Here is a 56,737-nt window from a genome sequence, read left to right as displayed (position 1 = left end):
GCGCGAAGGCGGTCGGCATCCGCCAGGTCATGGCCGTCATCGCCGACAAGGGAGCGGAGGCGTCGCTCACGATGCACGCGAAGTACGGCTTCGTCGAGGTCGGCCGGATGGGCCGCGTGGGCTTCAAGTTCGAGCGCTGGCTGAGCACCGTGCTGATGCAGAAGACGCTGAAGTAGCGCCCGGCCGCCTCTCTGCGAATGCGCCGGACTGCCGAGGACGGCGCGGAGTCCTTCCCTACACTTGTCGGCATGGAATGGCTCGTCCCGCTCATCGTCGTCGTCGTGCTCGTGGTGATCCTCGGGATCTACCTCTGGGCGACCTACAACTCCCTCGTCACGCTGAACGTCCGCGTGGACGAGGCCTGGAGCGACATCACCGTCCAGCTGAAGCGGCGGGCGGATCTGATCCCGAACGTCATCGACTCGGTGAAGGGCTACGCCTCGCACGAGCGGCAGGTCTTCGACTCGGTGACCCGCGCCCGCGCCGAGACGCTCTCCGCGCAGGGGCCCGCCGAGGCGTCCGCTGCCGAGGACCACATGCAGAAGGCGCTGAAGTCGATCTTCGCCGTCGCCGAGGCGTATCCGCAGCTGCAGGCCAGCCAGAACTTCCTGCAGCTGCAGGGCGAGCTGGTCGACTCGGAGGACAAGATCCAGTCGGCCCGGCGCTTCTACAACGGCGGCGTCCGCGAGATGAACACCAAGGTCACCGTCTTCCCCAACACGCTCTTCTCCCGCCGCCTCGGCTTCTCCGAGCGCGAGTTCTTCGAGGTCGGCGACCTCGCCGCCATCTCGGAGCCGCCCCGCGTCCAGTTCTGACGCGACCGACCGCCGGTCGAGCAGCCCCGGAGGGGCGCCCCCTCATGCTGGTCGAGTAGCCGTGCAGAGGCGTATCGAGAGCTGCCGTCAGCGCGCCGCCGGGGCTCCGGCCGCGAGCGGGCCGCCGTCGAGCGTCGTGAGGTAGTCGTCGAACACCGGTGCCGGGTCCGTGCCGGTCGCGACGGCGTCCACCAGCGCCCGCCGCACCAGCGCCAGCACGACCGTCGCGAGCACGGCCGCGCGCGGCTCGTCCGCCGCCGGGAGGCCCATCCGCTGCGCGATGCTCGGCGTGAGCGCGGCCTCGCCGTCGTGCAGCGACTGCGCCCAGACCGCGCGCATGCCCGGCGTCTCGGTGAGCAGCGGCATCAGCCGCAGCGTGCGCTCCAGCTGCGGACCGGAGGCGGCCGCGGCGAACGCGGCACCCAGCGCGGTGTTCAGCGACTCCGACTCCGGCCGCGCCACGAGCTCGCGCCCCATGGCCGCGATCGCCGCGTAGAGCACGGGCCGCACGCAGTCCTCCTTGCCGCCGAGGTAGCGGTGGAAGGTGCGCAGCGAGATGCCGGCGGCGTGCGCCAGGTCGATCGAGCTGACGCCCTTCGTGGTCCCGCGCTCCAGCAGCAGGGCGACGCACTTCTCCGAGAGCGCCAGCGCGATCGGACCCTGCCGCTCCTGGGGGACGCTCATGCGAGGACCTCGCGGTGCCCTGCGGTGAGCGCGACGAGGAGCTCGGGCGCGAGGGTGCCCCGCCCGACGACGTCGACCGACTCGAGCCCCTGCCAGTGCGCGGCAGCGACGAGCAGCGCGGCGAGGCGCTCGGCGGTGTCCGGCGGCGCCCCGGGCTCGCGCCAGGCCGCCTGCACGCGCAGCACGCCGTTCTGGCGATCGCTCTTGAGGTCGACCCGCGCCGCCAGGACGTCGTCGAGCAGCACGGGCAGCACGTAGTAGCCGTGCACGCGCTGCGCCGCCGGCGTGTAGATCTCGATCCGGTAGTGGAAGTCGAAGAAGAGCTCGGCGCGCGGGCGGTGCCAGACCACGGGATCGAAGGGGGAGAGCAGCGCGTCGGCGCGGAGCTCCCGCGGCCGCCGCGCCGCGGTGTGCCGCCAGAGCGGCAGCGGGCGACCCGAGCGCTCCCAGCCGCGGACCTCGACGGGCACCAGCTCGCCGGCGTCGACCAGGTCGTGCACGGCCGCGAGCGTCGGCGCCTTCAGCAGCCGGTGATAGTCGGCGAGATCGCCGAGGGTGCCGACGCCGAGGGCGAGCGCGGAGCGGCGCACCAGCTCGCGGACCGCGTCCTCCGCGGAGACCTCGGCCGCCAGCACCTCGCGGGGCAGCACCTGCTCGGCGAGTGCGTAGGAGCGCTCGAAGCGCGTGCGCCCGGCGGAGACGACCTCGCCCCAGCGGAAGAGCACCTCGAGCCCGCGCTTCATGTCGGACCAGCCCCACCACGGACCGGTGCGGGTGTTGGCCTCGTGCTCGATCTCCGAGGCGCGCAGCGGGCCGTCCGCGAGAACCGCGCGCAGCCAGTCCAGCGTGGAGCGGTTCTCGGCCGCCCAGCCCTCGTGCTCGGGCAGGCGCACGCGGCGGTAGTGCTCCATCCGCCAGCGGTAGAGCGGCAGGTCCGCGCGGCGGATCAGAGCCGCCTCGTGCGCCCAGTACTCCAGGTAGTGCCCCTTCGGCGAGAACGCGACGGCGTCGAGGAGGCCGCGGTCGTAGGGGCCGAGGCGGGCGAGGACGGGGAGGTAGTGGCTGCGCTCGAAGACGTTGACCGAGTCGAGCTGCAGCGGCCGGATCCGGTCGATCACGCCGAGGATCTGCCGCGTGCCGACGCTCGGCGGCGGCGCGGCGCCGAAGCCCTGGGCGGCCAGGGCGATGCGGCGCGCGAGCGCGGGGCTGAGCTGCTCGGTCATGGTGCCCCCACGCTAGCGAAGGCCGCCGACATCGGCCGATCCTGTCCCGCCGCCGAGTGTTCCCGTCCGGTTCATCGCAGCGGCCCCGGGACGTCGGGAGCAGCCCCTACGTTTCCCGAGGCGCCCGCAGGGGCCCACCCACCCGACTCCTGGAGGACTCTTGACGACCCAGCGCTTCCCCCGCGCCGGCGTGCTCGCCGCCGCGACCGCCGCTCTCGCGCTCACCCTGACCGCCTGCTCCGGCGACGCCGGCGCCTCGTCGGGGGACGCGTCCGTCGACGCCTCGACCGCGACCTCCGCCGCCGACCTCGGCGGGCTCGACGCCCTGATCGAGGCCGCGAAGGCCGAAGGCGAGCTCAACGTGATCGCGCTGCCCGACAACTGGGCCAACTACGGCGAGCTCATCTCGGGCTTCGAGGACGAGTACGGCATCACCGTCAACTCGGCCGACCCCGACGTCTCCTCCGCCGAGGAGATCAGCACCGCGCAGAACCTGGCCGGCCAGGACACCGCTCCGGACGTCTTCGACCTCGGTGCCGCCGTGGCCCTCGCCAACACCGACCTCTTCGCGCCGTACAAGGTCGAGACCTGGGACGACATCCCCGAGGGCAACCGCGAGGAGACCGGCCTCTGGGTGAACGACTACACCGGCCTGATGTCGATCGGCTACGACGCCGACGCCGTGCCCGCGCCCGAGGCGCTCGACGACCTGCTCGGCGCCGACTACCGCGGCTCCGTCGCGATCAACGGCGACCCGACCCAGGCCGGAGCCGCGGCCGCCGCCGTGCAGCTCGCCGCCCTGCAGTCGGGCGGCTCGGCCGACGACGTCCAGCCGGGCGTCGACTTCTTCGAGAAGCTGAACGACGCGGGCAACTTCCTGCCGCTGGACCCGACCGACGCGACCATCGCCTCGGGCGAGACCCCGGTCGTCTTCGACTGGAGCTACAACAACCTCGCCGCCGCGACGGCGAACGAGGGCACCCGCGAGTGGACGACGACGGTGCTGCCCGGCACCGCGGTCGGCAGCTACTACAACCAGGCGATCAACGCCGACGCGCCGCACCCGGCCGCCGCGCGCCTCTGGCAGGAGTACCTCTACTCCGACGCCGCGCAGAACCTCTACCTCGCGGCCGGCGCCTACCCCGTGCGCCTGGCGGCCATGATCGACGCGGGCACGGTCGACCAGCAGGCCCTCGACGCGGTCGGCGCCGCCCCCGAGGACCTCGTCCAGTTCACCTCCGAGCAGACCGAGGCCGCCTCGGCCCTGCTGGCCGAGAAGTGGGCCGCGGCGATCCAGTGACGACCGCCGCCGTCCGCGCCGTCCCCGGGGCCCGCGCGCCCCGGGGGCGGCGCGGTCTCCCCGCGTCGCTGGGCGTCGCTCCGTTCGCGGTGTACGTCCTGCTCTTCCTCGCCGTGCCGACCGTCCTCGCGGTCGGCACGGGCTTCGTGGACGGCGACGGCCGGCCGACGCTCGCGAACGTCGCGGCGCTGGGCGATCCCGTCGTCCTGTCGGCCTTCGGCGCCTCGCTCGGGCTGTCGGCGCTCACCGCCGTCGTCGGCGCGATCCTCGGCGGGATCGTCTGCCTGGCCCTGCTCGGCGCCGATCCGCGCGGTCCGCTGCGCACGATCGTCGACGCCGCCGCGAGCGTGCTCGCCCAGTTCGGCGGCGTGATGCTGGCGTTCGCGTTCATCGCGACGATCGGCGTGCAGGGCCTCGTCACGACCCTCCTGGCCGGCGCGGGTGTCGACCTCTACGCCGACGGGGTCTGGCTCTACCAGCTGCCCGGCCTGATCCTGCCCTACCTCTACTTCCAGGTCCCGCTGATGGTGCTCACCTTCCTGCCCGCCCTCGAGGGCCTGCGCCCCGAGTGGGCCGAGGCGAACGCCGTGCTCGGCGGGGGAGGGGTGAGCTACTGGTGGCGGGTCGCGGTCCCCGTCCTCGCGCCCTCCTTCCTCGGCTCGGTGCTGCTGCTGTTCGCCAACGCGTTCTCCTCGTTCGCCACGGCCGCGGCGCTGATCAGCCAGGGCGCGCAGATCGTGCCGCTGCAGATCCGCGCCGCCCTCGTCAGCGAGACGGTCCTCGGCCGGGAGAACCTGGCCGGCGCGCTCGCGCTCGGGATGCTCCTGGTGATGATCGTGCTGATGTCCGGCTACGCGCTGCTGCAGCGCCGAGCCCGGCGGTGGCAGCGATGACCCGCGCCCTCTCGCGCATCGTCCTGGTCGTCACCGGCCTCGCCTTCGCGGTGCCGCTGATCGCGATGGCGGAGTTCACCCTCCGCGGCGCCGGCGGCTACGACCTCTCGCACTGGACCGCGATCCTCGACCCGGAGAACGAGCGCGGCTACCGCGCGCTCTTCCAGGGCATCGGCAACTCGCTGATCCTCGCGGTCGTCACCGCCCTGATCGTGCTCGTGCTGCTCGTGCCGACGATGCTCCTCGTCGAGATCCGCCTGCCGCGCCTGCGCCGGGCGCTCGAGCTGGTCTGCCTGCTGCCGCTGACCGTCCCCGCGATCGTCCTGGTCGTCGGGCTGGCCCCGGTCTACTCGGTGATCACCCGCCTCGTCGGCTCGGCGCCCTGGACGCTCGCGCTCGCCTACGGCGTGCTCGTGCTGCCCTACGCCTACCGCGCGATCGCTGCCGACCTCGCGGGCCTGGATGCCATCACGCTCTCGGAGGCCGCCCGCTCGCTGGGCGCCGGCCCCGTCGGCGTGCTCACCCGGGTGCTGCTGCCGAATCTGCGCCGCGGCCTCGTCGCCGCGGCGCTGATCACGGTCGCGGTGGTCCTCGGCGAGTACACCATCGCCTCGCTGCTCAGCCGGACCACCCTGCAGACCGGTCTCGTGCAGGTGTCGAAGCAGGACGCCTACGTCGCCGTGATCTTCTCGCTCCTCTCCCTCCTGTTCGCCTTCGCCCTGCTGCTCGGGATCGGCCGCCTCGCGCGGATCGGACTCGTCGCCACCGGGCGCCGCGCTTCGAAAGGCACGCCGTGACCGCTCCTCTCTCGCCGGGCGCTCGCGTCCGCTTCCTCGACGTCGCGCGGCACTACGGCGCCGCCCGCGCCCTCGACGGCGTCAGCTTCGACGTGGCGCCGGGGGAGTTCATCGCCCTGCTCGGCCCCTCCGGCTGCGGCAAGACCACTGCTCTCCGCGCCCTCAGCGGGCTCGAGCGGATCGACTCCGGCCGCATCCTGGTCGACGAGCGCGACGTCGCCGATCTGCCGGTCGCCCGCCGCGACATGGGCATGGTCTTCCAGTCGTACTCGCTCTTCCCGCACCTGCGCGCCCGCGAGAACGTCGAGTTCGGCCTGCGCACCCGCGGTGTCGCGGCGAAGGAGCGGCGGACGGCCGCGCAGGACGCGCTCGACCTGGTCGGCCTCGGCGCTCTGGGCGACCGCTACGCGCATCAGCTCTCCGGCGGGCAGCAGCAGCGGGTGGCGCTCGCCCGGGCGCTCGTGACCCGTCCGCGGGTCCTGCTCCTGGACGAGCCGCTCTCCGCGCTGGACGCGAAGGTCCGCGTGCAGCTGCGCGACGAGATCAAGCGGCTCCAGTCCGAGATCGGCATCACCACGTTCTTCGTCACCCACGACCAGGAGGAGGCGCTCGCCGTCGCCGACCGGGTCGCCGTGATGAGCGCCGGGCGCATCGAGCAGCTCGGGGCACCGGAGGACCTCTACGCGCGGCCCTCGACGCCGTTCGTCGCGCACTTCGTCGGCCTCTCGAACGTCGTGCCGGGAGTCGTGTCCGCGGGCGGCGTCTCCGTGCTCGGGGCACGCCTGCCACTGGTGGATCCGGCGACGGGGGACGGCGCGGTGTCGGCGTTCCTCCGGCCGGAGGACATCGAGATCGTGCCGGGCGGTGCCCCCGGCGCCCTGGCCGCGGTCGTCGTCGCGACCAGCTTCCTCGGCCCGGTGCGCCGCTCGACGGTCCGGACCGAGCAGGGCGACGAGCTCGTCGTGCAGCACGCCGCCGGGATCCGGCTCGCACCGGGGGAGCGCGTCGGTCTCGCACTGGCGCTGCGGCCGGTGGCGGTCCGCGCCGCCGCGTGAGTCGTCGCGGATTCCGCCCGCGGAATGCGGCGGGGATTAGTCTGGGCGGATGAGACTCGGCCGGTCCCGCCGCACGTCCGGCGCCCGCGACGCCGCCCGCATCACCGCGGCTCCCGAGCGTCCGCCGCAACCCCGCCCGCTCGACCCGGACGCGGCCTTCGTCAGCACCGGGATGCGCATCGCCGGGGCGTGGGCCTGGCGGATCCTCGTGGTCGCCGGCGCTCTCGCCGTGATCGGCCTGCTCGTGATCGAGCTGCGGCTGATCGTCATCCCCCTGCTGCTCGCGATCGTCATCGCGGCGCTGCTCGTGCCGTTCTCGACGTTCCTGCAGCGCCACCACTGGCCCAAGTGGCTCGCGATCGTGGTGGCCGAGCTCGGCATCGTCCTGGTGATCGGCGGGCTGCTCTTCCTCGTCGTCACCCAGGTCTACTCCGGCTTCGACGATCTCAGCCGCCAGACGGTGGAGTCCTACGACGACCTCAAGACCTGGCTGCTCGAGGGCCCGCTGCACCTGACCGAGACCGACATCAACCAGTACGCGCAGCAGGCGCTCGCGGCGGTGCAGCAGGACTCGGGGATGCTGGTCAGCGGCGTCCTCAGCGTCGGCTCGACGGTCGGGCACGTGCTCACCGGTGTGCTGCTGACGCTGTTCTCGACGCTCTTCATCCTGATCGACGGCCCGAACATCTGGCGCTGGGTGGTGCGGCTGTTCCCGCACCGCGCGCGCGGCGCCGTCGACGGCGCCGGCCGGGCGGGCTGGGTCACGCTGACCAACTTCGTGAAGGTGCAGATCCTGGTCGCCTTCGTCGACGCGGTGGGCATCGGTCTCGGCTCGTTCTTCCTCGGCGTCCCGCTCGCGATCCCGATCGGCGTGCTGGTCTTCCTCGGCTCCTTCGTGCCGGTCATCGGAGCCGTCGTCACCGGAGCGCTCGCCGTCTTCATCGCCCTGGTCTACAACGGCCCGGTCATCGCGCTGATCCTGCTCATCGTCGTCCTCGGCGTGCAGCAGCTGGAGGGGCACATCCTCCAGCCGCTGATCATGGGCTCCGCCGTCAAGGTGCACCCGCTCGCCGTCGTCCTCGCGGTCGCCGGCGGTTCGATCGTCGCGGGCATCGCGGGCGCCTTCTTCGCGGTCCCCGTGGTCGCGACCCTCAACGTCATGGTCAACTACGTCGCGAGCGGAGCCTGGCGCTCGCCGACCCGAACCCCCGAGAGAGTTGCCGAAGAGCATGCAGACTAGCCGCGTCGTCGGACCGACCCTGAGCGAGTTCGAGGCGGCCCGAACCGTCCTCGCCCCCGTGATCGCCAACACCCCGATGGAGACGAGCAGCTTCCTCGCCGAGGTGCTCGGCTCGCCCGTCTTCCTCAAGTGCGAGAATCTGCAGCGCACCGGCTCCTACAAGATCCGCGGCGCTGTGTTCCGGCTCTCGCACCTCTCGGCGGAGGAGCGCGAGCGCGGCGTCGTCGCCGCCTCGGCCGGCAACCACGCGCAGGGCGTCGCCTTCGCCGCGCGCGAGCTCGGCATCAAGGCGACCATCTTCATGCCCATCGGCGTCGCCCTGCCCAAGCTCGCGGCGACCCGCGACTACGGCGCGGAGGTGGTGCTGAGCGGGCACATCTTCAACGAGGCCCTCGCCGCGGCGGCCGAGTTCGCCGAGCGCACCGGCGCGGTCTTCGTGCCGCCCTACGACCATCCGGACGTCATCACGGGCCAGGGCACGATCGGCCTCGAGATCCTCGAGCAGGCGCCGGGAGTCGAGACCCTCGTGGTCCCGATCGGCGGCGGAGGGCTCATCGCCGGCGTCGCCTCCGCGGCGAAGCAGAAGGCGGCCCAGGAGGGGCGCACGCTGCGGGTCATCGGCGTCCAGGCGGCGAACGCGGCGCCGTACCCGCTCTCGCTCGCGGCGGGGGAGCCGATCGCGATCACGATCTCGCCCACCATCGCCGACGGCATCGCGGTCGCGAAGCCCGGGCAGCTCAACTTCGAGATCATCCGGGAGGTCGTCGACGAGGTCGTCACCGTCGAGGACGACGACACCGCGCGGGCGCTGCTCGTGCTGCTCGAGCGCGCGAAGCTCGTCGTCGAGCCGGCCGGCGCGGTCGGCATCGCCGCGATCCTCACCGGCAAGATCCGGAACGCGGGCCGCACCGCGGTCATCCTCTCCGGCGGCAACATCGACCCGCTGATGATGGAGCGCGTGATCAGCCGGGGGCTCGCCGCCTCCGAGCGCTACCTCAAGATGAGCATCGGGCTGCCCGACCGGCCGGGTCAGCTCGCGCGGATCGCGGACCTGATCTCGGAGGCGAACGCCAACGTCGTCGAGGTGCTGCACACCCGGCACGGCCGAGGCCTGCAGATCAGCGAGGTCGAGCTCGAGATCAGCGTCGAGACCCGCGGCCCCGAGCACGCCGACCGCGTCCTCCAGGTCCTCCGCGACGCGGGCTACTCCCCGCGCCTCTCGAACGGCTAGCCCGCCTGTCAACGCGAGATGCCACTTGTGACGGCCCGACACGGCGTGTCGGGCGCACAAGTGGCATCTCGCGGAGTGCGTGAGCGCTGAGGGTCAGTGGCCGTTCCAGGTCTCGACGTTCGTGACCTTGACCGTGATGTTCCGGCCGTTGGGGGCCTCGAACGTGGTGGAGTCGCCGACCTTCAGGCCCATGATGGCGCCGCCGAGCGGGCTCTGCGGGCTGTAGACGTCGAGGTCGCTCTCGCCCGCCATCTCGCGGTTACCGAGGAGGAAGCGCGACTCGTCGCCGGCGATCTCGGCGGTGATGATCGTGCCCGCCTCGACGACGCCGTGGCTCTCGGGCGGCGTGCCGATCTCGGCCTCGCGCAGCAGCGCGGTCAGCTGGCGGATGCGCGCCTCGATCTTGCCCTGCTCGTCCTTCGCGGCGTGGTAGCCGCCGTTCTCCTTGAGGTCGCCCTCCTCGCGCGCGACCTCGATGCGCTTGGCGATCTCGAGGCGCCCGTTGGTGGACAGCTCGGTGTGCTCCGCCTGGAGGCGGTCGTACGACTCCTGGGTCATCCAGGTGACCTGAGGCTGGTCGGCCATGGTGGGCTCCTCACATGACGGCCGCGCGCGACCGACGGTGCTGTCGGACGCCTGCGCCCGGCGACCGGATCGACCGAGGGCGTGCGGCGGGGGAAAAGACAAGGCCCCGACGAGTCCGTCAGGGCACCCCGACACCCTACGGGAGCCAGCAGGAGGAGATCAAACCTGTCGTGGCGAGCTCCGTGGTCCGCACCGTCTCGGTGTAGGAGCGGAAGCGCTCGGTCGACGCGGGGTACTCGACGACGAGCCAGCCGACGACGGCGGACTGCTCGTTGAGCGCCTGGACAGCACAGGCGGCGTCGCGGCCGGTCGGGACGGTCAGATCGAACGACACCTCGACGGTGCGGTCGTCGACCACCTGGTGCGCGGTGTCCTGCACGTCGACGCCGTCGCGGGCGCCGTCGAGGCCGGCCCAGATCACCCAGGCGGCGAAGACGGCGACGAAGGCGACGGCGACGAGGGCGAAGAGCCGGCGGTCGCCGCGGCGGCTGCGGGGCGTCCTCCCGTAGCGGGAGGCGAGCGGGCCGGCGGCGCGGACGGCGTCCGGATCGAGGGCGGGGTCGCTCGCGCGCTCGTCGCTCTCGGACGTTCGGGCGGCCACGGAACTCCCTGGGTGAAGCGACTATTCTGGCGGGTGACGTGCGCCGGAGAGAACCCGGCGACATCCCCCATTAAACCCCGAGGAATCGAGAGATCGTGTCCCAGGCCGTCCAGGTCTCCGCAGATTCAGAGGCGCACGCCGACGCTGCGCCGCGCGAGGTCCCGCGCCTGCTCGCCGTGCACGCCCACCCGGACGACGAGTCCAGCAAGGGCGCCGCGACCCTCGCCTCCTACGCCGACCGCGGCGCCGAGGTCATGGTCGTCTCCTGCACGGGCGGCGAGGCCGGCTCGATCCTGAACGAGGCGCTCTCGGCCCGGGCTCACGCCGAGCGCGACATGGGCGGCCTCCGCCGCTACGAGATGGCCGCCGCTCAGCGGGCGCTCGGCGTCGAGCACGCCTGGCTCGGCTTCGTCGACTCCGGGATGCCCGAGGACGGCGCCGTCGCCGCGGACTCCTTCGCCGGCCTGCCGCTGCCGACCGCGGCCGCGCCGCTGGTGCGGCTCGTCCGCCGCTTCCGCCCGCACGTGATCATCAGCTACGACGAGAACGGCGGCTACCCGCACCCGGACCACATCCGGGCGCACCAGGTCGCGGTCGAGGCCTTCCGCGCCGCGGGCGAGGCCGACGAGTACCCCGGCACCGGCGCCGCCTGGTCCGTCTCGAAGCTCTACTACGACCGCGTCTTCAGCTCGCAGAAGCTGCGCGCGATCGCCGAGCACATCCGCTCGATCGACCCGGAGGACCCGCTGCTCGCCTCGTTCGAGGAGATGAAGCGCTGGAACGAGGAGATGCCCTACCTCGCCACCACGAAGATCGTCGTCTCCGGCTTCCACGACCGCCGCGACGCGGCCCTGCTCGCGCACGCGAGCCAGGTCGCTCCCGACAACAAGTTCTTCTTCCTCCCGCACTCGGCGATCGACGCCGCGTGGCCGACCGACGACTTCCAGCTCGTGCAGAGCCGGGTCGACGCGCCGACGCCCGAGACCGACCTCTTCGCCGGGATCGACGTCGCGCTGCCGGCCGACTCCGCCGCCGCTGAAGACGCCGCCCCCGTCCCCGAGGAGCAGACCGCATGATCGCCGCGACCGTGCTCGAGGCCGCTCACTTCGCGCTGATCCGCGCCGCCGAGGCGACGCCCGTGCCGACGACCGCGCCGGAGTTCAACGAGGACACGGTGACGCCCGGCCTGTTCGGCTTCATCACCATGTTCGTGATCGCGCTCGCCGCGGTCCTCCTGGCGCTCGACATGGTGCGCCGGGTGCGCCGGACGACCTACCGCGCCCAGGTGAACGAGCAGCTCGACGCCGAGGAGCGCGAGAGCGCGGACGGCGCCGCGGGGCGCTGAGCCCGCCGCGCTCAGCCGACGTTGTAGGTCGGGTGCAGGCAGACGATCAGCGCCGCCGTCCAGTGGCAGAGGAAGGCCACCGCAGTCAGCGCGTGGAAGATCTCGTGGAAGCCGAAGACTCCGGGCAGCGGATTGGGCCGCTTGATCCCGTAGATCACCGCGCCGACGGAGTAGCAGAGGCCGCCGACCAGGACGAGCACCATCATCGCCGCGCTCGCCTCGAACAGCGGTCCGAGATACATCACGGCCGCCCAGCCCAGCAGCAGGTAGAGCGGCACGTAGAGCCAGCGCGGCGCGGAGATCCAGAACACCCGGAAGCCGATCCCGAGCAGCGCCCCCGCCCAGACCAGCACGAGCAGCAGCGACCCCTGCGCGGGCGGCAGGGCGAGCGCGGCGAGCGGCGTGTAGGTGCCGGCGATCAGCAGGAAGATGTTCGCGTGGTCGATCCGCTTGAGGATCATCTTGGTCCGCGGCGACCAGTCGAAGCGGTGGTAGAGCGCGGAGTTGCCGAAGAGCAGCAGCGACGAGACGGCGAACACGGTGGCCGCCCACTTCGCCGGAGCGCCGTCGGCGACGCTGACCAGGACGATGCCCGCCGCGATCGCCAGGGGGAACAGGCCGGCGTGGATCCAGCCGCGCCAGGTCGGTCGCGCCTCCGTCGCCGGGCCGTGCTCGATCTCGTCCTCGACGAGCGGCAGGGCGGGCAGCGGCGGATGCGCCGCGTCGTCCTGGGCCAGGGCGCGCGCGTCCGGATCGGGCGTGGGGGAGGTCGGCCGCTGGCTCATACGGACGAGGATACGACCCGCCGCCCCGCACGGACCCGGAGACGACGCTCGGACGGGTGAGCGGCCGAGGTCCGCTGACCGGTCCCGTCTTCGACTACCGTGGCAGGGTGCCGAAGCCGAGACTGCCTGTGGGAAGGGACCTCCTCTACGGCGTCTACAAGAAGCGCCTGCGCTCGAGTCTCGAGGGCGCCGCGCTGCCGAACCACGTCGCGATGATCATCGACGGCAACCGCCGCTGGGCCCGCCAGCGCGCGCTGGAGACGGCCGCGCACGGTCACCGGGCGGGCGCTGCGAAGGTGCACGAGTTCCTGCAGTGGTGCGACGAGCTCGGCGTCCGGCACGTCACCCTCTACCTGCTCTCGCAGGACAACCTGGTCGGCCGGGACAGCTCCGAGCTGACCGAGCTGATCGCGATCATCGCCGACCTCGCCGAGGAGGTCTCGCAGCAGCCCGAGTGGCGGGTGCAGCACGTGGGCTCCGACGACGGGCTGCCGGAGTCGCTCGTGACGGCGCTCGACCGCGCGGAGGAGCGCACCGCCGCGCACACCGGCCTGCACGTGAACCTCGCGGTCGGCTACGGCGGACGGCACGAGATCGCGCAGGCGGTCCGCAGCATCCTGGACGAGCACGGCAAGCGCGGCTCGTCGATCGAGGACGTCGCGGGGCTGCTCACTCCCGAGCTGATCGGCGAGCACCTCTACACCAGCGGGCAGCCCGACCCGGATCTCGTGATCCGCACCTCGGGCGAGCAGCGGCTCTCCGACTTCATGCTCTGGCAGAGCGCGCACAGCGAGTTCTACTTCATGGAGGCGCTCGGGCCCGACATCCGCGAGGTCGACTTCCTCCGGGCGCTGCGCGACTACGCCGGCCGGCACCGCCGCTTCGGCAGCTGAGCTGCCCTCCCGCGCGCGCTGTTCACATAGCCGTTACACGTTCGTCTCGGCAAGAACCACACGGCTGTCATTTCCGGGATTAGGTTCGGATCATCAGGTGACGCACCTGGTCGAGTCGGCCACAGAAGTACGGCTCGAAGACCTGCCAGTGAAGGAACTGAGCGGTGCTGACACGCACCACCGGCCGACTCGCAATCCTCTGAAGTGAGTCGGGGGCTCCGGCCCCCGGAATGTGGAGAGTCGACGTGACAGTTCCCCAGGGTACGGATCCGCAGAACGGCACGCAGGGCGCGGTCCACCGCCGCGCGCAGCACGGCGCCTCGGATCGCACCGAGCAGCTCCAGCGCACCTACGTCCTCGACACCTCGGTGCTGCTGTCGGATCCCTCCTCGATGTTCCGCTTCGCGGAGCACGCCGTCGTCCTGCCGATCGTCGTGATCAGCGAGCTCGAGGGCAAGCGCAACGACCCCGAGATCGGCTACTTCGCCCGCCAGGCGCTGCGGCACCTCGACGAGCTGCGGGTCAAGCACGAGCGGCTCGACTTCCCGATCCGGGTCGGCCGGGGCGGGACCCTCCGCGTCGAGCTGAACCACTCGAACATGTCGGTGCTCCCCAGCGGGCTGCAGCTCGGCGACAACGACTCGCGGATCCTCGCCGTGGCGATGAACCTGCAGAGCGAGGGCGCCCTCGTCACCGTCGTGTCGAAGGACATGCCGATGCGCGTGAAGGCCGCCTCGATCGGCCTCGCCGCCGAGGAGTACCTCGCCGAGCTGGCCCCCGAGTCGGGCTGGACGGGCATGGACGACGTCACCCTCCGGGGCGACCAGATGAGCGAGCTGTACGACCGCGAGCGGCTCTTCACCGACGAGGTCGCCGACATCCCGATCAACACCGGGCTGGTCGTGCACTCGGACCGCGGCTCCGCGCTCGCCCGGGTGACCGGCAAGCGCCAGATCACGCTCGTGCGCGGCGACAAGGACGTCTTCGGGCTGCACGGCCGCTCGGCGGAGCAGCGGCTCGCGATCGATCTGCTGCTCGACCAGGAGGTGGGCATCGTCTCGCTCGGCGGCCGGGCCGGCACCGGCAAGTCGGCGCTCGCCCTCTGCGCCGGTCTCGAGGCCGTGCTGGAGAAGCGCCAGCACAAGAAGATCATGGTGTTCCGGCCGCTCTACGCGGTCGGCGGCCAGGACCTGGGCTTCCTGCCGGGCGACGCCGCGGAGAAGATGAACCCCTGGGCCCAGGCGGTCTTCGACACCCTCGGCGCGCTGGTCTCGCAGAACGTGCTCGACGAGGTGATCGAGCGCGGGATGCTCGAGGTGCTGCCGCTGACGCACATCCGCGGCCGCTCGCTGCACGACGCGTTCGTGATCGTGGACGAGGCGCAGTCGCTCGAGCGCAACGTGCTGCTGACGGTGCTGTCCCGGGTCGGCCAGAACTCGCGGGTGGTGCTCACGCACGACGTCGCCCAGCGCGACAACCTGCGCGTCGGCCGCTACGACGGCGTCGCCTCGGTGATCGAGACGCTCAAGGGGCACCCGCTGTTCGCCCACGTGACGCTGACCCGCTCGGAGCGCTCGGCGATCGCGGCGCTCGTCACCGAGATGCTGGAGTCGAACGAGTCGGCCTGATCCGCCCTGCCGGAGGCGCGCGTCTGAGCGACCTCCGGCTCGGGGAACCCGCTCCGGCTCGCCGGCATCGCCGGTTCCCGCGAGCCGGGGGTCGTTCTGCGTGCCGGAGGTGCTCCGGGGCAGGGTGCTCCACGACCGGGACGCGTAGCGTGGGGCGGGTGAGCATCCTCGACGACGCGCTCCTCGAGCGCTTCCGCCTCCGCGCGGCCGACTACGACGCGCGCAACGTCTTCTTCGCCGAGGACCTCGAGGAGCTGAAGGCCGTCGGCTACCTGACGATGCTCGTCCCGGAGGAGCTCGGCGGCGGCGGGCTCGGTCTCGAGCAGGCGACGGCCGAGCACACCCGGCTGGCGACCGCTGCTCCCGCCACCGCGCTGGCGACGACGATGCACCTGGTCTGGACCGGGATCGCGAAGGCTCTGCGCGCCCGCGGCGACGCCTCTCTCGAGCACGTGCTCATCGACGCGGCCGCCGGGCACGTCTTCGCCTTCGGCAACAGCGAGCCCGGCAACGACCTCGTGCTCTCGGACTCGCTGACGCGCGCCGAGCCGCTGGGCGACGGCGGCTACCGCTTCACCGGCACCAAGATCTTCACCTCGCTCTCGCCGGCCTGGACGCGCCTGGGCGTCTTCGGCCGCGACGACAGCGGGCCGGAACCGCGGCTCGTGCACGGCTTCGTCGACCGTCCGTCGCCGGACGCGCCGGTGCCGGGACTCACCGTGCACGACGACTGGGACACCCTCGGGATGCGCGCGACCCAGAGCCGCACCACGGTGCTCGACGGCGTCGAGGTGCCGGCTGCGCGGATGTTCCGCTCGCTGCCGGTCGGCCCGACGGCGGACCCGCTGGTCTTCGCGATCTTCGCCGACTTCGAGCTGCTGATCGCCTCGGTCTATCTCGGGGTCGCCCAGCGCGCCCTCGACCTCGGCGTGGCGTCGGCGCGGAAGCGGACCTCGCTCCGGGCGGGCGGACGACCGCTGTCCGAGGACCCGGACATCCGCTGGCGCCTCGCGGACGCGGCGATCCTGCTCGACGGGCTGCGGGCTCCGCTCGCGAGCGCGGCGGCCGACGTCGACGCGCTCGTGGACCGCGGGGCCGCCTGGTTCCCGCCGCTCGTCGGCGTGAAGATCCGCACCACGGAGGCGGCCCTGCGCATCGTCGAGAGCGCCGTCCGCGTCTCGGGCGGCTCGTCCTACCGCCGCGACTCCGAGCTCTCGCGGCTCTACCGGGACGTGCTCGCGGGGCTCTTCCACCCCTCGGACGACGAGTCCGCGCACGGGCTCTTCGCGAACGCGCTGCTCGGGCCGGTGCCGCCGCGGGAGTGAGGCGCACGCTCGCCGCCTGTGGAGAACTCCGGCGGGGGCGGGCCGATCCGCTCTAGGGTCTCCGGATGGATCGCCTCCGCGACCTCCCGGCAGCGCTCGGCGCGGCGGTCCTGCTCGGCGCGATCGGACTCACCCGCGTCGAGGGGCGTCCGGTGCTGGTCGTCCTCGTGGTCGCTGCGGCGACGGTGCCGCTCGTCCTCGCGGATGTGCGCGAGCGGCGTCTGCCGAACGCGCTGACGGGGCCGATCCTGCTGGCGGGGCTCGCGACCACGGTCGGCGGGGCGCTCGCCGGCCGGATGCCGGGGGAGCTGCCCGCCGTGCTCCTCACGGCCCTCGCGCTCGGGGTGCTGCATCTCGCCGGCGGGCTGGGGCTGGGGGATGTGAAGCTCGGGACGGGGCTGGCCCTCCCGCTCGCGGCGGTCGATCCGGCGCTCGCCCTCCAGGCGCCGGTGCTCGCGTTCGTCCTCGCCGGGGCGTGGAGTCTGCCGTCGGCGCTGCGGGGCGGGGGAGAGCGGATCCCGTTCGGGCCGTTCCAGCTCGCCGGGTTCTGGGTCGTGCTCGCCGGGCTGTGACGGGCGAGCCTCGGACGCTGGTCCGCACGTTCGTGGAGGTGTAGACCGGGTGCCGAGCGAGGAGGCGGACGTGGCGCACGGCGACGGAGACGACGGGGTGGCCGGCGGGAACGCGACACCGGAGCGGCGGACGACCTGCGCGATCGTGGGCGGCGGTCCGGCGGGGCTGGTGCTCGGTCTGCTGCTGGCGCGGGCCGGCGTCGAGGTGACGGTGCTGGAGAAGCACGCCGACTTCCTCCGCGACTTCCGCGGTGACACGGTGCACCCGACGACGCTGGGGCTGCTCGAGGACCTCGGCCTCCTCGACCGGTTCGAGGCGATCCGGCACTCGCGGGTGGAGCGCGTGACGATCCCGGGCCGCGACGGACGCGACGTGGTGATCGCGGACTTCGCGCGGTTGCCGGTGCGCCACCCGTACGTCGCGATGGTGCCGCAGTGGGACCTGCTCGCTCTTCTCTCCGAGGCCGCGCAGACCGAGCGCGGCTTCACGCTGCTCACCGAGCACGAGGTCACCGGAGTCGTCCGCGAGGGCGGGCGGGTCGTCGGCGTCGAGTACCGCTCGCCGGCCGGGGAGGGACGGCTGCTCGCCGATCTGACCGTCGCCTGCGACGGCCGCTGGTCGGCGGTGCGCCGGGCGGTCGGGCTGCGGGTGCACGCGCTGCCGGTCGGCTTCGACGTCTGGTGGTACCGCCTGCCGACGGCGCGGGCGGTGGGCGAGTCGCTCCTGCCGCGGATCGGGCGCGGGCGGGTGGCGATCGCGATCCCGCGCGACGGCTACCTGCAGATCGCGCGGCTGGGTCTGAAAGGCACCGACGCGGCGGTGCGGGAGCGGGGGATCGAGGCGTTCCGGGCGGAGGCGGCCGAGCTGCTCCCCGAGGTCGCCGAGGACATGGCGGGGATCGGGTCGATGGACGACGTGAAGCACCTCGACGTCCGGCTCGAGCGGCTGCCGCGCTGGCACGCTCCGGGAGTGCTCTGCCTCGGCGACGCGGCGCACGCGATGTCGCCGGTGGGCGGGGTCGGCATCAACCTGGCCGTGCAGGACGCGGTGGCGGCCGCGCGACTGCTGGCGGGGCCGCTGCGCCGCGGCGTGCTGCGGACGGCGGCGGGCGAACGGGTGCTCGCGCAGGTGCAGCGCCGGCGCGCGCTGCCCGCGGTGCTGATCCAGTCGCTGCAGGTGGTCCTGCACGCGCGCCTGATCCTGCCGGCGCTGGCCGGGCGGCTCTCGGGACCGCCGCGGGCGCTCGCGGCGCTGCTCCGGCTGCTGCCCGGGCTCGCCGTCGTGCCGGCGGCGCTGGTCGGCATCGGTCCCCGGCCCGAGCGCGCGCCGTCGTGGGCGCGGCGGCCGGCCGCGCGCTGACGGCCGGCGTCCCGGCTGCGGTGGTCTCGATACGCCCCTGCGGGGCTACTCGACCAGCATGCGCGGGCGCCCATCGCGCGACGGCTGACCCTTCATGCTGATCGAGTGGCCCGCGGAGCGGGCGTATCGAGATCCACCGGCATCAGGACGTGAGTCTGCAGACCCGCCCTGCTGAGCACGGTGGGTCTCGATGCGCCCCTGCGGGGCCACTCGACCAGCGTGGAGGCGGGGCTCAGCCCGGGCGGGTCATCGACATGACGTCGAGGGCGCTGTCCAGCTGCGCCTCCGTCACCTCGCCGCGCTCGACGAAGCCGAGGTCGACGACGGACTCGCGGACGGTGATGCCCTTCGCGACCGAGTTCTTCGCGACCTTGGCGGCGGCCTCGTAGCCGATCACCTTGTTCAGCGGCGTGACGATCGAGGGCGAGGACTCGGCGAGGGCGCGCGCGTGCTCGACATTGGCCTCGAGGCCGTCGATCGTCTTGTCGGCGAGCAGGGTCGCGGAGGCGGTGAGCAGGCGGATCGACTCGAGCAGCGCGGTGCCCATCACGGGGATGGCCACGTTGAGCTCGAAGGCGCCGGAGGCGCCGGCCCAGGCGATGGTCGCGTCGTTTCCGATCACGCGGGCGCAGACCATCAGGACCGCCTCCGGGATCACCGGGTTCACCTTGCCGGGCATGATCGACGAGCCGGGCTGGAGGTCCGGGATGCTCAGCTCGCCCAGACCGGTGTTCGGGCCGGAGCCCATCCAGCGCAGGTCGTTGTTGATCTTGGTCAGGCTGACCGCGAGCACGCGGAGCGCACCGGACGCCTCGACGAGCGAGTCGCGGGCGCCCTGCGCCTCGAAGTGGTTGCGCGCCTCGGTGACGGGCAGGCCGGTCTCCTCGGCGAGGCGGGCGATGACCTTCGCCGGGAAGCCGGCGGGCGTGTTGATGCCGGTGCCGACGGCGGTGCCGCCGAGCGGGACCTCCGCGACGCGGGGGAGGGCGGACTGCACGCGCTCGATGCCGAGGCGGATCTGCGCGGCGTAGCCGCCGAACTCCTGGCCGAGGGTGACGGGCGTCGCGTCCATCAGGTGCGTGCGGCCGGCCTTGACGACCTCGGCCCACAGCTCGGCCTTCGTCTCGAGGGCCTCGGCGAGGTGCTCGAGAGAGGGAACCAGGTCCTGGATCAGCGCGCCCGTCACGGCGACGTGCACCGAGGTGGGGAAGACGTCGTTCGAGGACTGCGAGGCGTTGACGTGGTCGTTCGGGTGCACCGTGCGGCCGAGCGCGGTGGTCGCGAGGGTGGCGAGCACCTCGTTCATGTTCATGTTCGACGACGTGCCGGAGCCGGTCTGGTACACGTCGATCGGGAAGTGCTCGCCGTAGCCGCCGCCGACGACCAGGTCGGCCGCGTCGGCGATCGAGCGGGCGATCTCGCCGTCGAGGACGCCGAGGTCCGCGTTCACGAGGGCCGCGGCCTTCTTGATCCGGGCGAGGGCCGCGATCTGGGCGGGCTCGAGGCCGGCGCCGGAGATCGGGAAGTTCTCGACCGCGCGCTGCGTCTGCGCGGCGTAGAGCGCGTCGCGCGGGACGCGGACCTCGCCCATCGTGTCGTGCTCGATGCGGAAGGCGTCGGTCGCGCCGGAGTCGGTCGGGGAGGTGTCCACCACGCTGTGTTCGTCCTGTTCTGTTCGGTTCATCGGTTCGGTGAGGTCGGGTCGGTCGTCCGCGGCCGGCTACTCGGCGGCCGGAGCGGTCGCGTCGGGGCTCGAGACGCTCTGGAGCGGGCTCGAAGTGCGCTCCTGCTCGGAGCGGTAGGGGCTCATCTGCGGCGGGTCGATGCCGAGGACCACGTCGGAGTCGACGGTGCCGTCGGACAGGCGGTAGTTGGCGCCGACGACGGCGAGCTCTCCCGCGGCGACCGCGTCGGCGATGAGCGGGGAGCGCTGCAGCAGCTCGGCGACGGTGTCGCGGAGGTGCTCGCGGCCGACCGCGAGGGTGTCGGTCGTGGACGGGTCGACGAGGACGCGGCCGTCGGGCTGCGGGCCGACGATGCGGCGGACGGCCGGGATGATCGGCTCGATCAGGTGCTCGATGTGCGGGGGGAGCCGCTCGGCGCCGGGCGCCTGCGACTGGATCGCGGCCTTCACCGCTCCGCACTCGTCGTGGCCGAGGACGAGGATCAGCTTCACGCCGAGCACGGCGACGCCGTACTCGAGCGAGCCGATGATCGAGTCGGCGATGACCTGGCCGGCGTTGCGGACCACGAAGAGGTCGCCGAGGCCGAGGTCGAAGATGATCTCGGCGGCGAGACGGGAGTCGCTGCAGCCGAAGAGCGCGGCGAGCGGCTTCTGCTCGGCGGCGAGCTCGTTGCGGCGCTCGACGTCCTGGCGGGGATGGCGGGGCTCACCGGCGACGAAGCGCTGGTTGCCGCGCAGCATCTCCTTCCAGACCCACGACGGCGGGCGCGATTCGCGCGCGACGGCGATGCTCTGCGGGACCTCGTGCTGGGGGCTCGACGGATCGAAGCTCAACGGGACTCCTCCTGGCCGATCTGCGGGGTGATGGCGTCGACGACCTGGCGGATCTCGTCCGTCGGCGCCGTGCCGTAGACGAGGTAGGTGCTGCCACCGGCCGTCGTCTCGAGAGCGTAGGGGCTGTTGCCGGTCTCGCCCGCCCCGTCGCGGTGGTCGTAGACCGTCCACTCGCGGCCGTCGATCTGCTCGACGCCCGTCGCGGCGGCGCTGTCGAGCTGGCCGGAGACCCAGCGCTCGTCGGCGTCGAAGCCCTGGCTGACGCCGATGTAGCCGTTCTTCGGCGTGATCAGGCCGACGTACCAGTACTCGACGCCGGCGTCCTCGCGCAGCTCGGCCGCGTTCGAGGACCAGGAGTCGGGCATGTCGGGCGCGGCGAGCGTCTCGCTCTCGCCGAGCTGGAACTGGGCGGCGACCGCCGGCACGTCGACCGGGTCGCGCACGGTGCCCTCGCCCCGGGGGACGATCAGGACGATCAGCGCGACCACGCCGACCGTCGCGAGCAGCGAGAAGACGAGGTTGTTGACGGTCTTGCGCTGGCGGTAGAGCCGGCTGTTCTCGGCTTTGCGGGCCGCGGTCTCGGCGGCGGTCTCGGGCCGGCCGAGCTCGGCGACGACGCGGGGCGGCTTCTGGCGGCTCATCCGGCGCTCGGTCCGCCGGCGGCCGACCCGCCCGAGCGGGCGGCGTCGAGCCGGGCGCGCGCGCCGATCAGCCACTCCTCGCAGCGGGCCGCGAGCGCCTCGCCGCGCTCCCAGAGGGCGAGCGAGCGCTCGAGGGTGGAGCTGCCCTGCTCGAGCTCGGAGACGACGCGGACGAGCTCGTCGCGCGCCTGCTCGTAGCTGAAGCCCGAGACGTCGCTCTCGCCGGACGGGGCGGGGTCGCTCGACTGCACGGCGGGGGAGTCGGTGCGGGCGTCGGCCATGGGGGTGATCCTATCGATCGGGGCTGCGAGGAGGGGCGCGGGAGGGTGGGTGCGGGCTGCTCAGCCGCGGCCGGCGGGATCGGCCGCGGGGCCGGTCGAGCGGGCGGCGACGGCGCCCTCGGCGAGCGTGAGCACGAGCGCCTCGCCCTCCGCCGCGTCCTGCGGCGCGCGGACCACGTGGCCGGCGCCGTTCTGCACGATCGCGTAGCCCCGGTCGAGGGTGTGCTGCGGCGAGAGAGCGCGGAGGTGCCCGTGCAGGCGCTCGACCTCGAGGTGGGCGCGCTCGATCCGCCGCTCGACCAGCTCCGCGCCGCGGGCGACCCAGCGGGTCAGCTCTTCCGAGCGCTGGTCGACGAGGACGCGGGGCTGCGCGAGGACCGGCCGGGAGCGCAGCTGCGAGAGGCGGTCGATCTCGTGCGAGACGAGCCCGCTGACCCTGGTGGTCATCCGCAGGCGCGCCTGCTGGACCCGGAGCAGCTCGTCGGAGACGTCCGGGACGACCCGCTTCGCCGCGTCGGTCGGGGTGGAGGCACGGAGGTCGGCGACGTCGTCGAGCAGCGGGCGGTCGGCCTCGTGCCCGATGGCGCTGACCACGGGCGTGGCGCAGGCGGCGACCGCGCGCACCAGCGACTCGTCGCTGAAGCCGAGCAGGTTCTGGAAGTCGCCGCCGCCCCGGGCGATCACGATCACGTCGATGCTCGCGTCGGCGTCGAGGGTGCGCAGGGCCGAGGTCACCTCGGACACCGTGCGCTCGCCCTGCACGGCGGCGTGCACCACCCGGAAGCGGACGGCCGGCCAGCGCAGCTGGGCGTTGCGGAGGACGTCCTTCTCGGCATCGGAGTCCTTGCCGGTGATCAGGCCGATGCCGTGCGGGAGGAAGGGCAGCCGCTTCTTGCGCGCGGGCTCGAACAGACCCTCCGAGGCGAGCTGCCGGCGCAGGCGCTCGAGCTTCTCGAGCAGGTCGCCGAGACCGACGTGCCGCATCTCGAACACCTGCATCGAGAGCGTGCCGCCCTTGACCCAGTAGTTCGGCTTGACCAGCGCGATCACCCGGTCGCCCTGCTTGAGGTCCGCCGGGAGGCGGGCCCGGACCGAGGACCAGACGGTGAAGCCGACCGTCGCGTCGCCGGAGAGGTCCTTGAGCTTGCCGTAGACGTTGCCGCCGGAGACGCCCCACTGGGTGATCTCGCCCTCGACCCATGCCGTGCCGAGGCGCTCGATCCAGCCCTTGATCTTGCTCGCGAGCAGACCGACCGGCCAGGGAGCATCGGCGGTGGGAGGGGCGTCTGTCATCGGTGCCTTCGCGGGAGCGGGCGGGCGGGGGGAGCGGGTGGCGGACCCGCGACGACAACGGTACGGGATGCCTCCGACACCTCGGCGGCGTCGGCGCCGGGGGGCGCGCGGAGGCGTCCGCCGACCGGTCGGCACCGGATCCGGCTCATCCGCGGGGAGCACAGGATGCACCGCGTAGAATCGCGGGGTGAGTGAAGCCCCGATCAGCCTGCCCATGCCGCGCATGCCCCGCGCTACCGGGCGCCTGCGCGACGAGCCCGTCGACGGAGCCAAGCGAGTGCTCCTCGCCGCTCCCCGCGGCTACTGCGCCGGCGTCGACCGCGCGGTCGTCGCCGTCGAGAAGGCCATCGAGCACTACGGCGCCCCCGTCTACGTCCGCAAGCAGATCGTGCACAACGTGCACGTCGTCTCGACGCTCGAGAGCCAGGGCGCGATCTTCGTCGAGGAGGTCGACGAGGTCCCCGAGGGCTCGCACATCGTCTTCAGCGCCCACGGCGTCTCGCCGGCAGTCGTGCAGGGCGCGGCGGACCGCAACCTCCAGGCGATCGACGCGACCTGCCCGCTCGTCACGAAGGTGCACCGCGAGGCCGTCCGCTTCGCGCGCGACGACTTCGAGATCCTCCTGATCGGCCACGAGGGGCACGAGGAGGTCGAGGGCACCGCGGGCGAGGCCCCCGATCACGTCACCCTGGTCGGCAGCCCCGACGACGTCCCGAACATCGTGGTGAAGGACCCGGACAAGGTCGTCTGGCTCTCGCAGACCACGCTCTCGGTCGACGAGACGATGGAGACGGTCCGCCGCCTCCGCGAGCGCTTCCCGAACCTGCAGAACCCGCCGAGCGACGACATCTGCTACGCCACCCAGAACCGCCAGGTCGCGATCAAGAAGGTCGCCGAGCACGCGGAGTTGGTCATCGTGGTCGGGTCGGCCAACTCGTCCAACTCGGTCCGCCTCGTCGAGGTCGCCCTCGAGTACGGCGCCAAGGCCGCCTACCGGATCGACTACGCCAGCGAGATCAAGCAGGAGTGGCTCGACGGCATCCGCACCGTCGGCGTCACCAGCGGCGCCTCGGTGCCCGAGGTCCTCGTGCGCGAGGTGCTCGACGACCTCGCCGCCGCCGGCTACGGCGACGTCGAGGAGGTCAAGACGGCGGAGGAGGACCTGATGTTCTCGCTGCCGAAGGAGCTGCGCAAGGACGTCGCCGGCAAGCGCGACGCGCGCGGCGCCGGCGGTCGCGTCAGCGCTCCCGTCCGCGCCTGACGCTCCGCACGCCGAACGCGGAGAAGGCCGCCGCTCCCGAGGGAGGGCGGCCTTCTCGCGTGTGCGGGTGCTGCGGCTGGACGCTGCGGCTAGGCGTCGGTGCCGGTCCCGGCGGACATCCGCGAGACGTAGTCGGCGAAGGTCGGGTCGCCGAGGATCGCGATGGCGGCGACCGTCAGCGAGAGCACGACCGTCGCCGCGATGCCGAGGATCGGCACGAGGACGGCGCGCTTGCCGGCGCGGAGCCGGCGGACGGCGATCCAGACCGCGAACGCGACGATGAGCGCCTGCGCCAGCGCGACGACCAGTCCGAGGGTGCGGGCGAGCTCGGGCGAGGCGTAGGTGCCGATGCCCTGGCTCGTGTACAGCTCCGAGAGCGTGGTCGCGAAGCTCGACGGATCGAGCAGCGTCGGCACGGAGAAGAAGACGCCGAGCGCCAGCAGGATGATCGTGATCAGCCGGTCGACGGGGTGCGCCACGGTCTTCGCGGCCGGGGCGGTCGCGGGCCGCGGATCCGTCTCGGACCCTCGCGGGTCCGGGACGACGACGGCGTCCTCCGGAGGCGTCCACGACCAGCCGGGCGGCGCGTACTCGCCGTACTGCGGCTCCGGGCGCGGGGAGCCGCTCGGCTGGTCGTGTGCGTTCGTCACGGAGCGGTGCCCTACTTCCCGGAGTGGCCGGCGGAGCCGAGCTGGCGGGTGGCCTCGGCGACGCGGACGGCCATGGCGGACTCGGCGATCTTGCCCCACGAGCGCGGGTCGTAGACCTTCTTGTTGCCGACCTCGCCGTCGACCTTGAGGAAGCCGTCGTAGTTCTTCAGCACCGTGTCGGCGACCGAGCGGCTGAAGGCGTACTGGGTGTCGGTGTCGATGTTCATCTTCACGACGCCGTTGCGGACCGCCTCGGCGATCTCCTCGTCGGTCGAGCCGGAGCCGCCGTGGAAGACGAGGTCGAGCGGGAGCGCCTCGGTGCCGTACTTCTTCTGCAGGCCGTCCTGGATCTCGCGGAGCAGCTCGGGGCGCAGGCGCACGTTGCCGGGCTTGTAGACGCCGTGGACGTTGCCGAAGGTCAGCGCGGCCATGTAGCGGCCCTGCTCGCCGAAGCCGAGGGCCTCGACGGTCGCGATCGCGTCGTCGAGCGTGGTGTAGAGGTGCTCGTTGATGTCGTGCGAGACGCCGTCCTCCTCGCCGCCGACGACGCCGATCTCGACCTCGAGGATCGCATTGATCGCCTTCACGCGCGGCAGGATCTCCTGGGCGATCTTCAGGTTCTCGTCGAGGGGCACGGCCGAGCCGTCCCACATGTGCGACTGGAAGAGCGGCTCGCGACCGGCCTTGACCTCCTCCTCGGAGGCGGCGATCAGCGGGTAGACGAAGCCCTCGAGCGCGTTCTGCGGGCAGTGGTCGGTGTGCAGCGCGACCGTGACCGGGTAGTTCTTGGCGACCTCGGTGGCGAACTTCGCGAAGGCGATCGCTCCGGCGGCGCGGTTCTTGACCGTGTGGCCGGCGAAGTAGTCGGCGCCTCCGGTCGTGACCTGGATGATGCCGTCCGAGCCGGCCTCGGACAGGCCCTGCAGCACCGAGTTGATGGTCTGCGAGGAGGAGACGTTGAACGCGGGGTACGCGAAGCCGCCCTTCTTCGCCTTGTCGAGCATCTCTGCGTACTGGTCCGGGGTAGCGACGGGCATGGCATCTCCTTTGACGGATGAACGGGAGGGGGTCGGGCGAGGCCCGCGTCGGCGTCGAGTCTAGCGAGGCGGCTGCGGGGCGTCCCCCGGGCGCGGGGCGGGCCTCGGATAGACTCCGCTCCGGGATGGGGATCCGCTCCGCGGGTCCTGCGACGACGCCGTCTGCACGAACTCGAACGCGAAGGACTCCGCGCTGTGACCGATATCGACCACGACTCGCTCTACCTCCACCCGGACCGCAACCTCGGCATGGAGCTCGTCCGAGCCACCGAGGCGGCGGCGATCCGCGCCGTCCCCTTCATCGGCAAGGGCGACAAGAACGCCGCCGACGGCGCCGCCGTCGACGCGATGCGCACTTTCCTCGGCACCGTCAACTTCGACGGGGTCGTCGTCATCGGCGAGGGCGAGAAGGACAACGCGCCGATGCTCTACAACGGCGAGCACGTCGGCAACGGCTCGGGCCCCGCGGCGGACATCGCCGTCGACCCGATCGACGGCACCTCGCTGACCGCCGCCGGCCGGCAGAACGCGCTGTCGATGATCGCCGTCGCCGACCGCGGCGCGATGTTCGACCCGTCCGCCGTCTTCTACATGGAGAAGATCGTCACCGGGCCCGAGGGCGTCGGGATCATCGACATCGAGCGCCCCATCGGCGAGAACATCCGCGCGCTGGCGCGGGCCAAGCGCAAGCCCGTCGACGAGATGCGCATCGCGGTGCTCGACCGCCCGCGGCACGCGCAGCTGATCGACGACATCCGCGCGGCGGGTGCCGGGACGCGGCTGCTGCTCGACGGCGACGTGGCGGGCGGCATCAACGCCGCTCGGCACGACTCCCGGGTCGACATGTGCGTCGGCACCGGAGGCACGCCCGAGGGCATCATCACCGCGTGCGCCATCCGCGCGCTCGGCGGCGTGATCCAGGGCATCCTCCGCCCCAAGGACGACGACGAGCGCCAGCGCGCGATCGACGCCGGCCACGACCTCGACCGCGTCCTGCACGCGAACGACCTGGTCCGCAGCGACAACACCTACTTCGTCGCCACCGGCGTCACCAACGGCGGTCTGGTGAAGGGCGTCCGCAAGGAGGGCCACATCATCACCACCGAGTCGATCGTCCTGCGCTCGCGCTCGGGCACGATCCGCCGCGTGACGGCCCAGCACCTCGCGGAGAAGTGGGTCTAGGCAGCCGCTGACTCGTGCTGGTCGAGTAGCCGTGCAGCGGCGCACCCATGCTGGTCGAGTAGCCGCGGAGCGGCGTATCGAGATTCGGTGTCCCCGCGCGGGTGGATCTCGATACGCGCCCTGCGGGCGCTACTCGATCAGCATGATGGGCGCGCCCTGTCCGACGGTCGAGCTGCCGCGGAGCGGTGCCCACATGCTGGTCGAGCAGCCGCGCAGCGGCGTATCGAGACCCCGGCGCTCAGGCCGTGCGCTCGTCCGGGGCGAGGAGCTCGACGGCCGTCAGCCGCCGCGGGGACACCGTGACGCCGCCGGCGGGCGCGATCACGCGGGACTCGTCGAGGGTGTCGAACTGGCGCGCGGTGACGAGGACGCGGGTCTCGAGCGAGCCCGCGAACGCGTTGTAGGAGTCGACCGTCCTCTCGATCGAGCGTCGGAGCCCCTCGGCGTGATCGGCGAGCGTCGCGAGGCGCGCGTAGAGGGTCTTGCCGAGGTCGAGCAGGCGCTTCGCGTCGTCGGTCAGGACGTCCTGCTGCCAGGTGTAGGCGACGGTCTTCAGCACCGACCAGAGCGTCACCGGCGAGGCGAGGGCGACCCGCTTGCGGAACGCGTACTCGAGCAGCGTCGGATCGGCGTCGAGCGCGCTCGCGAGCAGCGGCTCGCTGGGGATGAAGGCGATCACGAACTCGGGGCTCGCCGGCAGCCCGGTCCAGTAGGCGCGGCCGGCGAGGGCGTCGATGTGCCCGCGGAGGGCGCGCACGTGCGCCCGCAGCAGGCCGGCGCGGCGGGCCTCCTCCTCGGCGCCCGCCCCGGCGGGGATGGCGCTCGCCTCGAGGTACGCGTCGAACGGCACCTTCGCGTCGACGGCGATCGCCTTGCCGCCGGGCAGGCGCACCACCATGTCGGCGCGGCCCTTCCCGCCCTCGCCCTCGAGCCCGAACTGCACGTCGAAGTCGACCCGCTGGGTCAGCCCGGCCGCCTCGACCACGTTGCGCAGCTGCGTCTCGCCCCAGGCCCCGCGGCTCGCGCTCGAGCGCAGCGCGGAGGCGAGGGTCTCGGTCGTCGACCGCAGCCGCTCGCCGGCGAGCCGCTGCCCCTCGAGCTGCTCGGTGATGGCGCCGAACTGCGCGGCGCGCTCGCTCTCGAGGCGGCGCACCGACTCCTGCATCCCGCGCAGGCTCTCGGCGACGGGGGAGAGGGTCTGCAGGATCCGCGCGTCGTGGCGCTCGCGCTCGGCGACGACGCGCAGCTGCTCCTGCAGCTCGCGGATCTGATCGCGGGCGGAGCCGAGATGCTCGCGGTGCTGCTCGACGACGGACTCGTGCCGCTCCTCGAGCCCCTCGGCGCGGGCCTGAGCGGTGGCCAGCTCGAGGGCGAGCGCGGTGTCGGGAGTGCGGGCGCGGGCGAGCAGCACCGCGACGACGGCGGCGAGGAGCGCGCCGACGACGAGGCCGAGGACGAAGCTGAGTTCCATGCGCCGAGGAGACCACGGACCTCCGACATCCGAGCGGCGGCGCTCCGGTAGGGCGCGTCTGACCCTCGGACGGGTGGCCGGAGCGGGAGGAGGCGGAGTCGGCGGTTGCCTCTAGGCTTCGGGACCATGGGGAATCACCGCCGTCCTTCGCGCCTGCTCACCGCCGCGCTCGCCCTCGCCGTCGGTCTCGGCACCGCTCTCGTCCCGGTCGCCGCGGCGTCCGCCGCCGACGAGACGCTGCCGTCCGCGACCGTCCTCGTCGATCCGGGAGCGGGGGAGGCTCAGGTCACCGCTGCCGACGGCTCCGTCCTCCCCGACGTCAAGGTCCAGTACGAGGCGAGCAGCACCAAGAGCTTCCGCGCCGGCTACATCTTCAGCGACGCGAACTTCTTCGACAGCGACGCCCGCTCGGCGCAGCAGATGCAGGCGCTCCTGGACGACAAGGGCCGCAACTGCTCCGGCACCCCCAACGGCGTGCCCTGCCTGAAGGCCTTCAGCCAGGTCACGCCGTCGAAGGCGGCCGACCCGATGTGCAAGGCGTACCGCGGCGGTGTCCTCGAGTCCGCGGCGTCGATCTTCGCCGGCGTCGGCGAGGCCTGCGGCATCAGCCCGCTCGTCCTCGCGGTCCTCGTGCAGAAGGAGACGAGCCTCGTCTCGACGACGAGCCCCACCGAGCGCCTCTACAACCGCGCGACCGGCTTCAACTGCCCCGACAGCACCGGCTGCGACAACGGCTCCGCCGGCTTCTTCACCCAGGTCTACGGCGCGGCCCGCCAGTTCAAGAAGTACGCGAACCCGCCCGGATCCGGCTCGAACTTCACCGCCTACGCCGCGGGAACCACGCCGAACATCCTCTTCAACCCGGACACGTCCTGCGGCTCGTCGCCGGTCGCCATCCGCAACCAGGCCACCGCGAACCTCTACTACTACACGCCGTACCAGCCCAACAGCTACGCGCTGACGAACACGGGCAACCAGGCCTGCGCGACCTACGGCAACATCAACTTCTGGTACATCTTCAGCGACTGGAACGGCTCGCTCGCCAACGCCGGCGTCGCCCCGGCCGGCCGCGTCGACGCCCCGAGGATCTCGGGCGGCACGCTGACCGCCTCCGGCTGGGCCGTCGACCCGACGACGCAACGCGCGCAGCTCGCCACCACCGTCACCATCACCGCGCCGGACGGCTCCAAGACCGTCCGCACCCAGACCGCGAACGCCTCCCGCGGCGACATCCCGGGCGAGTACCCGGCCGCCGGCGGCAACCACGGCTTCTCCGCGACCGCCCCCGCCTCGGCCGCCGGCACCTACACGGTCTGCGCCAGCGCCGCCTCGGTGGACTGGAACCTCTGGACCGGCTCGGGCGACGCGAAGGCGCCCGGCACCAAGGATCTCGGCTGCACGAGCGTGTCCAACGGCACCACCGTTCCCGTCGAGCGCATCGCCGGCACCGACCGCCAGGACACGGCCGTCCGCGTCTCGAAGGCGACCTTCACGGCGAACGTCCCCGTCGTCTACGTCGCCACTGGCTCCGCCTTCCCCGACGCGCTGAGCGCCGCGCCCGCCGCGGCCAAGCAGGGCGGCCCGCTCCTGCTCGTCGACCGCGACTCGATGTCGCAGCCGGTCCGCACCGAGCTGACCCGCCTCAAGCCCGCGAAGATCGTCGTGGTCGGCTCCACGCTGAGCGTCAGCGACGCCGTGCTGCAGGATCTCAAGCAGTACGTGCGCGGCGGAGCGACCCCCACCCGCCTCGGCGGCGTCGACCGCTACGACACCGCGAAGAAGGTCGTCCAGTACGCCTTCTCCGACGGGTCGAGCCGGGCCTGGCTGGCCACGGGCGAGAAGTTCCCCGACGCCCTGGGCGCCAGCGCGGCGGCCGGCTCGGTGGACGCTCCCGTGCTCCTGGTCAACGGGACCCTCGCGACCGCCGACGCCACGACGAAGAGCCTCGTCTCGCAGCTCGGCGTCCGCTCGCTCACGATCGCGGGCAACGCGCTCTCGGTGAGCGACGGCATCGAGCGCTCGCTCGCCGTCGCCTCGAAGACCCGCATCGCCGGCTCGGACCGCTACGACACCTCGGAGAAGCTGAACAAGGCGGCCTTCCAGCGGGCCAACACGGTCTACCTCGCGACCGGTGAGAACTTCCCGGACGCGCTCGCGGGAGCGACCGCCGCCGGCTACACCTCGAGCCCGCTCTTCGCGGTCCCGCGGGACTGCGTGCCGCAGGCGGTGCTGAACGACATCACCGCGTTCGGTGCGAAGAAGGTCGTCCTGCTCGGCGGCCCGAACACGCTGTCGGACGCGGTCGCGCGACTCACGCCCTGCGGCTGATCGGCTCCGGCACGGCCGCTAGCGTGGAGGGATGAGCCCGGCCGATCCCTCCCCGGCTGCCGCCGCCGCCCCGTCCGTCGTGCGACGTCGACGGGGAGGGGCGGCGGCCCTCGGAGCCCTCGGGGTCGTGCTGCTGCTCACCGGCGCGACGGACCTCGGGGCAGCGGCCGCCCCCGCGACCGAGGTACCGAGCATCCGGATGTGGACCGACCTGGCCGGCGGCGTGGACGGGTCGGGCTTCGATGCCGGCGACATCGTCTCGGACGAGGTCTTCTTCGACGGCGACGCCCTCGGCCCGCTGACGATCCAGGCGTTCCTCAATGCGCGGGTGCCCTCCTGCGCGGGGACCGACGTGCCGTGCCTCCGCGACTACGCCGAGGACACCGGCGACGTGGCCGCCGACGAGCAGTGCGCCGCCTACACCGGGGACGAGGACAGCTCGGCCGCGGAGATCATCGCCTTCGTCGCGGGCGCCTGCGATGTCAGCCCCGCCGTGCTGCTGACGCTGCTGCAGAAGGAGCAGTCGCTCGTCACCGACAGCGCGCCGAGCGAGCGCCAGTTCCGCAGCGCCACCGGCTACGGCTGCCCGGACACGGCCGACTGCGACACCGACTACTTCGGCTTCTTCGGCCAGGTCTACGGCGCGGCCTGGCAGTTCCAGCGCTACCGGAACCCGGAGAGCAGCTTCGACTGGTACCCGGTGGGCGAGACCAGTGCGATCCAGTACTCGCCCGACGCCGCCTGCGGGACGGCTCCGGTGCGGATCGAGAACGCGGCGACGGCGGGGCTCTACTACTACACGCCCTACCAGCCGAACGCGGCGGCGATGAGCGACCTCTACGGCTCGGGCGACGCGTGCTCGGCCTACGGCAACCGCAATTTCTGGCGCATCTTCAGCAACTGGTTCGGCGACCCGCGCGCGGGGGAGTGAGCGCGCAGGCTCCCGGATCGCCGCCCCGGGCGTCAGGCGGCGACCGGCGCCTTCGGCCGCAGGCGCTTGACCGACACTCCGGCCAGCTCACCGAGCTCGGCCAGGCTTCCGGCTCCGTGCCGGCGGGCGGCGTGCACGACGATCGCGGCGCAGGCCTCGGCGTCGGCCGATGCGTCGTGGTGGCGGAAGTCGTCGTAGCCGGCGGCGAAGGCGACGGACGGCAGGCGGTAGGACTCGAGCTCGTAGGTCTTGCGGGCGAGCTGGAGGGAGCAGAGGTAGTCGTAGGCGGGGAGCTCGAGCGCCGTCGCGGCGCAGGCGGCGCGGATCACGCTCATGTCGAAGCCGGCGTTGTGCGCGACGAAGACGTCCTGGCCGGCGAAGGTGACCAGGTCGTCGAACTGCTCGACCCACGAGGCGGCGCCGTGCACGTCGTGCTTGCGGATGCCGTGGATGCGGGTGTTCCACTCGAGGAAGTCGTCGTAGCCGTACGGCGGGCGGATGAGCCAGCCCGCGCGGTCCACGACGCGGCCGTCGCGGACCTTCACGAGCCCGACCGAGCAGGCGGAGGCTCCGTGCGAGTTGGCGGTCTCGAAGTCGATGGCGGTGAAGTCGATGGGCACGCCCTCACCCTCTCACGCACCTCCGACGCCGCCCGGACCGGCACGCGGCGCCCCCGCGACCACGCCGTAGGATGGATGCCCGTGGCTCTCACTATCGCAATCGTCGGACTCCCCAACGTCGGCAAGTCGACGCTCTTCAACGCGCTGACCAAGAACACGGTGCTCGCCGCGAACTACCCGTTCGCGACGATCGAGCCCAACGTCGGGGTCGTGAACCTGCCCGACTCCCGCCTCGAGGTGCTCGCCGGCATCTTCGGCTCGGAGCGCATCCTCCCCGCGCCCGTCTCCTTCGTCGACATCGCCGGCATCGTCCGCGGCGCCTCGGAGGGCGAGGGCCTGGGCAACAAGTTCCTCGCCAACATCCGCGAGGCCGACGCCATCGCCCAGGTCATCCGCGGCTTCGAGGACGCCGACGTCGTGCACGTCGACGGCAAGGTCGACGCCGCGAGCGACATGGAGACGATCAACACCGAGCTCGTCCTCGCCGACCTGCAGACCCTCGAGAAGGCCGAGGCGCGCTACGAGAAGGAGCTCAAGGGCAAGAAGATCGAGCCGATCGTGCTCGAGACGGCGAAGAAGGCGCGCGAGTTCCTCGACACCGGCAAGCCGCTCTCGGCGTCCTCGATCGAGCTCGAGCCGATCCGCGAGCTGGGCCTGCTCACCGCGAAGCCCTTCATCTACGTCTTCAACGTCGACGAGGCCGTGCTGACCGACGAGGCGCGCAAGGCCGAGCTGGCCGCGCTGGTCGCCCCCGCGCACGCGATCTTCCTCGACGCCAAGATCGAGTCCGAGCTGATCGACCTCGACGAGGCCGACGCCGCCGAGATGCTCGAGTCCACCGGCCAGACCGAGTCCGGCCTCAACCAGCTCGCGAGCATCGGCTTCGACACCCTCGGCCTGCAGACCTACCTCACGGCGGGCCCGAAGGAGACGCGCGCCTGGACGATCGGCAAGGGCTGGACCGCCCCGCAGGCGGCCGGCGTGATACACACCGACTTCCAGAAGGGCTTCATCAAGGCCGAGATCATCTCGTTCGACGACCTCGTCGAGACCGGCTCCATCGCCGAGGCCCGCGCCAAGGGCAAGGCCCGCATCGAGGGCAAGGACTACGTGATGCAGGACGGCGACGTCGTGGAGTTCCGCTTCAACGTGTGACGGTCCGCCGGGTTCCGGCTCGCGGAACGGCCTCCGGCTCGCAGGATCCCCACGATCCGGCGAGCCGGAGGTGCTTCCGCGTGCCCGAGGTCCGCGTGGTCCGACGAGGCGCCTCAGTGGAGGACGTCGCCGATGATCCAGCTGGAGAGGCCGACGAGGGTGCAGACGCCGACGACCACCCAGGCGACGGTCTTCCGGACCGAGCGGGCCGCCGCCTCCGAGGTGCGCGGGGTCGGCCGCAGCGGCGCGACGTAGGCGGGCGGTGCCTCGGCGGCACCCGGGATCAGGCGGGGGAGGGTCACCGGACGTCCGTCGACCCAGTGGGCGGGCAGCTCGGCAGCGCGCGCGGCCTGCAGCGTCAGCTCGGCCTTCAGCGGTGAGCCCTGCAGGGCGCAGTACGCGGCGGCGGTGAGGCCGAGGCCGGCCAGATGGCGGAGGGTCGGCGCGAACTGCTCGGATGTCGCGGTGGTCAGCTCGCCCACGCGGTCGCCGTCCAGGCGGACCTCGACGAGGCCGCCCACGAGGTGCAGCGTCACGAGGAGGAGACCGCGGCCGCCCTCGGGGACCACCGCGGTGAGGCGGACGAAGTGCTCGTCCTCGCGCTGCACCTGCAGGGCGCGGCCCCAGGGCAGGATCGAGTAGCGCTCCTCCGGGGGAGCGTTGAGCGGGACCAGCAACTCCGGGGAGACCAGCGCGACCTTCACCGAGGCGCGCAGGCCGTCCTCCGTCCGCTCGGCGCGGAGGCGTGCCGTCGTCGTGGGGGCGGCGCCGCCGGCGACCACGCGGTCGAGACCACCGCGCTCGGGGGCGTGGCGGTACGCGTCAGGGAGGTAGCCGATCACACGGCCGCCGGCGCGGACCGAGACCGCGGGGGTGCCGGAGGGGTGGTCCGGCTCGGGGACCAGGACGACGTCGAGCGTCTGCTCCGACACCTCGCCGACGCGCAGCGGGCGGCCGACGACGGCGGCGATCTCTTCGATCCGCTCGGCCTCGTCGGTCGCGTCGACGGTCGGGACGCCCGCGGAGTTCGGCAGGCGGTACTCGACGTGCTCGGCGTGCTCGGCGGGCGTCACGGCGACGGGGGAGTCGTCCGCGGAGCGGCGGGCGTCCGTCCACCGGGTGCCGTCCCACCAGCGCATCGACCCCTGGTGGGCGTCATCGCGGTACCAGCCCGCAGGTGCGGCGCGTTCGTCGTCCACCGGGTCCCCGTTCTCTCGGCCCATCGAGTCTACGAGGGGGCGTCCGGTCCGGCGTCGGCGCCGCGACTGCGCAAAAGTCGCGGCCCACTACCGCGACGTTCGAGCAGTGCACGAGAGCGGGATGCCGAGGCGCCCCCGAGTCCGCAGACGTCGCGGTGCTCGCGCTCGACCACCGCGACTTTCGAGGAGCCGGGCCAGTCGGTCGCCGGCTCAGAGGGCCGGGTTCTCGTCCGCCGGGTCCTCGGTCGCGAACGCGACGAGCTGCGTCGGCGCGCCGGCGCAGTCGCTGAGGGCCGGAGCGGTGTCGAGGGCGACGGCGAGGAGGCCGCTCACGTGCCGGGCGTGGCCCCGATTGATCGGGGCGGGGTCCTCGAGGACCTCCACCAGTCGGTGGAGCACGGCGCAGGTGTCCGGACGCGACATGCCGACAACCGTATTGGCGCTCCTCGCGTCCCGGTAGAGGCGATCCGCGCCAGACCCCCCGTCTAGGCTTCCGGGATGACACGTTTCGAAGGCTCCGTCGTCCTCGTCCTCGGTGCCTCCGGCGGGCTCGGGCGCCTGCTCGCGGACGAGCTGGAGCGCTCCGGCGCGACGGTGGTCCGCTCGGGCCGGGACGGCGCCGCACTCGGCGACGCCCCGCTCGTCGCCGATCTGCTCGGCGAGGACGCTCCGCAGCGCCTCGTCGACGAGGTCCTCCGCCGTCACGGGCGCCTCGACGGCGTCGTCGTCGCGGCCGGCGTCGTCGCCTTCGGGCCGTCGGCCGAGCTCGACCCTGCGGTGCTCGAGGAGCTCGTCGACGTGAACGCGCTGGCGCCGATCCGCGTGCTGACGGCGGCGTTCTCCGCACTGTCCGCCTCTGAGCGCCGGCCCTTCGCGGTGACGATCAGCGGAGTGGTCGCCGAGGCGCCGACCGCCGGTCTCGCGGCCTACTCCGCGTCCAAGGCGGCGCTGTACTCGTTCGTCCGGGCGTCGGCGCGGGAGTACAAGAAGGCGGGGATCCTTCTCCTCGACGCGCGGCCCGGCCACACCGAGACGGCACTGTCCCAGCACCCCCTCGCGGGCACGGCGCCGCGCTTCGGCGCGGGTCACTCCCCGGAGTCGGTCGCCGTCCGCATCGTCCGCGCGATCGAGGACGGCGAGACGGACCTGCCGCCCGCGGCGTTCGACGCCTAGGCGCCGCGAGGAGCTCCCCGCCTTCCACCTGCCGCCCTCCACAGGTGCCAGAACTCCCGCGCTCTCCACGGATGCAGCCATCGAGCGCCCGAGGGAGGAGCGTGCTCGGCAGCATCGACGCATGGGAATCCGTTATCACGCCTACGCGTTCGATGCCGACCAGACCGAGCGCGCGCTCGCCGATCCGCGGAGCGTCCTCAGCGACGATCCGCTCGCGGACGCCTGGGGGACGCCGAACGGTGCCGTCACCGCGTGCACCGACTTCCGGCGCTCCGTCCCGGAGGGCGACATGCTCCATCTCGACACGGCGTGGTCGGCGCTGCAGACGCTGACCGCTCCGCGATCACCGGGGCAGCCGCCGCGCCCCGCGCATCGGATGGTGGAGGGGCGGGTCACCGTGCGCGGCATGGGCTGGGACCCCTGCGTGCGCGCCGTCCCTCCGGACGAGGTCGCCGAGATCGCCGACGATCTGATCGCTCTCCGGGCGGAGGTGGAGGAGCAGCTGGCGGAGCATCCCGAGGGGGAGTACGCCCGCCAGTGCCTCGACCGCGCCGTGGAGTTCACGACGGAGGTCGCGCGCTCGGGTCGCGGCTTCGCCTACCTGATCGGCTAGGCGCGTGCTCGTGAGGGTCAGGCCGTCGCGAAGCGCTTCGCCGAGCGCTCGCGGGCCTTCGCCGCCTCGACCTCGCGGTCCTTCGGCGGCGCGGTCGTCACCAGGTCCTCGAGGAGGTGGCCCGTGATGTGGGCGATCTCGGACACGGCGCGGTCGAAGGCCTCCTGATTCGCCTTCGACGGACTGGTGGCCCCGCTGATCTTGCGGACGTACTGCAGGGCGGCGGCGTGCACCTCCTCGTCGGAGGCGGCGGGCGCGAAGTTGTGGAGGGTGTGGATGTTCCGGCACATGCGACGAGGGTACGACCGGCCCGGCCCGAGCGCGAGAGGAGCGGACACCCGCCGTTCACCGGAGCGTCGTGCGGGCGCTCTAGCGTCGCTCCGTGCCCTCCGCCTCCGATCGTTCCCACCGCTCCGACGCCGTCCTCGATGCCGCTCCGGGCACTGCTCCCGACGGCGCGCTCGTGCCCTCGCCCGAGCTGCTCCGCTCGCTCACCCCCGAGGACGCCCGCGACCTCGTGGTGCTCGACGAGGACGACGACGATCCGGTGCTGCTGCGCCGCGACGGCACGCAGATCGACACCTGGCGCGAGGGCTACCCCTACGACGAGCGGATGTCGCGCGAGGAGTACGAGGCCGGCAAGCGGCTGCTGCAGATCGAGTTGCTCAAGCTGCAGAACTGGATCAAGAAGCACGGCCGGCGCCTCGTCGTCGTCTTCGAAGGGCGCGACGCCGCGGGCAAGGGCGGCACCATCAAGCGCTTCACCGAGCACCTCAACCCGCGCGGCGCCCGGGTCGTCGCGCTCGAGAAGCCGACCGAGCGGGAGGGCACGCAGTGGTACTTCCAGCGGTACGTCTCGCACCTGCCCGCCGCGGGCGAGATCGTGCTGTTCGACCGCTCCTGGTACAACCGTGCGGGGGTCGAGCGCGTGATGGGCTTCTGCACTCCGGAGCAGTACGACGAGTTCGTCCGGCAGACGCCGCTGTTCGAGAGCATGCTCGTCGGCGAGGGCATCGACCTGGTCAAGCTCTGGTTCTCGGTCTCGGCCGAGGAGCAGCGCACCCGGTTCACCATTCGGATGATCGACCCGGTGCGGCAGTGGAAGCTCTCGCCCATGGACCTCGCCTCGCTGGACAAGTGGGACGACTACACGGCGGCGAAGGAGGAGATGATGGCGGCGACCGACACGGCCGACGCCCCGTGGACCATCGTCAAGAGCAACGACAAGAAGCGCGCCCGCCTCGAGGCCATGCGCTACGTGCTGAGCCTGTACGACTACGACGGCCGGGACGACGAGGTCGTCTCGCCGCTCGGACCCGACCCGCTGATCGTCGGCTCGGCGGCGGACGTCTACGAGCGCGGCGAGCACGCGGCGACCGCGCGGGCGTCGGACTAGCGCGGGACCGGCAGAGGGGACAGGGGGACGGGATCATGGGGGACGGGACGAGGACGGTCGACGTCGTGCACGACCTGCCGGGGGTGCATCTGCGCTGGCTCGCGCTCGACGAGCAGAGCCTCGACGCCGAGCGGCTGCTGCCGCTGCTCGGCCCAGCCGAGCGGGAGCGCTACCGCGCGACGGGGTCGGCCGCGGTGGCCGAGCGCTTCGTCTTCGGCCGGGTGCTGCTGCGGATGCTCGCGGGCGAACTGCTCGAGCGGCCGACGACGGCGGTGCAGGTGACCGCCCGCTGCCTGCGCTGCGGCGGAGCGCACGGTCGCCCCTGGATCGAGGGCGCCGAGCACCTCTCCGTCAGCATCGCGCACTGCGCGGGCGCCGTCGTCGTCGCGGCGAGCAGCGCGGGAGTCGTGGGGGTCGACGTCGAGCCCGTCGAGGGACCGGCCGAGCGCGGGATCGCGATCACGCGGATCGCCGGCGCCCCCTTCGCTACGGGCGGGTTCCGGGCGGCCGATCCGATCCTGCACTGGACCCGCATCGAGGCGGCGCTCAAGGCGGACGGCCGCGGGCTGGACGTCGATCCGCGGCGCGTCCGTATCCACGAGTCGCGCTTCGCCGCGGAGGCGCGGATCGACGAGTCGCGCTTCCGTCTCGCCGAGCCGCGGATCGACCCGGCGCTCCGCGTGAGCGTCGCGCTGGGTGACGCGGTGGGCGGCGCCGGTCCGATCATCGGCTGGCGCCGCGAGCACGGCGACGCGCTCGAGGACTCGCTCGCCTCAGTGGGCGGGCGGTAGCGGCGGCAGCCGCACCTCGATCAGCCACGCGTCGAGCAGAGCCTCGACGCCGGCGACCCCGGCGTCACCGGCGACCTCGGCGCAGAGCGCGCGGAAGTCGTCCTCGGTGGCGGTGCCGCCGGCGTGCCGACCGGTCCAGGTGCGCAGCAGCCCGAAGAACGCCGCATCCCCGAGCCGGAGGCGCAGCGCGTGCAACGCGAGGGCCCCGCGCTTGTAGACGCGGTCGTCGAAGAGATCGACCGGCCCCGGGTCGCCCAGCACGAGGTCCTGGGGCTGGAGCCGGAGCAGCGCGTGGTGGCGGCGCGCCTGGGCGTCGGCGCTCGGCCCGCCCGACTCCTCGGACCACAGCCACTCCGCGTAGCAGGCGAAGCCCTCGTTGAGCCAGATGTGCCGCCATCGGGCGAGGCCGACGCTGTTGCCGAACCACTGGTGTGCCAGCTCATGCGCGATCAGCCGCTCCGAGCCGCCGCGGCCGTCGGCGTGGTTGGCGCCGAACACCGCCATGCCCTGCGCCTCGAGCGGGATCTCGAGCTCGTCCGCGGTGACCACGACGGTGTACTGCCGGAACGGATACGGGCCGAACACCTGCGAGAAGAACGCGAGCATGCCGCCGAGCGGAGCGAAGTCGCGCGCGACGCGCGAGGCCAGGGCGGCCGGGCGCGCGAGGGTGACCGCGACTCCGGAGAGCAGGCGGTCCTCGAGCACGTAGCGGCCGATCTGCACCGACGCGAGGTAGCTCGCGGTCGGCTCGAGCTGCTCGTAGAGCCAGGTGCGCCGGCCCGAGCGCTCGCTCGTCTCGAGCAGCACGCCGTTCGCGAGCACGGAGTAGCCCTCCTCCGCGCTCACCCGGATCCGGTAGGTCGCCTTCTCGGCGACGTCGTCGTTGCAGGGGTACCAGGTCGACGCGCCGGAGGGCTGCGAGGCGACGAGCACGCCGTCGGCCAGCTCCTCCCAGCCGAGTTCGCCCCAGTGACTGGCGCGGGGACCCGGGTGGCCGCCGTACTCGATCTCGACGAGCGCGCTCGCGCCGGCCTCGAGCGGTTCGGCCGGCGTGATCCGGAGCTTGTGCGCGCCCTGCTCGGCTCGCGCCTTGCGACCGCCGACCCGCACCCGGGTCACTCGGAGGCGGCTGAGGTCGAGCGAGAAGCGGCGCAACGGCTGCAGCGCGAGGATCCGCAGGGTCGCACGACCGGCGAGCCGGTTGCTCGACACCCGGTAGTCGAGATCGAGGTCGTAGGACTCGACGCGATACCCGGTGTTGCCGATCCCCGGCAGGTACGGGTCGCCCGCCGACTCCAGTCCGGTCTGCGCGGGGCTCACGCGACGGGCGCGTGGTAGTCGCCGACGCGCACCTCCCGCCACGGGCCGATCGGGTTGCCGCTCCAGCGGCTGCCGGCGGGCACGAGCTCGCCGCGCATCACGAGCGAGGCGGGGCCGACCGTGCCGTGCGCCGCGATCGTCGCCGCGGGGAGGATCACGCTGTGCGGGCCGAGAGTGGCGCCGGCGTCGAGACTCACGAGATCCATGCTCATGATTCGATCATGGAACAGGTGCGTCTGCACGACGCAGCCCCGGTTCACGGTCGCTCCGTCGCCCAGATCGACGAGATCGGCCTCGGGGAGCCAGTAGCTGTCGCACCAGACGCCGCGGCCGATCCGCGCGCCCAGGCTCCGCAGCCACCAGACCAGCGCGGGAGTGCCGGCCGCGGCGTGCGCGAACCAGGGCGCCGCGACCATCTCGGTGAAGGTGTCGGCCAGCTCGCTGCGCCAGACGAAGGAGGACCAGAGCGGGTGCTCGCTCGGGCGCACGCGCTGGATCAGGAGCCACTTCGCCGCGGTCGAGACGCCTGCGGCGACCGCGCCGGCGGCGAGCAGGACGACACCGCCGGCCACCGCCGTCGCCGGTGCCCCGATCACCGGCACCAGCGCCAGCAGGGCCGCGACGACACCGAGGCCGATCGCCATCGAGACGACGACCGGGACGAAGCGCAGCAGCTCCCAGACGATCCGGGCGGCGCGGAGGCGCGCGGCCGGCCGGAACGTGCGCGCCGACTCCGCCTCGACCACCGTGCGCCGCAGCCGCACCGGCGGCGAGCCGAGCCAGGACGAGCCCGCCTTCGACTTCCGCGGGGCGGAGGAGAGGACCGCCACCAGTCCGCCCGCCGGCACCGTGTGGCCGGGCGCGGCCATCCCGGAGTTGCCGAGGAAGGCGCGCTCGCCGATCTCCGCGCGGGCCAGCCGCATCCAGCCGCCGCCGAGGGCGTAGGAGGCGACGAGGGTGTCGTCGGCGAGGAAGGCGCCGTCGCGGATCGTCGTCATCGCGGGCAGCAGCAGCACGGTCGAGGCCTCGACGTCACGGCCGACCCTCGCGCCGAGCAGCCGCAGCCAGACGGGAGTGAAGAGGCCGGAGTAGAGCGGGAAGAGCAGCGCGCGGGCGTGGTCGAGCAGGCGCTCCGTCGACCAGACCTGCCAGCCGATCCGGCCGCGCACGGGGTGCGTGCCGGCCTGGACGCCGAGGCCGAGCAGGCGCACGAGCACGACGACGAGCCCGCCCAGCACGACGCCGGTGACGGCGACCGCGGGGACGAGGGCTGCGAGGGCGCGGGGGAGTGCCTCCGCGAGATCGGCGGAGCCCTGCGTGGCGAGGGCGAGCACACCCAGGCCCACCGCGAAGGAGACCACGGGCACGGCGGCCAGTCCCAGCGCCGAGACGGCGTAGGCCCAGACCCACGGCGTCGCGCGCGGCGGGCGCTCGGCGGGGAAGCCCGCGCTCGCCTTGCCGAGGCGCTGCGCGGGCGAGCCGCCCCAGCGCTGGCCGGCCGGCACCCGGCCGAAGACCGCGGAGCCGGGCTCGATCTGCGCGTTCTTGCCGATCCGCGTGCCGGGCAGCAGCGTGCTGCGGGCGCCGACCGTGCTGCCGGCGCCGACGCGGACCGCGCCGACCCGCAGGACGTCGCCGTCGATCCAGTAGCCGGAGAGGTCGACCTCGGGCTCGATGGCGGCGCCGCGGCCGAGAGTGAGCATCCCGGTGAGCGGCGGGAGCGAGTGCAGGTCGACGTCGTCGGCGATCCGGGCGCCGAGGGCGCGGGCGTAGAGCGCGACCCAGGGGGCGCCGGCGAGGCTGACGGCGCCGAGCTGGTGCGCGATCCGCTCGGCGAGCCACAGCCGCAGGTGGACGCCGCCGCCGCGGGGGTGGTCGCCGGCGCGCACGCCCCGCAGCAGCGAGCGGGCGGCGAGGACGGTGACGCCCATCCGGCCGAACGGGGTGCAGAAGAGCGCGAAGGCGACGACCAGCCCGGGCAGCGGCACGGTCGGCAGCCAGCCGAAGCCGGGCAGCAGATCGAGCAGCGCGCAGACCGTGAGGACGACCGTCGTCCAGCGCGCACCGCCGAGCACCAGCAGCGGGGCGCCGAGCAGGGTCTGCAGCACCTGCATCCGGCGCGGGACCGGCGCGATCCGGTGGGTCGAGACCTCGCCGGCACCGGTCGCGCGGCTCGTGATCTCGGCCGACATCGCGGCGAGCCGGGGGTGCGCGTAGACGTCGGCGACGGTGAACTCCGGGTCGCGCTCGCGGATCCGAGCGACGAGCTGGGCGGCGGCGAGCGAGCCGCCGCCGAGGTCGAAGAAGTTCGCCCTCTCGTCGACCGGAACGCCGAGGACCTCGCGCCAGAGGCCGGCCAGCCAGGCCGTCTCGGCGTCGAGCCCCGGGTCCGCCGAGGTGCTCTCGGGCAGCGGCCACGGCAGGGCCGCGCGGTCGACCTTGCCCGACACCCGGGTCGGCAGCTCGTCGACGACCGCCAGCAGCGGGACGAGGGCGGCCGGCAGCTCCTCGCGCAGGCGCGTCAGGGCGGCGTCGCGGTCGAGCTCGCGTCCACCGGCCAGGGCGAGGTAGCCGACCAGGACCTGGATCCCGGCGCCGGTGGTGCGAACGGCGGCCGCAGCGCCCGACACTCCGGGCAGGCCCTGCAGCGCCGACTCGACCTCGCCGAGCTCGATCCGCCGGCCGCCGAGCTTGACCTGGTCGTCGGCGCGGCCCTGGAAGACGAGTCCGGCGCTCTCGAAGCGCACGAGGTCGCCGGAGCGGTAGGCGCGCTCCCAGCCGAGGGTCGGTGCGGGCGCGTACTTCTCGGCGTCCTTCGCCGAGTCGAGGTAGCGGGCCAGGCCGACGCCGCCGATGATCAGCTCGCCGACCTCGCCCTCGCCGACACGGCGGCCCTCCGGATCGACGACGGCCAGCCGCCAGCCGTCCAACGGCAGGCCGATGCGCACCGGGCCGGGCCCGCCGAGGGGAGCGGCGCAGGCGACGACGGTCGCCTCGGTCGGACCATAGGTGTTCCAGACCTCGCGACCGTCGACGGCCAGGCGCTGGCCGAGCTCCGGCGGGCAGGCCTCGCCGCCGAAGATCAGCAGCCGGACGTTCTCCAGCGACTCCGCGGGCCAGAGCGCAGCGAGGGTCGGCACGGTGGAGACGACCGTGATGCCGTGCGTGGTCAGCCAGGGACCGAGGTCCATCCCGCTGCGCACGAGCGAGCGCGGGGCGGGCACGAGGCAGGCACCGTGCCGCCAGGCCAGCCACATCTCCTCGCAGGAGGCGTCGAACGCGACGGAGAGGCCCGCCAGCACGCGGTCTCCGGGCCCGAGCGGCTCGGCCTGGAGGAAGACGCGCGCCTCGGCATCGACGAAGGCGGCGGCCGAGCGGTGGCTGACGGCGACGCCCTTCGGCGTGCCGGTGGAGCCCGAGGTGAAGATGATCCAGGCGTCGTCCTCGAGGGTCGGCGGCTGCAGCAGCGGGATCGAGGCGGTGCTGGGATGCGGCGCCGAGCCGGTGAAGAGCCGCGCGGGTTCCGCATCGGCGCGCTCGAAGCGGCCGGAGCCGGTGACGACGCCGCGGACGGCGGCCTCGCCGAAGACGAGTCGCGCCCGCTCCTCGGGGTCGTCGGCGTCGACCGGGACGTAGGCCGCGCCGGCGGCGAGGATGCTGAGGATCGCGAGGTAGAGCTCGCGCGAGCCGCTGGCCATCCGCACGCCCACTCGGTCGCCGCGACGCACCCCGGCGGCGGTCAGCTCGCCGGCGGCGGAGACGACGCGGGCGAGCAGCTCGCGATAGCTGAGCGCACCGGCCGGGTCCTCGAGCGCGGAGGCGTCGGGGTGGCGCTCGGCGGTGTCTCGGAGCACGTCGATCAGGGTGCGCGGTGCCGGGGCGAGGGTGCCGGCGTCGAGGGGGTCCTGGGCATGCGCGGCCGTGCTCACGAGTGCTCTCCGTCCCGGTCGCGCCTCCGGGAGCGGGTCGACCGGGGCGCCACGGTAGGGGCACCCGGTGACGCGGAGGTGAACAGCCGGTGCCCCGCGCGGAGGCGGAGCACCGGCACGGGGGCTAGTGCGCGACCACCGGACGCGGCACGTCCGACTCGGCGGGCCGCTTCACGAAGAAGGCGGCGACGATCGCGGCGGTGGCGATGGAGGCGCCCCAGACGAACGCGGAGTGGATGCCGCCCGCCGTGGCGACGACCTCGTCGACGCCCTCGCGGGCGAGCGCGGCCGACTGGACCGACAGCACGGTGACGAACAGCGCCGTGCCGGCCGCGCCGCCGAGCTGCTGGACCGTGCCGATGATCGCGCTGCCGTGCGAGTAGAGCGCGGGGCGCACCGAGCCGAGGCCCGCGGTGAACAGCGGCGTGAAGACCAGCGCGAGGCCGAGGCTCAGCACCACGTGCAGGGAGAGGATGAACCAGGAGACCGAGTTCTCGTCGAGCGTCGTGTAGCCCCACAGCGCACCGGCGACGATGATCGAGCCGGGCACCAGCAGCACCCGCGGGCCGAAGCGGTCGTAGCCGCGGCCGACGAACGGCGCGAGCAGACCCATCAGCAGCCCGCCGGGGAGCAGCAGCAGGCCGGTCTCGAGCGGGGTGAGGCCGAGCACGTTCTGCGTGTAGAGCGGGAGCAGGATCAGCGTGCCGAAGAGCGCCGACATGCTCACCGCCATCATCACGATGACCACGGTGAAGTTGCCGGAGGAGAAGGTGCGGAGGTCCAGCAGGGCGCGGTCGGTCTTCTGCAGCAGCAGCTGGCGGACGATGAAGGCGGCGAGCGCGACGCCGGCGACGACGAACGGCACCCAGGGAGCGACGATCGCCTCGCCGCCCTCGCCCAGGCTGCTCAGCCCGTAGACGAGCCCGCCGAAGCCGAAGACGGAGAGGACGACGGAGAGCGAGTCGATCGGGATCTTCCGCGGCTCGGTGACGTTCTCGACCTTGCGGAGGCCCAGGATCAAGGCGCCGACGGCGATCGGCAGCACGATCCAGAACATCCAGCGCCAGCTGAGGAAGTTGAGGATGACGCCCGAGATCGTCGGCCCGACCGCGGGAGCGACCGAGATGACGATGGAAATGTTGCCCATCATCCGGCCGCGGATCGCCGGCGGCACGAGGGTCATCACGGTGGTCATCAGCAGCGGCATCATGATCGCCGTGCCGCCGGCCTGCACGACGCGTGCGGCCAGCAGGACCTCGAAGGTCGGCGCGAGCGCGGCGCTGAGCGTGCCCAGGCTGAAGAGGGTCATCGCGGCGGCGAAGAGCGTGCGGGTGTGCAGCCGCTGGATCAGGTAGCCGGTGATCGGGATGACGACCGCCATCGTCAGCATGAACGCGGTCGAGAGCCACTGGCCGACGTGCGCCTCGACGCCGAAGTCGCGCATGAGGTCGGGCAGCGCCACGCTCATGATCGTCTCGTTGAGGATGACGACGAAGGCCGAGACCAGCAGCAGGCTGATGACGAGGCGGCTGCGCGGGTCGAGCGCCGTCGAGGGCGTGTCGGCCGCGGCGGCGGGCCGGGTCTCGGGAAGGGTGCGCTCGGTCACTGGTGCGTCTCCGGTCGTGAAGGGGATCGTCGTGAGGGGGCGCATCGCCAGGACGGCGTCGATGCGACGGGTGGTACGAGACTCAGAACACTGCCAGGGGCCTCCGACATTCCCGATCGGCCGACATCCGTCGCGCATCCGGCGTGTCGGCAGCGGGGTGAGCGGTGGCAGGACGGCGTGCTGCCGCCGCCGTTCTGCAGGCTGGTCGAGTAGCCCCGCAGGGGCGTATCGACCGTCCCCAGCAGGGCGGGTCGGCAGTCGTCTCGTCCGACGCCGGTGGATCTCGATACGCCCGCTCTGCGGGTTCTCACACGATCGCCCTGGGCGGAGGCCGATCTCGATGCCATGGACGAGATCTTCGAGTCGGGGGCTCTCCGCGACGAGCTGCTCGACATCGGTCGCTTCGTCGATCCCTTCGGACGTCTCCGGGTGTGCGCGCTCGTCCGCGCCCTCTCCGCGGATGCGGCGGCAGAGCTCGACATCGAGCACGCGGACGCAGTCGTCGTGACGAGCTGGATGTCGCGATCTGCCTCCGCTGCTCGACCAGCATGAGGTGGACGCGGGCGACCGCGACCAGCCGCGGGCGGAAGTCGGCGGACGTCAGCCCGGCGCGAGCACCGCCGCGAAGGCGTCCGCCGCCGCGTCCGCGTCCGCCGACGTCGACTCCGCGCCGAAGCTGAAGCGCACCGCCGTCTGCGCGACGGCCGGCTCGAGCCCGAGCGCCAGGAGCGTCGGCGACGGCTCGTCGCGCCCGGCCGCGCAGGCCGAGCCGCTGGACACCACGACGCCGCGCTCCTCCAGGGCGAGCAGGATCGACTCGCCGCTGCGCCCCGGCACCACGAACGCCGCGATCGAGGGCAGCCGGTGCTCCGCCGACCCGAGCGGCACCGCCCGCGGTACCTCCGCCGCCACCCGAGCACCGAACGCGTCGCGCACCGCCGACACCCGGGTACCCCGCGAGGGATCGACGAGCTGCACCGCGGCCCCGAGCGCGACTGCGAACGCCACGTTCTCGGTCCCCGAGCGCCGCGCCCGCTCCTGCCCGCCGCCGTGCACGAGCGGCTCGAACGGCACCCGGCTGCGCAGCAGCAGGGCCCCCACGCCCTTCGGCGCCCCGAGCTTGTGCCCCGAGATCGACACCGCGTCCGCACCGAGTCCGGCGAGATCCACCCAGCCCGCCGCCTGCACCGCGTCCACGTGCAGCGGGATCCGGTGCGGCCGGCAGAGCGCCGCGATCGCGGGCACGTCCTGCACCGTCCCGATCTCGTTGCTCGCCGCCAGCATCGACACGAGCGCCGTGTCCGGCCGCAGCAGCCCGGCGAGGGCGTCCAGGTCGAGCCGCCCCGCGGGATCCACCGGCGCGACCGACACCTCGAAGCCGTGCAGCCGCCGCAGATGATCGGCCGACTCCACCGTCGCCTCGTGCTCGATCGCCGAGATCACGACGTGCCGGCCCCGCCGCGCGGCGAGACCGCCGAGCGCGATGCCCTTGACCGCCGTGTTGATCGACTCCGTGCCGCCGGAGGTGAAGAGGACCTCCGAGCCGCGCCCGCCGAGGAAGCGCGCCACGTGCCTCCGCGCCTCCTCCAGCGCCCGCGCCGCCGACGCGCCCAGCGCGTGACTGCTCGACGGGTTGCCGTACTCGCCGGTGAGGAACGGCCACATCGCCTCGAGCACCTCGCGGCGCACGGGCGAGGTCGCCGCGTGGTCGAGGTAGATCACGCGGCCGGAGCCTCGATCGCGATGTCGAGACCGAGGTCGAGCGAGCGGACGCTGTGCGTGAGCGCCCCGACCGAGATCACGTCGACGCCGGCCTCGGCGATGGCGCGGACCGTGTCGAGGTTCACCCCGCCGCTGGCCTCGACGACGGCCCGGCCGCCGATCAGCGCGACGCCCTGCGCCAGCTGCTCGGGCGTGAAGTTGTCGAGCATGATCGTGTCGGCGCCGCCGGCCAGGGCTGCGCCGATCTGCTCGAGGCGGTCGACCTCGACCTCGATGTGCGTCGTGTGCGAGACGGCGGCGCGCGCGGCGAGCAGCGCGTCCGTCAGGTCGAGACCGCGCTGGGCGAGGATCGCGAGGTGGTTGTCCTTCGCGAGGATCGCGTCCGAGAGCGAGAAGCGGTGGTTGTGCCCGCCGCCGCTGCGCACCGCGTGCCGCTCGAGGGCGCGCAGTCCCGGAGTGGTCTTGCGGGTGTCGACGATGCGCGCGCGGGTGCCCGCCACGGCCTCGACGTAGCGCGCGGTCAGCGTCGCGATGCCGCTCATCCGCTGCACGAGGTTCAGCGCCACGCGCTCGCCGCGCAGCACTCCGCCGGCCGGACCGTCGATCCGCGCGAGGACGTCGCCGGCCGCGAAGACCGTGCCGTCCGGGACGACGTCCTGCACGCGGATCCGCGAGTCGGCCTGCAGGAAGGTGCCGAGCAGAACCGCGCCGCCGCTGAAGACGCCGGGCTCGCGCGCGACGAGCGCCGCGGAGGCCGTCGCGTCGGCGGGCAGCAGGGTGTCGGAGGTGAGATCGCCCCAGGGGGCGTCCTCCTCCAGGGCCAGGGTGACGATGCGCTCGATGCTCTGACGGGTCAGCACGGGACGGCGACCTTTCTCGTACCGGCGACGCGGTAGGCGCTCGCCGAGGGGTGGGGGTGGTCGGTGCGGTGGTGGGCGCCGCGCGACTCGGCGCGGGCCAGGGCGGCGTCGATCAGGGCGAGACCGCAGGCGCGGAGGTTCGCGTCCTCGAGGGTCGCCCGGGTCAGCGGCGCGGGGGAGCCGGCGGCAGTGAGGAAGGAGCGGGCCGTCTCGAGACCGGCGGCGTCGCGCGAGAGCCCCGCGCCCGTCCAGAGCGTCTCCTGCAAAAGCGCGCGGTCGAGCGCGAGCGGCACGAGGGCGGAGGGCTCCGGCGCCTCGGACGAGGGCGCCGCAGGCGGTCCGTCGAGCGCCGCCGCGACCCGCCGGGCGAACACGACGCCCTCGAGCAGGCTGTTCGACGCCAGCCGGTTCGCGCCGTGCACCCCGGTGCAGGCGACCTCGCCCACGGCGAAGAGCCCGGGGAGGCCGGTCCGCCCATCGAGATCGGTCGCGATCCCGCCCATCCAGTAGTGCGCGGCCGGCGTCACGGGGATGAGGTCGTCGGCGAGCGACAGCCCGCCCGCGCGGCAGGCGGCGGAGATGGTGGGGAAGCGGTGCGCGAGCACGTCCGCGGGGATCGCCCGCGCATCGAGGTGCACGGGCAGTCCGCCCTGGAGCAGCATCCGGTCGGCGATCGCGCGGGCGACCACATCGCGGGGCGCCAGCTCGGCGTCCGGGTGCACGCCGACGAGGAAGCGCTCGCCCGCGGCGTCGCGCAGCACCGCGCCCTCGCCGCGGACCGCCTCCGACACCAGGAACCCGCCGGCCAGCGCGAGCCAGGTCGGGTGGAACTGGAAGAACTCCAGATCGGCCGTCTGGGCGCCGGCCCGCAGCGCCGCGGCGAGGCCGTCGCCGGTCGCGACCGCGGGGTTCGTGGTGTGCCGGTAGAGCTGTCCAGCCCCGCCGGTCGCGAGCACGACCGCGTCGGCGTCGATCCGCTCGAGCGCGCCCTCCCGCAGCACGTCCACTCCGGTCACGGCGGCTCCCGGCCGGATCAGGTCGACCAGCACCGTCTCCTCGAGCACCGTGACCGCGGCGGCGCGCACCGCGGCGACGAGCGCCTCCTCGATCGCCGAGCCGGTCGCGTCACCGCCGGCGTGCAGGATCCGCGGCCGCGAGTGCGCGCCCTCCAGCCCGCGGGCGAGGTCGTCGCCGTCGCGGTCGAAGCCGACGCCCCACGCCTGCAGCGCGGCGACCGCCGCCGGGCCCTCGGCGCAGAGCACCTCGACGGCCGAGCGCGAGCAGAGCCCGGCGCCGGCGGTCAGGGTGTCCTCGACGTGCAGCGCGACGGAGTCTCCCGCCGCGGTGACGGCCGCGATCCCTCCCTGTGCGGCGCGGGTGCTCGACTCCGCGAGCGCGCCCTTGGTGACGAGGACGACCTCGTGCCGGCGCGAGGCCAGCAGGGCCACGACCAGGCCGGCGATCCCGCTGCCGACCACGACGACGCGGGCCACGTCAGACCCCCGCGGCAGGTGCAGGTGCAGGAGCGGGCGCCGCAGCGACCGGACCGGCCGGCGGCACCGCGGCGAGCATGCGCTCGAGCGCCACCCGCGCCTGGTCCTGCACGGCGTCGTCGACCGAGATCCGGTTGTGCACCGTCCCCGCGACCAGCCCCTCCAGCACCCAGGCGAGGTACCCCGGGTGGATCCGGTACATCGTCGAGCACGGGCAGACCACGTCGTCGAGGCAGAAGATCGTGTGCTGCGGGTACTGCACGGCCAGGCGCTGGACCAGGTTGATCTCGGTGCCGATCGCGAAGGTGCTGCCCGCCGGCGCCGCCTGGATCGCCTTGACGATGTAGTCGGTCGAGCCGTACTCGTCCGCCGCGTCGACGACCGCCATCGGGCACTCCGGGTGCACGATCACGCGGACGTCCGGGTGCTGGAGCCGCGCGCGCTCGATCTGCGCGACCGTGAAGCGCTTGTGCACCGAGCAGAAGCCGTGCCAGAGGATGACCTGCGCGTCGAGCAGCGTCGCCTCGTCCGAGCCGCCACCCGGCTTCCGCGGGTTCCACATCGGCATCCGCTCGAGCGGCACGCCCATCGCCTTCGCGGTGTTGCGGCCGAGGTGCTGGTCGGGGAAGAACAGGACCCGCTGCCCGCGCGCGAACGCGTCCTCGAGCACGGTGGTCGCGTTCGACGAGGTGCAGACCACGCCGCCGTTGCGCCCGCAGAACGCCTTGAGCGCCGCGGAGGAGTTCATGTAGGTCACCGGGATCAGCGGCACCCGGCCGTCGGCGTCCGGCTCGGTGCCGTAGAGCTCGGTCAGCTCGGCCCAGGCGTCCTCGACGGAGTCGATGTCGGCCATGTCCGCCATCGAGCAGCCGGCGGCGAGGTTGGGCAGGATGACCGCCTGGTCGGGGCGGGAGAGGATGTCCGCCGTCTCCGCCATGAAGTGCACGCCGCAGAAGACGATCGCCTCGGCGTCCGGCCGATTCGCGACCGCTTTGGCGAGCTGGAAGGAGTCGCCGACGAAGTCCGCGTACTGCACCACCTCGTCGCGCTGGTAGAAGTGGCCGAGCACGACGACGCGCTCGCCCAGCGTCTCCTTCGCCGCGAGGATGCGGCGGTGCAGCTCGTCGGCGCTCGCCGCGGTGTACTCGTCGGGGAGGCGGCCCTGGACGGGCGACGCCGCCGGGATCGGGTCCGCCTGCGAGGCGCCGGGACCGTACGCGGGGACGCCGAGGTCGAACGACCAGGGCGCGTCGGCGAGCTCGGGCGCGCAGGTCTCGCCGGGGGCGGCTCCCCGCTCGATGAGCTGGATGGTGCTGTCGACCGATGTCACGGTGTCTCCTCGATGGTGCGGTTCGGACGGGGGCGGCGGCCGGTGCTAGACCGGCAGCGGCCCGTTGTCGACGAGTGCCACGGACCCGTCGTAGCGGTACAGCCGGGGCGGGCGGTGACGGGTGCCCGTCAGCCGCTGCTCGGTCGGCACCACGGTCTTGGAGGCCTCGATCGTCCGGCGGAAGTTCGCCGGGTCGAGGGGCTTCTGCAGGACGGCCTCGTGCACCTCGCGCAGCTGGGCGAGCGTGAACGTCTCGCCGAGGAAGGCCTGCGCGATGCGGGAGTACTCCATCTTGTTGCGCAGGCGCCAGAGCGCGTAGTCGACGATCAGCCCGTGATCGAAGGCCAGCTCGGGCATCAGATCGGTGCAGAGCCAGGCGACGTTCTCGTCCACGATCGCGGCGTCGGCCTCGGAGGTCCGCACCAGCGCCCAGTAGACGATCGAGACGACGCGGCGCTCGCCGCGGGAGCGCTCGGTGCCGCCGACGGCGTAGAGCTGCTCGAGGTAGCGCGGAGCGAGGCCCGTCGTCTCGCGGAGGGTGCGGCGCGCCGCCTCGGCGAGGTCCTCGTCGGGGCGGAGCGGGCCGCCGGGCAGCGCCCAGAGCCCCTGGTAGGGATCGCGCAGACGGCGGACGACGGGGATCCAGACGGCGGCGGCCCCGGTCTCCGGGTGCGGGCGCAGCGCGAAGATCACGGTCGACACCGCGAGCTGCGGCGCTGCTGCGTCCACCCGGACCCCCTAAAAGTCACTCTGACCCTAACGACTCCCTCGAGCTTAGTGTCACCCCGACCCGAACACCAAGTCCCTCCGCCGTCCGCGCCCGCGCCCGTTCCCCGCCGCGAGATGCCACTTGCGTACGCGACACGCCGAGAAAGCCGTGCACAAGTGGCATCTCGCGGCGGGGGACAGGACGTGCACCCGCCCGCTAGGGTGAGCGGACAACCGAATACCGGGCCGCATACGCGACGCGGGAGAGCCGACTCCGGTCGGCACCGAAGGAGCAAGCCTCCCCGCCAATCTCTCAGGTCTTGTACCGCGTCGAACTGGCCACTCTGGAAAGCGATCCGCACGAGGATCCGCCGATGGTGAAAGCGATCGCCCCGCGAGGGACGGCGTGAATCTCTCAGGCACCACGACAGAGGGGGAGTTCCCACGGCACTGCTGTGCCACGCATCACCGACCTGTGCGGGCGCGTGCGCAGCACTGCGACGAATTGGAGAACTCCCACATGTCCGAAGAGAACTCAATCGACGAGAACCTCGTCGACGAGAACGCTGTCGAAGGCACCTCTGCCCAGACGGCCCCCGCCGAGTCCGGCGCCCCCGAGACCGGCGGCATCGAGATCGACTCGCCCGACGCCACCGCGCCGAGCACCGAGCCCCGCCGCTCGCCGCTGCACGACGTGCACGTGGCCGCCGGCGCCTCCTTCACCGACTTCGCCGGCTGGTGGATGCCCGTCCGCTACACCGGCGACCTCGCCGAGCACCACGCCGTCCGCACCGCGGCCGGCCTGTTCGACCTCTCCCACATGGGCGAGATCCTCGTCGTCGGCCCCGAGGCGGTGGACGCCCTCGACTACGCGCTCGCGAGCGACCTCTCCGCCGTCGCCGTCGGCCGGGCGAAGTACACCCTCCTGCTCGACCGCACCGGCGGCGTGATCGACGACCTCGTCGTCTACCGCACCGGCGAGGACCGCTTCATGGTCGTGGCGAACGCCGCCAACCGCCACGTGGTCGCCGAGCAGCTGCGCGACCGCACCGCGATGTTCGAGTGCGAGCTCTACGACGAGAGCGACGACGTCGCGCTGATCGCGATCCAGGGCCCGCGCTCGCTCGAGATCCTGCAGAACCTCCAGGGGCTCGCGATCGAGGTCGACCGGGGCGAGGAGTCGGTGCTCGACACCGACGACGCGGCCCGCCTGCTCGAGGAGCTGCGCTACTACCGCGCCGTGCCCGCCAGCTTCGAGGCGCACCCGATCCTGATCGCGCGCACCGGCTACACCGGTGAGGACGGCTTCGAGATCTACGTCGCCCCCGACACCGCCCCCGCGCTCTGGGAGGCGCTCGCCGAGACCGGCGCCGGCGCGGGCCTCGTCCCCGCCGGGCTCGCCGCCCGCGACACCCTCCGCCTCGAGGCGGGCATGCCGCTCTACGGCCACGAGCTCTCCCGCGACGTCTTCCCCGCGCAGGCCGGCCTCGGCCGCGTCGTCGCGCTCGGCAAGCCGATCGACTTCGTCGGCCGCGCGGCCAGCGAGGAGGGTCCCTCCGGCGATGCGCCCGTGCTCATCGGCCTGATCGGGGAGGGCCGCCGCGCCGCCCGCGCGGACTACAGCGTCCACGGCGCCGACGACGACGTGATCGGCGTCGTCACCAGCGGCGTCCTCTCACCCACCCTCGGCGTGCCCATCGCGATGGCCTACGTCGCGCCGGCCTCCGCGCAGCCCGGCAGCGTCGTCTCCGTCGACATCCGCGGCAGCCGGCTCCCGATGACCGTCACCGAGCTCCCCTTCTACTCCAGAAAGAAGAACTGACATGGCCGTACCCACCGAGCTCCAGTACACGTCCGACCACGAGTGGATCCTGGTCGAGGGCGGGACCGCGACCGTCGGGATCACCGCGTACGCCGCCGACAAGCTCGGCGACGTCGTCTTCGTCGAGCTGCCCGAGGCGGGCAGCCGGGTCGAGGGCGGCTCCGTCGTCGGCGAGATCGAGTCGACCAAGTCGGTCGGCGAGCTGTTCGCGCCCGTCGACGGCGAGGTCCTCGAGACCAACACCGCCGTCGTCGACAGCCCCGAGCTGGTCAACTCCGACCCCTTCGGCGACGGCTGGCTGATCAAGGTGCGCTTCGACGCGCTGCCCGACGGCCTGCTCGACGCGGCCGCCTACGACGAGCTGGTGGGCGAGTAGATGGCGGCCCGCACCCCCGGAGAGTTCGAGTCCCGCCACATCGGGACCGACGCCGACGCCCAGCGCACCATGCTCGCGGCACTCGGCTACGACTCGGTCGACGCGCTGGTCGAGGCCGCCGTCCCCGAGTCGATCCACGTCCGCGACCTCGCGCCCGTGCTCCCCGCGCCGGCCACCGAGACCGAGGCGCTGGCCGAGCTGCGCGCCCTCGCCGCGCGCAACACCGTGCGCCGCCCGCTGATCGGGCTCGGCTACCACGGCACGCTGACCCCCGCCGTGATCAAGCGCAACGTCCTCGAGAACCCGAGCTGGTACACGGCCTACACGCCGTACCAGCCCGAGATCTCGCAGGGCCGGCTCGAGGCGCTGATCAACTTCCAGACCATGGTCGCCGATCTCACCGGTCTCGACACCGCCGGCGCCTCGATGCTCGACGAGGGCACCGCCGTCGTCGAGGCCATGCTGCTGGCCCGCCGCGCCTCGAAGGCGAAGACCGACGTCTTCGTCGTCGACTCCGACGCGCTGCCGCAGACCCTCGCGCTGCTGCGCGGCCGGGCGGAGGCGGTGGGCATCCGCATCGTGGAGCTGCCGCTCTCGCGCACCGACGCGGACGAGGTGCCCGAGTCCTTCGGCGCCCTCGTGCAGTACCCCGGCGCATCCGGCCACCTCTGGGACCCGTCCGCCGTCCTCGGCGCGGTCAAGGCGCACGGCGGCCTCGCGATCGTCGCGGCCGACCTCCTCGCGCTCACCCTCGTCCGCTCGCCGGGCGAGCTCGGCGCCGATGTCGCCGTCGGCACCACCCAGCGCTTCGGCGTCCCGATGGGCTTCGGCGGACCGCACGCCGGCTACCTCGCCGTTCGCAAGGGCCTCGAGCGCCAGCTCCCCGGCCGCCTCGTCGGCGTCAGCCAGGACGCGGCGGGCAACCCCGCCTACCGGCTCTCGCTGCAGGCGCGCGAGCAGCACATCCGCCGCGAGAAGGCGACCTCGAACATCTGCACCGCGCAGGTCCTGCTCGCCGTGATGGCGGCGATGTACGCGGTCTACCACGGGCCGGACGGCCTCGCCCGGATCGCCGAGCGGGTGCACTCCCGCGCGGCGCTGCTGGCGCGGCTCCTGCTCGACCGCGGCCACGCGCTCCGGCACGCCGACTTCTTCGACACCGTCGCGGTCGTCGTGCCGCAGGGAGCGGAGGCGGCCGTCGCCCGCGCCCGCGAGGCCGGCTTCGACCTGCGCCTCGTCGACGCGGACACCGTCGCGGTGGCCCTCGACGAGACGGTCACCCCGGAGGAGGTCGTCGCGGTCGCCGTCGCGATCGGCGACCTCGACGCCCAGCACGGCGTCCTCGCCGGCGCCGCTCGCAGCATCCCCGGCGCTCTGGAGCGGACGACCCCGTTCCTGGTGCACCCCGTCTTCAACACGCACCGCAGCGAGACCTCGATGATGCGCTACCTCAAGCGCCTCGCCGACGCCGACTACGCGCTCGACCGCGGCATGATCCCGCTGGGCTCCTGCACGATGAAGCTCAACGCCGCGGCCGAGATGGAGGCGGTCAGCTGGCCCGAGTTCGCCGACCTGCATCCCTTCGCGCCCGAGGCCGACGTCCAGGGCTCGCTCGCCCTGGTCGACCAGCTCGAGCGCTGGCTCGCGCACCTCACCGGCTACGACTCCGTCTCTCTCCAGCCGAACGCCGGCTCGCAGGGCGAGCTCGCCGGGCTCCTCGCGATCCGCGGCTACCACCGCTCGCGCGGCGACGAGGCGCGCACCGTCTGCCTCATCCCCTCCAGCGCCCACGGGACGAACGCGGCCAGCGCCGTCCTCGCCGGCATGCGCGTGGTGGTCGTCGCCTGCGACGAGCTCGGCAACGTCGACCTCGACGACCTCCGCGCCAGGATCGCGGAGCACGCCGAGGGCCTCGCCGCCCTGATGATCACCTACCCGTCCACCCACGGCGTCTACGAGCACGAGGTCGCCGAGATCTGCCGGCTCGTGCACGAGGCCGGCGGCCAGGTCTACGTCGACGGCGCGAACCTCAACGCGCTGCTCGGCTTCGCCCGCTTCGGCGACTTCGGCGGCGACGTCTCGCACCTCAATCTGCACAAGACGTTCTGCATCCCGCACGGAGGAGGCGGCCCCGGCGTGGGCCCCGTCGCCGCGAAGGCGCACCTCGCGCCGTTCCTGCCGGGCCACCCGCTCGCGCAGCGGCTCGAGCACTCCGTCGGCCAGCACGGAGAGACGGTCGTCCACGGCGGCGCACCCGTCTCGGCGGCCCCGTACGGCAGCCCCGGCATCCTGCCGATCTCGTGGGCCTACGCCCGGATGATGGGCGAGGAGGGCCTGCGCGCCGCCACCGGCGCCGCGGTCCTCTCGGCGAACTACGTCGCGGCCCGCCTGCGCGAGCACTACCCGGTGCTCTACACCGGCGGCAGCGGCCTCGTCGCGCACGAGTGCATCCTCGACATCCGCCCGCTCACCGCGGCGACCGGGGTGACCGTGGACGACGTCGCCAAGCGCCTCGTCGACTACGGCTTCCACGCGCCGACGATGAGCTTCCCCGTCGCGGGCACGCTGATGGTCGAGCCGACCGAGAGCGAGGACCTCGCCGAGATCGAGCGCTTCATCGACGCGATGATCGGCATCAAGGCAGAGGCCGACCGCGTCGGCGCGGGGGAGTGGCCGGTGGACGACAACCCGCTGCGGGG

General features: G+C 73.1%; 51 protein-coding genes, 1 pseudogene and 1 riboswitch (2 of these 53 cut by a window edge). Of the genes and pseudogenes, 27 read left to right on the top strand and 25 right to left on the bottom strand.

What is annotated here, in order from left to right; translation table 11 throughout:
* Both HRK28_RS03125 and HRK28_RS03120 read left to right on the top strand, forming a co-directional pair.
* On the top strand, positions 1 to 176 hold the end of the coding sequence (locus tag HRK28_RS03125; protein ID WP_160088204.1) for a GNAT family N-acetyltransferase. Its footprint begins 403 nt before the window's first position; only the last 176 of its 579 coding nucleotides appear in the window; its start codon lies beyond the left edge, outside the window; the stop codon is at positions 174 to 176.
* A 72-nt stretch (positions 177 to 248) separates the two neighbouring features.
* The gene (locus HRK28_RS03120; protein WP_123702724.1) at positions 249 to 815 is read left to right on the top strand and encodes a LemA family protein; all 567 of its coding nucleotides are present in this window, start codon (positions 249 to 251) and stop codon (positions 813 to 815) included.
* Between the two features lie 87 nt (positions 816 to 902).
* Here HRK28_RS03120 and HRK28_RS03115 read toward each other — a convergent pair whose 3' ends face one another.
* Positions 903 to 1,499, bottom strand: coding sequence for a TetR/AcrR family transcriptional regulator (locus HRK28_RS03115; RefSeq protein ID WP_160088206.1), 597 nt, complete (start codon positions 1,497 to 1,499; stop codon positions 903 to 905).
* The gene (locus HRK28_RS03110; protein WP_173250391.1) at positions 1,496 to 2,722 is read right to left on the bottom strand and encodes a winged helix-turn-helix domain-containing protein; all 1,227 of its coding nucleotides are present in this window, start codon (positions 2,720 to 2,722) and stop codon (positions 1,496 to 1,498) included. The genes HRK28_RS03115 and HRK28_RS03110 overlap by 4 nt, the downstream gene beginning before the upstream one ends.
* Positions 2,723 to 2,882: 160 nt before the next feature.
* Between HRK28_RS03110 and HRK28_RS03105 the strand changes: the two genes are divergently transcribed.
* Genes HRK28_RS03105 through ilvA form a run of 6 tightly spaced genes read left to right on the top strand, consistent with a single transcriptional unit; the run spans position 2,883 to position 9,238 of the window.
* Positions 2,883 to 4,022 carry an ABC transporter substrate-binding protein gene (locus tag HRK28_RS03105; RefSeq protein ID WP_173250390.1) on the top strand — a complete coding sequence of 380 codons (1,140 nt, stop codon included), beginning with the start codon at positions 2,883 to 2,885 and terminating at the stop codon, positions 4,020 to 4,022.
* Complete coding sequence (locus tag HRK28_RS03100) at positions 4,019 to 4,915, top strand: ABC transporter permease (protein ID WP_173250389.1); 897 nt, start codon at positions 4,019 to 4,021, stop codon at positions 4,913 to 4,915. The genes HRK28_RS03105 and HRK28_RS03100 overlap by 4 nt, the downstream gene beginning before the upstream one ends.
* On the top strand, positions 4,912 to 5,712 hold the full coding sequence (locus HRK28_RS03095) for an ABC transporter permease (RefSeq protein WP_173250388.1): 801 nt from the start codon (positions 4,912 to 4,914) through the stop codon (positions 5,710 to 5,712). The genes HRK28_RS03100 and HRK28_RS03095 overlap by 4 nt, the downstream gene beginning before the upstream one ends.
* Positions 5,709 to 6,767 (top strand): ABC transporter ATP-binding protein, encoded by a 1,059-nt coding sequence (locus HRK28_RS03090; protein ID WP_173250387.1) that lies wholly within the window; start codon positions 5,709 to 5,711, stop codon positions 6,765 to 6,767. The genes HRK28_RS03095 and HRK28_RS03090 overlap by 4 nt, the downstream gene beginning before the upstream one ends.
* A gap of 49 nt (positions 6,768 to 6,816) precedes the next feature.
* Complete coding sequence (locus HRK28_RS03085; protein WP_173250386.1) at positions 6,817 to 8,007, top strand: AI-2E family transporter; 1,191 nt, start codon at positions 6,817 to 6,819, stop codon at positions 8,005 to 8,007.
* A complete protein-coding gene (gene ilvA / locus HRK28_RS03080) occupies positions 7,997 to 9,238 on the top strand; it encodes a threonine ammonia-lyase (protein ID WP_160088218.1) in 1,242 nt (413 codons plus the stop codon). Before HRK28_RS03085 ends, ilvA begins: the two co-directional genes overlap by 11 nt.
* 93 nt (positions 9,239 to 9,331) lie before the next feature.
* Here the strand turns inward: ilvA and greA are convergent, their stop codons facing one another.
* Both greA and HRK28_RS19945 read right to left on the bottom strand, forming a co-directional pair.
* On the bottom strand, positions 9,332 to 9,823 hold the full coding sequence (gene greA / locus HRK28_RS03075) for a transcription elongation factor GreA (protein ID WP_123702741.1): 492 nt from the start codon (positions 9,821 to 9,823) through the stop codon (positions 9,332 to 9,334).
* A gap of 136 nt (positions 9,824 to 9,959) precedes the next feature.
* Positions 9,960 to 10,424 carry a DUF4307 domain-containing protein gene (locus HRK28_RS19945; RefSeq protein WP_160088220.1) on the bottom strand — a complete coding sequence of 155 codons (465 nt, stop codon included), beginning with the start codon at positions 10,422 to 10,424 and terminating at the stop codon, positions 9,960 to 9,962.
* Between the two features lie 95 nt (positions 10,425 to 10,519).
* Here HRK28_RS19945 and mca point away from each other — a divergent pair, with 95 nt between their 5' ends.
* Both mca and HRK28_RS03060 read left to right on the top strand, forming a co-directional pair.
* Positions 10,520 to 11,500 carry a mycothiol conjugate amidase Mca gene (gene mca, locus HRK28_RS03065; RefSeq protein WP_173250385.1) on the top strand — a complete coding sequence of 327 codons (981 nt, stop codon included), beginning with the start codon at positions 10,520 to 10,522 and terminating at the stop codon, positions 11,498 to 11,500.
* On the top strand, positions 11,497 to 11,769 hold the full coding sequence (locus HRK28_RS03060) for a hypothetical protein (protein ID WP_173250384.1): 273 nt from the start codon (positions 11,497 to 11,499) through the stop codon (positions 11,767 to 11,769). Before mca ends, HRK28_RS03060 begins: the two co-directional genes overlap by 4 nt.
* Positions 11,770 to 11,780: 11 nt before the next feature.
* Here the strand turns inward: HRK28_RS03060 and HRK28_RS03055 are convergent, their stop codons facing one another.
* The gene (locus HRK28_RS03055; RefSeq protein ID WP_173250383.1) at positions 11,781 to 12,554 is read right to left on the bottom strand and encodes a hemolysin III family protein; all 774 of its coding nucleotides are present in this window, start codon (positions 12,552 to 12,554) and stop codon (positions 11,781 to 11,783) included.
* 128 nt (positions 12,555 to 12,682) lie between these two features.
* On the opposite strand from HRK28_RS03055, the gene HRK28_RS03050 reads away from it, so the two are divergent.
* The 5 genes from HRK28_RS03050 (at position 12,683) to HRK28_RS03030 (ending at position 18,332) form a co-directional block, all read left to right on the top strand.
* The gene (locus HRK28_RS03050) at positions 12,683 to 13,447 is read left to right on the top strand and encodes an isoprenyl transferase (protein WP_367948330.1); all 765 of its coding nucleotides are present in this window, start codon (positions 12,683 to 12,685) and stop codon (positions 13,445 to 13,447) included.
* Positions 13,448 to 13,692: 245 nt separating this feature from the next.
* Positions 13,693 to 15,075, top strand: a complete 1,383-nt coding sequence (locus HRK28_RS03045; protein ID WP_244231803.1) for a PhoH family protein — start codon at positions 13,693 to 13,695, stop codon at positions 15,073 to 15,075.
* A gap of 149 nt (positions 15,076 to 15,224) precedes the next feature.
* The gene (locus tag HRK28_RS03040; protein ID WP_173250381.1) at positions 15,225 to 16,400 is read left to right on the top strand and encodes an acyl-CoA dehydrogenase; all 1,176 of its coding nucleotides are present in this window, start codon (positions 15,225 to 15,227) and stop codon (positions 16,398 to 16,400) included.
* A 65-nt stretch (positions 16,401 to 16,465) separates the two neighbouring features.
* Positions 16,466 to 16,972 carry a prepilin peptidase gene (locus HRK28_RS03035; RefSeq protein ID WP_173250380.1) on the top strand — a complete coding sequence of 169 codons (507 nt, stop codon included), beginning with the start codon at positions 16,466 to 16,468 and terminating at the stop codon, positions 16,970 to 16,972.
* Between the two features lie 70 nt (positions 16,973 to 17,042).
* On the top strand, positions 17,043 to 18,332 hold the full coding sequence (locus HRK28_RS03030) for an FAD-dependent oxidoreductase (protein ID WP_367948329.1): 1,290 nt from the start codon (positions 17,043 to 17,045) through the stop codon (positions 18,330 to 18,332).
* A 232-nt stretch (positions 18,333 to 18,564) separates the two neighbouring features.
* Here HRK28_RS03030 and HRK28_RS03025 read toward each other — a convergent pair whose 3' ends face one another.
* The 5 genes and pseudogenes from HRK28_RS03025 to xseA form a co-directional block, all read right to left on the bottom strand.
* A complete protein-coding gene (locus HRK28_RS03025) occupies positions 18,565 to 19,986 on the bottom strand; it encodes an aspartate ammonia-lyase (RefSeq protein WP_244231805.1) in 1,422 nt (473 codons plus the stop codon).
* A 66-nt stretch (positions 19,987 to 20,052) separates the two neighbouring features.
* Positions 20,053 to 20,757 carry a carbonic anhydrase gene (locus tag HRK28_RS03020; protein WP_127888435.1) on the bottom strand — a complete coding sequence of 235 codons (705 nt, stop codon included), beginning with the start codon at positions 20,755 to 20,757 and terminating at the stop codon, positions 20,053 to 20,055.
* Between the two features lie 89 nt (positions 20,758 to 20,846).
* Positions 20,847 to 21,491 carry a DUF4245 domain-containing protein gene (locus HRK28_RS03015; protein WP_160088236.1) on the bottom strand — a complete coding sequence of 215 codons (645 nt, stop codon included), beginning with the start codon at positions 21,489 to 21,491 and terminating at the stop codon, positions 20,847 to 20,849.
* A complete protein-coding gene (locus HRK28_RS03010; RefSeq protein WP_217274385.1) occupies positions 21,488 to 21,772 on the bottom strand; it encodes an exodeoxyribonuclease VII small subunit in 285 nt (94 codons plus the stop codon). Before HRK28_RS03010 ends, HRK28_RS03015 begins: the two co-directional genes overlap by 4 nt.
* 14 nt (positions 21,773 to 21,786) lie before the next feature.
* Positions 21,787 to 23,065: pseudogene (gene xseA / locus HRK28_RS03005) on the bottom strand (exodeoxyribonuclease VII large subunit); the annotation flags it as partial.
* A gap of 214 nt (positions 23,066 to 23,279) precedes the next feature.
* On the opposite strand from xseA, the gene HRK28_RS03000 reads away from it, so the two are divergent.
* Complete coding sequence (locus HRK28_RS03000) at positions 23,280 to 24,326, top strand: 4-hydroxy-3-methylbut-2-enyl diphosphate reductase (RefSeq protein WP_160091271.1); 1,047 nt, start codon at positions 23,280 to 23,282, stop codon at positions 24,324 to 24,326.
* Between the two features lie 89 nt (positions 24,327 to 24,415).
* Here the strand turns inward: HRK28_RS03000 and HRK28_RS02995 are convergent, their stop codons facing one another.
* Both HRK28_RS02995 and fbaA read right to left on the bottom strand, forming a co-directional pair.
* Positions 24,416 to 24,976, bottom strand: a complete 561-nt coding sequence (locus HRK28_RS02995) for a DUF6264 family protein (RefSeq protein ID WP_173250379.1) — start codon at positions 24,974 to 24,976, stop codon at positions 24,416 to 24,418.
* Positions 24,977 to 24,987: 11 nt separating this feature from the next.
* Positions 24,988 to 26,013, bottom strand: coding sequence for a class II fructose-bisphosphate aldolase (gene fbaA, locus HRK28_RS02990; RefSeq protein ID WP_123445424.1), 1,026 nt, complete (start codon positions 26,011 to 26,013; stop codon positions 24,988 to 24,990).
* Between the two features lie 249 nt (positions 26,014 to 26,262).
* Here fbaA and glpX point away from each other — a divergent pair, with 249 nt between their 5' ends.
* On the top strand, positions 26,263 to 27,195 hold the full coding sequence (gene glpX, locus HRK28_RS02985; RefSeq protein WP_123445977.1) for a class II fructose-bisphosphatase: 933 nt from the start codon (positions 26,263 to 26,265) through the stop codon (positions 27,193 to 27,195).
* A 238-nt stretch (positions 27,196 to 27,433) separates the two neighbouring features.
* On the opposite strand, the gene HRK28_RS02980 is transcribed toward glpX, so the two are convergent.
* Entirely contained in the window at positions 27,434 to 28,666 is a 1,233-nt protein-coding gene (locus HRK28_RS02980; protein WP_173250378.1) for a DNA recombination protein RmuC, read from the bottom strand.
* A 126-nt stretch (positions 28,667 to 28,792) separates the two neighbouring features.
* Here HRK28_RS02980 and HRK28_RS20420 point away from each other — a divergent pair, with 126 nt between their 5' ends.
* Complete coding sequence (locus tag HRK28_RS20420; protein WP_173250377.1) at positions 28,793 to 30,994, top strand: cell wall-binding repeat-containing protein; 2,202 nt, start codon at positions 28,793 to 28,795, stop codon at positions 30,992 to 30,994.
* Positions 30,995 to 31,025: 31 nt separating this feature from the next.
* On the top strand, positions 31,026 to 31,925 hold the full coding sequence (locus HRK28_RS02970) for a hemagglutinin (protein WP_173250376.1): 900 nt from the start codon (positions 31,026 to 31,028) through the stop codon (positions 31,923 to 31,925).
* 32 nt (positions 31,926 to 31,957) lie between these two features.
* On the opposite strand, the gene HRK28_RS02965 is transcribed toward HRK28_RS02970, so the two are convergent.
* Positions 31,958 to 32,545 (bottom strand): exonuclease domain-containing protein, encoded by a 588-nt coding sequence (locus tag HRK28_RS02965; protein ID WP_173250375.1) that lies wholly within the window; start codon positions 32,543 to 32,545, stop codon positions 31,958 to 31,960.
* 81 nt (positions 32,546 to 32,626) lie between these two features.
* Here HRK28_RS02965 and ychF point away from each other — a divergent pair, with 81 nt between their 5' ends.
* Entirely contained in the window at positions 32,627 to 33,700 is a 1,074-nt protein-coding gene (ychF, locus tag HRK28_RS02960; RefSeq protein WP_127886145.1) for a redox-regulated ATPase YchF, read from the top strand.
* A gap of 113 nt (positions 33,701 to 33,813) precedes the next feature.
* On the opposite strand, the gene HRK28_RS02955 is transcribed toward ychF, so the two are convergent.
* A complete protein-coding gene (locus HRK28_RS02955) occupies positions 33,814 to 34,899 on the bottom strand; it encodes a DUF2510 domain-containing protein (protein WP_173250374.1) in 1,086 nt (361 codons plus the stop codon).
* Positions 34,900 to 35,109: 210 nt separating this feature from the next.
* Complete coding sequence (locus HRK28_RS02950; protein ID WP_173250373.1) at positions 35,110 to 35,322, bottom strand: hypothetical protein; 213 nt, start codon at positions 35,320 to 35,322, stop codon at positions 35,110 to 35,112.
* Positions 35,323 to 35,397: 75 nt separating this feature from the next.
* On the opposite strand from HRK28_RS02950, the gene HRK28_RS02945 reads away from it, so the two are divergent.
* Both HRK28_RS02945 and HRK28_RS02940 read left to right on the top strand, forming a co-directional pair.
* Positions 35,398 to 36,072, top strand: coding sequence for an SDR family oxidoreductase (locus HRK28_RS02945; RefSeq protein ID WP_160088254.1), 675 nt, complete (start codon positions 35,398 to 35,400; stop codon positions 36,070 to 36,072).
* Positions 36,073 to 36,193: 121 nt separating this feature from the next.
* A complete protein-coding gene (locus HRK28_RS02940; protein WP_173250372.1) occupies positions 36,194 to 36,685 on the top strand; it encodes a DUF1877 domain-containing protein in 492 nt (163 codons plus the stop codon).
* A 17-nt stretch (positions 36,686 to 36,702) separates the two neighbouring features.
* Here HRK28_RS02940 and HRK28_RS02935 read toward each other — a convergent pair whose 3' ends face one another.
* Positions 36,703 to 36,975: a DUF2277 domain-containing protein gene (locus tag HRK28_RS02935; protein WP_173250371.1), complete on the bottom strand. Its 273-nt coding sequence runs from the start codon at positions 36,973 to 36,975 to the stop codon at positions 36,703 to 36,705.
* 227 nt (positions 36,976 to 37,202) lie between these two features.
* Here HRK28_RS02935 and ppk2 point away from each other — a divergent pair, with 227 nt between their 5' ends.
* Together ppk2 and HRK28_RS02925 are read left to right on the top strand one after the other, a co-directional pair.
* On the top strand, positions 37,203 to 38,081 hold the full coding sequence (gene ppk2 / locus HRK28_RS02930; protein ID WP_367948363.1) for a polyphosphate kinase 2: 879 nt from the start codon (positions 37,203 to 37,205) through the stop codon (positions 38,079 to 38,081).
* A gap of 35 nt (positions 38,082 to 38,116) precedes the next feature.
* Complete coding sequence (locus HRK28_RS02925) at positions 38,117 to 38,872, top strand: 4'-phosphopantetheinyl transferase superfamily protein (protein ID WP_173250370.1); 756 nt, start codon at positions 38,117 to 38,119, stop codon at positions 38,870 to 38,872.
* Here the strand turns inward: HRK28_RS02925 and HRK28_RS02920 are convergent.
* From HRK28_RS02920 to HRK28_RS02885, 8 genes are all read right to left on the bottom strand, one after another.
* The gene (locus tag HRK28_RS02920; RefSeq protein WP_173250369.1) at positions 38,855 to 40,192 is read right to left on the bottom strand and encodes a M1 family metallopeptidase; all 1,338 of its coding nucleotides are present in this window, start codon (positions 40,190 to 40,192) and stop codon (positions 38,855 to 38,857) included. The two genes, HRK28_RS02925 and HRK28_RS02920, sit on opposite strands and share 18 nt — an antisense overlap.
* Positions 40,189 to 44,121, bottom strand: a complete 3,933-nt coding sequence (locus HRK28_RS02915) for a Pls/PosA family non-ribosomal peptide synthetase (RefSeq protein ID WP_173250368.1) — start codon at positions 44,119 to 44,121, stop codon at positions 40,189 to 40,191. Before HRK28_RS02915 ends, HRK28_RS02920 begins: the two co-directional genes overlap by 4 nt.
* 124 nt (positions 44,122 to 44,245) lie before the next feature.
* Positions 44,246 to 45,727: a DHA2 family efflux MFS transporter permease subunit gene (locus tag HRK28_RS02910; RefSeq protein WP_367948328.1), complete on the bottom strand. Its 1,482-nt coding sequence runs from the start codon at positions 45,725 to 45,727 to the stop codon at positions 44,246 to 44,248.
* 600 nt (positions 45,728 to 46,327) lie between these two features.
* The gene (locus tag HRK28_RS02905) at positions 46,328 to 47,449 is read right to left on the bottom strand and encodes a cysteine desulfurase family protein (RefSeq protein WP_173250366.1); all 1,122 of its coding nucleotides are present in this window, start codon (positions 47,447 to 47,449) and stop codon (positions 46,328 to 46,330) included.
* Positions 47,446 to 48,309: a carboxylating nicotinate-nucleotide diphosphorylase gene (nadC, locus tag HRK28_RS02900; RefSeq protein ID WP_173250365.1), complete on the bottom strand. Its 864-nt coding sequence runs from the start codon at positions 48,307 to 48,309 to the stop codon at positions 47,446 to 47,448. Before nadC ends, HRK28_RS02905 begins: the two co-directional genes overlap by 4 nt.
* Positions 48,303 to 49,802 carry an L-aspartate oxidase gene (nadB, locus tag HRK28_RS02895; RefSeq protein ID WP_173250364.1) on the bottom strand — a complete coding sequence of 500 codons (1,500 nt, stop codon included), beginning with the start codon at positions 49,800 to 49,802 and terminating at the stop codon, positions 48,303 to 48,305. Before nadB ends, nadC begins: the two co-directional genes overlap by 7 nt.
* Position 49,803: 1 nt before the next feature.
* Positions 49,804 to 51,132 carry a quinolinate synthase NadA gene (gene nadA / locus HRK28_RS02890; protein ID WP_173250363.1) on the bottom strand — a complete coding sequence of 443 codons (1,329 nt, stop codon included), beginning with the start codon at positions 51,130 to 51,132 and terminating at the stop codon, positions 49,804 to 49,806.
* Positions 51,133 to 51,177: 45 nt separating this feature from the next.
* Positions 51,178 to 51,861, bottom strand: coding sequence for an NUDIX domain-containing protein (locus tag HRK28_RS02885; RefSeq protein WP_160088282.1), 684 nt, complete (start codon positions 51,859 to 51,861; stop codon positions 51,178 to 51,180).
* 229 nt (positions 51,862 to 52,090) lie between these two features.
* Positions 52,091 to 52,178: riboswitch (glycine riboswitch) on the top strand.
* Positions 52,179 to 52,360: 182 nt separating this feature from the next.
* Between HRK28_RS02885 and gcvT the strand changes: the two genes are divergently transcribed.
* The 3 genes in view from gcvT to gcvP are tightly spaced (at most 1 nt apart) and all read left to right on the top strand, a layout consistent with a single transcriptional unit that may run on beyond the window.
* Positions 52,361 to 53,662: a glycine cleavage system aminomethyltransferase GcvT gene (gene gcvT / locus HRK28_RS02880; protein WP_173250362.1), complete on the top strand. Its 1,302-nt coding sequence runs from the start codon at positions 52,361 to 52,363 to the stop codon at positions 53,660 to 53,662.
* A gap of 1 nt (position 53,663) precedes the next feature.
* On the top strand, positions 53,664 to 54,038 hold the full coding sequence (gene gcvH, locus HRK28_RS02875) for a glycine cleavage system protein GcvH (RefSeq protein WP_160088286.1): 375 nt from the start codon (positions 53,664 to 53,666) through the stop codon (positions 54,036 to 54,038).
* A protein-coding gene (gene gcvP, locus HRK28_RS02870; protein WP_160088288.1) for an aminomethyl-transferring glycine dehydrogenase crosses the window boundary here: on the top strand, positions 54,039 to 56,737 show its 5' portion. It continues 187 nt past the right edge of the window; the window shows 2,699 of its 2,886 coding nt (coding positions 1–2,699); it begins with the start codon at positions 54,039 to 54,041; the stop codon falls past the right edge of the window.

It is taken from the genome of Rathayibacter sp. VKM Ac-2835 (genome assembly GCF_013266705.1).
GTDB lineage: Bacteria > Actinomycetota > Actinomycetes > Actinomycetales > Microbacteriaceae > Rathayibacter.
This window is presented reverse-complemented; position numbering and strand designations above follow the sequence as displayed.

Excerpts from the sequence above, each read along its gene's own strand:
- HRK28_RS03115 (WP_160088206.1), bottom strand. The coding sequence starts at position 1,499 with ATGAGCGTCCCCCAGGAGCGGCAGGGTCCGATCGCGCTGGCGCTCTCG.
- HRK28_RS03035 (WP_173250380.1), top strand. The coding sequence starts at position 16,466 with ATGGATCGCCTCCGCGACCTCCCGGCAGCGCTCGGCGCGGCGGTCCTG.
- HRK28_RS02980 (WP_173250378.1), bottom strand. The coding sequence starts at position 28,666 with ATGGAACTCAGCTTCGTCCTCGGCCTCGTCGTCGGCGCGCTCCTCGCC.
- HRK28_RS02970 (WP_173250376.1), top strand. The coding sequence starts at position 31,026 with ATGAGCCCGGCCGATCCCTCCCCGGCTGCCGCCGCCGCCCCGTCCGTC.
- gcvT (WP_173250362.1), top strand. The coding sequence starts at position 52,361 with ATGTCCGAAGAGAACTCAATCGACGAGAACCTCGTCGACGAGAACGCT.
- HRK28_RS02945 (WP_160088254.1), top strand. The coding sequence starts at position 35,398 with ATGACACGTTTCGAAGGCTCCGTCGTCCTCGTCCTCGGTGCCTCCGGC.
- HRK28_RS03000 (WP_160091271.1), top strand. The coding sequence starts at position 23,280 with ATGCCGCGCATGCCCCGCGCTACCGGGCGCCTGCGCGACGAGCCCGTC.
- HRK28_RS03110 (WP_173250391.1), bottom strand. The coding sequence starts at position 2,722 with ATGACCGAGCAGCTCAGCCCCGCGCTCGCGCGCCGCATCGCCCTGGCC.
- HRK28_RS20420 (WP_173250377.1), top strand. The coding sequence starts at position 28,793 with ATGGGGAATCACCGCCGTCCTTCGCGCCTGCTCACCGCCGCGCTCGCC.
- HRK28_RS03120 (WP_123702724.1), top strand. The coding sequence starts at position 249 with ATGGAATGGCTCGTCCCGCTCATCGTCGTCGTCGTGCTCGTGGTGATC.
- HRK28_RS02950 (WP_173250373.1), bottom strand. The coding sequence starts at position 35,322 with ATGTCGCGTCCGGACACCTGCGCCGTGCTCCACCGACTGGTGGAGGTC.
- HRK28_RS03020 (WP_127888435.1), bottom strand. The coding sequence starts at position 20,757 with ATGCTGCGCGGCAACCAGCGCTTCGTCGCCGGTGAGCCCCGCCATCCC.
- HRK28_RS03055 (WP_173250383.1), bottom strand. The coding sequence starts at position 12,554 with ATGAGCCAGCGGCCGACCTCCCCCACGCCCGATCCGGACGCGCGCGCC.
- HRK28_RS03085 (WP_173250386.1), top strand. The coding sequence starts at position 6,817 with ATGAGACTCGGCCGGTCCCGCCGCACGTCCGGCGCCCGCGACGCCGCC.
- HRK28_RS03010 (WP_217274385.1), bottom strand. The coding sequence starts at position 21,772 with ATGGCCGACGCCCGCACCGACTCCCCCGCCGTGCAGTCGAGCGACCCC.
- HRK28_RS03095 (WP_173250388.1), top strand. The coding sequence starts at position 4,912 with ATGACCCGCGCCCTCTCGCGCATCGTCCTGGTCGTCACCGGCCTCGCC.
- fbaA (WP_123445424.1), bottom strand. The coding sequence starts at position 26,013 with ATGCCCGTCGCTACCCCGGACCAGTACGCAGAGATGCTCGACAAGGCG.
- HRK28_RS02940 (WP_173250372.1), top strand. The coding sequence starts at position 36,194 with ATGGGAATCCGTTATCACGCCTACGCGTTCGATGCCGACCAGACCGAG.
- ilvA (WP_160088218.1), top strand. The coding sequence starts at position 7,997 with ATGCAGACTAGCCGCGTCGTCGGACCGACCCTGAGCGAGTTCGAGGCG.
- greA (WP_123702741.1), bottom strand. The coding sequence starts at position 9,823 with ATGGCCGACCAGCCTCAGGTCACCTGGATGACCCAGGAGTCGTACGAC.
- HRK28_RS03015 (WP_160088236.1), bottom strand. The coding sequence starts at position 21,491 with ATGAGCCGCCAGAAGCCGCCCCGCGTCGTCGCCGAGCTCGGCCGGCCC.
- gcvH (WP_160088286.1), top strand. The coding sequence starts at position 53,664 with ATGGCCGTACCCACCGAGCTCCAGTACACGTCCGACCACGAGTGGATC.
- HRK28_RS02925 (WP_173250370.1), top strand. The coding sequence starts at position 38,117 with ATGGGGGACGGGACGAGGACGGTCGACGTCGTGCACGACCTGCCGGGG.
- HRK28_RS03060 (WP_173250384.1), top strand. The coding sequence starts at position 11,497 with ATGATCGCCGCGACCGTGCTCGAGGCCGCTCACTTCGCGCTGATCCGC.
- glpX (WP_123445977.1), top strand. The coding sequence starts at position 26,263 with ATGGAGCTCGTCCGAGCCACCGAGGCGGCGGCGATCCGCGCCGTCCCC.
- HRK28_RS02935 (WP_173250371.1), bottom strand. The coding sequence starts at position 36,975 with ATGTGCCGGAACATCCACACCCTCCACAACTTCGCGCCCGCCGCCTCC.